The sequence below is a fragment of the Collinsella tanakaei genome (assembly GCF_016902615.1).
In the GTDB taxonomy this organism is placed as follows: domain Bacteria; phylum Actinomycetota; class Coriobacteriia; order Coriobacteriales; family Coriobacteriaceae; genus Collinsella; species Collinsella tanakaei_A.
This window is the reverse complement of record NZ_JACJMB010000001.1, coordinates 55,791-113,461: the sequence shown is the minus strand read 5'-3', so window position 1 is coordinate 113,461 and position 57,671 is coordinate 55,791. Positions and strand designations below refer to the sequence as shown.

Genomic DNA, 57,671 nt, shown 5'->3' with positions numbered 1-57,671 from the left:
CAGCAAGCGCGGCATCAAGCATGAGGTGCTGAACGCGAAGTACCATGAGCGCGAGGCGCACATCGTCGCGCAGGCGGGCCGTCTGGGTGCCGTCACGATCGCTACGAACATGGCCGGCCGTGGTACGGACATCCTGCTCGGCGGCAACCCGGAGGAGCTTGCTCGCGAGGAGGTCATCGCGAGCGGCATCGATCCCGAGGAGTCTCCTGAGGAGTTCCGCGAGGCGTTCGACCGCGAGCTGCTGCGCGCCAAGGAGGTCTGCGCCAAGGAGCACGAGGAGGTTGTCGCCGCGGGCGGCCTGACCGTCATCGGCACCGAGCGCCATGAGTCGCGCCGTATCGACAACCAGCTGCGCGGCCGCTCCGGCCGTCAGGGCGACCCGGGCGAGACCCAGTTCTACCTGTCGCTCGAGGACGACCTCATGCGCCTGTTCGGCGGCGAGCGCATGGACAAGGTCAGCCAGATGATGCAGCGCTACGACATGCCCGACGACATGCCCATCCAGAACAAGATCATCTCCAAGGCCGTCGAGGGTGCACAGCGCAAGGTCGAGAGCATCAATTTCTCGATGCGCAAGAACGTGCTCGAGTACGACGACGTCATGAACAAACAGCGTCAGGTCATCTACGCCGAGCGCAACAAGGTGCTCGACGGCAAGGATCTGGCCGAGCATATCGACGAGGTCATCGACGACACCGTGTCCCGCTGCGTGCAGGAGTTCTGCGCGAAGGACTCGCGTGACGGCGAGTGCGATCTCGAGGGCCTGCACAAGTGGCTCGTCGAGCTCACCGGCAACCAGGATGCCCCCGAGTTCGGCGACGAGAGTTACGACGACCTCAAGCGCGACGTGCTTGCCTATGTCGAGGAGTGCTACGACAAGAAGGCCGAGCGCTTGGGCGAAGATCTCATGCGCGACCTCAACACCCAGGTCATGCTGCGCGTGATCGATACGCGCTGGATGAACTACCTGCAGGAGATGGACTACCTGAAGCAGGGCATCGGCCTGCGCGGCTTCGGTCAGCGCGACCCGCTCGTCGAGTACAAGTCCGAGGCGTTCGCCGCGTTCCAGATGCTCGTGGACACGATGTACGAGGACTACCTGCGCACCGTGCTGCGCATCGAGGTGCGTCAGGCGCCGAAGCCCGAGCAGACCGCCCCGCTCGCCGGCGCGACCTACTCCGGCCCCTCCGACCCCGACGGCGCCTCCACGCTGCGCACCCAGGCTGCCGCCAACGCCGCGAACGCCGCCGGCCGTGCCCCCCAGGGCACCGCGGGCGCCGCGGGCGCGAGCGTGCGCACCTACCGCAAGTCCGAGAGCGGCGACCCGTATGCCAACGTGGGCCGCAACGATCCCTGCCCCTGCGGGAGCGGTAAGAAGTTCAAGCACTGCCACGGCAAGGACCGCTAATGGCTGAGCAGGCCTCTGTAACCGTCGCCGACCTCGATGCGCTCGCCGCACGCCTGGTCGAGGTGGAGTCCTATCTCCACCTCGAGGAGAAGCGCGGGCGCGTCGAGGAGCTCGAGCGCCAAAGCGCTGCCCCCGGGTTCTGGGACGACGCCGAGGCCGCCCGTGCGCTCATGGCCGAGCTCGCGCGCGACCGCGATGACATCAAGGCCGTAGAGGCGGCGCGTGAGGGGATTGCCGACGCGCGCGCTGCCCTGGAGCTCGCCGAGGAGATGGACGGAGACGAGGAGCTCATGTGTGAGGCCGCGTCCACCGTGGCCGCGCTCACGCGCGAGATCGACGACATGGAGCTCTCGAGCTGGTTCACCGGCAAGTACGACCATGGCGGCGCCATCGTGACCATCAAGCCTGGCCAGGGCGGCCTGGAGGCCCAGGACTGGACCTTCATGCTGTTCAAGATGTACATGAAGTACTGCGCCCGGCGCGGCTGGAAGGTCACGATCAACGATTGCCCGGCCGCCGAGGTCATCGGCATCGACCGCGCGACGTTCACCGTCGAGGGCAAGGACGCCTTCGGCATGCTGCGCGCCGAGGCAGGTGTGCACCGCTTGGTTCGCATCAGCCCCACCGACGCCAAGAAGCGCCGCCAGACGACCTTCGCCGGCGTCGAGGTCATCCCGGTGCTGCCGGATGACATCGACATCGAGATCGCTCCCGACGACATCCGCGTGGACGTGTACCATGCGAGCGGTCCGGGCGGCCAGGGCGTCAACACGACCGACTCTGCTGTCCGCGTCACGCATCTGCCGACCGGCATCGTGGTCACGTGCCAAAACGAACGCAGCCAGATCCAGAACAAGGCGGCGTGCATGCAGATCCTGAAGGCCCGTCTCTACGAGCTGGAGCTGCAGAAGCGCGAAGACGAGCTCGACGAGATCCGCGGCCCCAAGCATGACATCGGCTTCGGCAACCAGATCAGAAGCTACGTGCTGTACCCGTACCAGATGGTGAAGGACCTCCGGTGCGGCGTGGAGACGGGCAACGTCGACGCGGTCCTGGAGGAGGGCGACCTCGATCCGTTCATCGTCGGCTACCATCGCTGGGCGACGGGCAACGCCGACTACGCGCCCGACGAAGAGGACCTTGCAGACTAGCGTTCGTCTCGATTTCAGGCGGCCTCGATACATACGAGGTCGCCTTTTTGCTATCGTTTGGCCGTTTGCGAACAAGGGAGAGGAGTCTGGACGTGGCAAGACATCATGGTGCGCCGATCGATGTGAGGCGGCTCGTGCAGTCGAAGTTCGTGCGCGACCTGCCGATCGTCGCCGCCGGGTGCGCCATCGCGGCGCTCGCCGTCGATATGTTCATGGTCCCGAACGGCCTCGCCGCCGGCGGCGTGACCGGCCTTGCCACCATCATCGCCGAGCTCACGCGCCGCGCGGGGTTCGAGCTGCCCGTCGGTTTCCAGACCATCGTCATGAACGCGTTGCTGCTCCTGCTCGTCTGGCGCACCGGCGGGGCGCGCTATGCCGTGCAGACCATCACGGGGTTCGTCCTGTTCGGTTTCTTCACCGACCTGTTCGCCCCCTTCGTCGTTCCGCTCGGCGACGGGGACCTCATGCTGCCCTCGCTTTGGGGCGGCATCATCTCCGGTATCGGATACGGGCTCGTGTTCCGCTGCGGCGTGAACACGGGCGGCTCGGACACCGTGGCGCAGATCATCTCCCGTAAGACGTCGCTTCCGGTTGGCTCGACGGTCATGGCCATCGACGTGGCCGTCTGCGCGGCGAGCGCCCCGGTCTTCTCCATCGAGAACGCGCTGTACGCGGCGCTCTCCATGGTGCTCATGGGCTATGTGATCGACAGCGTCGTCGACGGGTCGGACCATCGCCGCGCCGCCTTCGTCATCTCCGACCGCCACGGGGACATCGCCGACGACGTCATGTACGAGATGGGCCGCGGGGTGACCGAGATCGCCGCGCGCGGCGTGTGGAGCGGTAAGGACCGCCCGATGCTCATGATCATCCTCGACCGTCGCGAGGTGTCGATCCTGAAGACGGTCGTGGCGGAGCGCGATCCCGAGGCGATCGTGTTCATCACTGATGTGACCGAGGCGTTCGGCGAGGGCTTCAAGGAGCTCGGGGAGTAGCTTCGCGGCCAAGGGGAGCAGGGTGAATAACCGCCGCCCGCCCCGCCTCCCATCAGGGGAGCGCAAGCGGCGCGTCAGGTTTTCCGCATGGGCACCCCACTGACCCGGCGCGCGGGGAGGCCGTTTGCCCTCCTTCGCCTAATAACGTGCGTTTTGGCTGGTTGCGTATGGTACTGTGAACTACGTACCTACGGGACCCATGCGCGTGCGGCGCCCGAGCGCTCCGCACGTACCACGAAAGGAGGCACCATGGGCGACGATGAGCTCAAAAAGGTTGCCAACGAGGTCCGACGCGGAATCGTGACCTCCGTCCACGCTGCGAAGTCGGGACATCCCGGCGGGTCGCTCGGAGCGGCCGACATCATCACGTACCTGTACTTCGAGGAGATGGACGTCGACCCGGCCGACCCGCACAAGGCGGGGCGCGACCGCTTCGTGCTCTCGAAGGGCCATTGCGCGCCCGCGCTCTACTCCGCGCTCGCCTGCCGCGGGTTCTTCCCGAAAGAGGACCTGGAGACCCTTCGCCACATCGGGTCCCACCTGCAGGGCCATCCCAACATGAACGACACGCCCGGCGTCGACATGTCCACCGGCTCTCTGGGCCAGGGCATCTCCGCGGCGGTCGGCATGGCGCTCGCCGCGAAGCACTGGGGCGACTCCTACCGCACGTACTGCCTGCTCGGCGACGGCGAGATCGAGGAGGGCCAGGTGTGGGAGGCCGCGATGTTCGCCGGCAACCACGCGCTCGACAACCTCTGCCTCATCGTCGACCACAACGGCCTGCAGATCGACGGCACCATCGAGGAGGTCAACTCCGCGATGCCCATCGCCGATAAGTTCCGCGCGTTCAAATTCCATGTGATCGAGGTCGCCGACGGCAACGATTTCGAGCAGATCCGAGCCGCCTTCGCCGAGGCGCGCGCCACGAAGGGCGCCCCGACGTGCATCGTCGCCGAGACGGTGAAGGGCAAGGGCGTCTCGTTCATGGAGAACAACGTGGGCTGGCACGGAAAGGCGCCCAACGACGAGCAGTTCGAGCAGGCCATGGCCGAGCTCGAGAAGGAGGCGTAAGCGATGGCTGACGTGAAGAAGATCGCCACCCGCGCGAGCTACGGCGAGGCGCTCGTCGAGCTCGGCGCCGAGCACGACGATTTCGTGGTCTTGGACGCCGACCTGGCGGCCGCCACGCAGACCGGCAAGTTCAAGGCCGCCTATCCCGACCGCTTCTTCGACGCGGGTATCGCCGAGGAGAACATGATGGGCATCGCCGCGGGCATCGCCACGACGGGCCGCGTCGCGTTCGCCTCGACGTTCGCGATGTTCGCCGCCGGACGCGCTTTCGAGCAGGTGCGCAACTCCATCGGCTACCCGCACCTGAACGTCAAGATCGGCGCCACGCACGCGGGCATCTCGGTGGGCGAGGACGGCGCCACGCACCAGTGCTGCGAGGACGTCGCGCTCATGCGCACCATCCCCGGCATGACCGTGATCGTGCCGTCCGACGACGTCGAGGCGAAGGCTGCCGTGCGCGCCGCCTACGAGATGGACGGTCCCGTCTACATGCGCTTCGGCCGTCTTGCCGTGCCCGTCTTCAACGACGAGGAGACCTACGAGTTCGAGATCGGGCGCGGCGTCAAGCTGCGCGAGGGCTCGGATGTGACCATCGTCGCCTGCGGCCTGATGGTCCAGGCGGCGCTCGAGGCCGCAGACACGCTCGCCGACCGCGGCATCGACGCGGAGGTCATCAACATCCACACCATCAAGCCGCTCGACGAGGACATCATCGTCGAGAGCGCGAAGAAGACCGGTCGCGTCGTGACGTGCGAGGAGCACTCCATCATCGGCGGCCTGGGCGACGCCGTCCTCGCCGCGCTCGCCGAGAAGCATCCGGTGCCGGTCAAGAAGGTCGGCGTGATGGACACGTTCGGCGAGTCCGGCCCGGCGGTCGACCTGCTGCACAAGTACGGTCTGGACGCCGAGGGCGTCACGGCGGCCGTCGAGGCGTTCATGGCGTAAGAGCCCGTCTCACGCGCTTCTCGTGGAGTAAAGCCGACCCACGCGCCTGTAACAGTGCGGTGGTACACTCCATGGAGCAGCTAGTTCGCTGAGCGCCGTGGCCTGCTGCATGCGGGTCGCGGCGCTCAGTTCATGCCGAGCCATCGCGCCCTGTGCGCCCGGTGGCTTTCGATAATGATACGGGAGCACGCCATGAGCGATACGACACGTCGAGAGGACCTATGCGAAGCGGCGCCGACGGCGACCGAGGACTTCGCTGACGCCTGCGAGATTGCCGGGCAGGCTCTGCAGGATCTCTCCGAGCACGACCAGGCGCTCGAGACGCTGATGCAGATTCCGCTGTCGGCGACGGCGATGCTCAACATGAACACGCGCTCGGGCGGGACGCAGGAGCTTCCCGCCGGCCTGCGCGCGGCCGGAGCGCACTATGCGGCCGGGCAAGCGGACGAGGAGGTGCCGGGCGCGAAGGAGCAGAAGCCGAAAAAGGGCCATCGCCGCGGCCGCATCGCGCTCATCGTCATCTTTGTCGTCGCTGCCCTCGCTGCGGCTGCCGTGGCGCTCGGTATCTACTTTTGGCCGCAGCTTCAACCGAAGCCGGATGCGGCGGTGGCGACCGAGGTGCTCGAGGCGGATTCCGACATCATGGACGGCTTTGCGGTGAACGACTACGTCGAGGAGAGTCCCTATGAGCTTTCCGACGTCGAGGTCACCTCGATGACGCAGGCCGATGACGGTTCGTTCACCCTCGATGTGACAGCGACCGTCGCGAACGAGAGCTTCGAGAGCGATCTTACGGGAACGTTGCTGGTGGCGCGCGCCGACCGTCAGGACAGCTTCCCCGACCTGGCGGGTGCCACGCCCGACGATGCCGGTTGGGTGGGTACGGTCCTGCAGGCGACGGCGACGACGCGCGCCATCGCCCCGGTGACGCACGACCCCGCGTTTCCCGACGGATTCGCGCCGACGTTCGACGCCGCCGCGCAGACGTGCACCTTCGCCTCCTCGACGGAGTACACGTTCTGGTTCGGCGCCGATACGGTATCCAAACCCGTGACCTATACCTTTGACGGCAACGCTTGGTTGCGTTCGGAAGGGGAGGCGACTTCGGCCGTCACGTATAACGGCGCGGCGCTCGAAGGGGATTACTCGCCCACGAATGCCGACGCGTCGAGCATCGCGAGTTTCTCTATCTCGAACTTCGATCCGGCATCGAACACGTTCGCCGTGACGTATCGCGCGGTGTCGCCCGGCCTTGCCTCCGATGCGGTGAGCGGCGTTATCTCATGCACCATCAGCCCGGCAGAGCCCGGTGACACGACGAGCGGCTACGTGCAGGTCGACGGCGCGGTGTACACGTTTGCCGGCGAGGGCTCGAGTTCGGGAGGCGAGGGATCGGCCCGCATCCAGGGTGTGTTCGGCCTCGATGGTACGCTTATCATCTCGATGTCGTGCGATTACACGCGCCGCCCGCTGCTGTTCGGCGAGCCGACGAACGAGACGATGGAGATCGCGGGTACGCTCGCGCACAATTAGACGGGTCTTCCGGCCCATGGATGGTGACCGGGCACGTGGCTCATGAGAAGGCCGTGCCATGGGGATATCCCGTGGCACGGCCTTTATATATCGTGATGCGTTGTTTCTCTCAAGATGTTAACCACTTAACGACTGAAACCCGCCGCTCGCAGTGCCTGGTAAACCATAGGAATCATATAAAACATATTGAATCACACAATATCAGCTATGTTTATGATGCAGGCGTCCAGCAGGGATCGGGGGCGACGCTATGCGGTTGGCGGAACATGCGGTGCTGTTCGATATGGGTGGCATCCCGGTGATCGGTAATCTCGAGACAGGCGCCCTCGTGGGGCTGACAGACGAAGGTGCGGACCTGGTGCGCGCCATGATGCGCCGCGATGTCGACGCGTCTGAGACGCCCGTATCATGCGAGCAGCTCGTAGAGTATCTGCGCGACCACGGGTTCTGCTCGCCTGCGCGTTCCAGCCGTCCTCATCTGGCGTACCTGCATGTGACAAATCGCTGCAACCTATCGTGTGCGGGCTGCTACTCGGAAGATGCTGGCAGGAATTGCGCGCCCGATCCTGAACTTGATGACTTGGCGCACGCAGCTCGCGTGCTTGTGGAGCTTGGTGTCGAGCGATTGGTTGTCTCCGGCGGAGAGCCGTTTGCCCGCGATGATTTAGCACCCATCTTGGCAGATGCCAGGACGGCGGGTATCCGCCATATCAGCGTGCTCACGAACGGCACACTGGTGACTCCTGCGCGCTTGGCAGGTCTCAAGGGGCTTGTTGAGGTCATCTCGGTTTCATTTGACGGCACCGCCGCCGATGCGCCGGCCCATGTGCGCGGCGTCCAGCTGTTCGATCGGCTCGTGCATGCGGTGGGGGACATCCGCGCCGCGGGGTTTGCGGTCCAGATTTTGCCGACGATACACGCGCGCAACATTGAGGATATCCCTGCCTATCTCGAGCTGGGGCAACGCCTAGGTGCTGCTGTGGGCTTCAGCCTTCTTTCCGGTTCGCCCGCGCGTCTCGGAGGGCTTATGTGCGATGAGGTGTCCTGCGCACGCTTGGCAGAGCTCATGGTGTCATGCGGCGCAACGATTGATGATGATGCGGGATGGGCCGCATCTGCTCACCAGCTGGCTGCCCGAGCCCGCTGCGGCGCCGGCCGCGCGGGGGTAAGCGTTGCTGCAGACGGCACCGTCTACCCCTGCCATATGCTGCACGATTCCCCGTATGCGCTCGGCTGCGCCTTCACCGATGGGGCGGCGAGCATTCGAGAAGCGCTTCGCGCGTTCGATCTTCCAACGGTCGACGCTATCGATACCTGCTCTTCCTGTGGTAAGCGCTACCTGTGTGGAGGTGGTTGTCGAGCACGCGCTTACCGGGCGTCCGGGTCTCTTGCCGGACGCGACCCGTTCTGCAATTACTACAATCGAGCGCTCGAGGCGGCCATCGACGATATGACATCCAGATTTCAAAGGAGTGCGTAGCCATGTTGTTCACCATCGATAACGATCAATCCCTCGATTCCCAGTGCGTCATCATTTTCGGTGTGCGCGTCGGCATGTAATGCCCCATCTTCTGTAAAGGAGCGAAGCTATGGTCTCCAAAACATTGCGCGGCGTCCAGCTGTGCGATGACCGGTCGGGTGGAAACCCTCCGAAAGCTTCCCGTCGGTTCCTGTTGGTAGGTATGCTCTACATCATGTGCGCCATGCTCGGAGTCGGCATCGCGGCGAACGCTTGGGTGCTTGCCGCGATCGTGCCTGAGCTGGTCGGCGGTGGCACCTCTGCGGTGGAGCAGCGCTATATGTTCATCAGCATTCTCAACATCGCCTGCGACGCCGTGTCCCTGTCCGTCTTCCTGTCGTTTGTGCTTGCCGTCGGGCGGCGCGCGGAGTTCTTTTCCGTGCCGCAGACGACGCGCCTTGTCGCGCTCGGCGCCCTGAACGCTGCGGGCACGCTCTTCGGACTGCTCATGCCCACCTTCAGCCCGCCGGCGATCCCCGGTGCCGCCATGATGGCAACGGCTGTCATGCCCGAATTGGATTTAGCATCTCTTATGCTTTCTGTGACGTTTTTTGCACTTGCTGGTGCTTTCGAGTACGGTAGAATCCTGCAAGAAGACTCAAACGGCATTCTGTAGGTGATGCATATGCCCATTGTGATGCGACTCGACCGCGTTATGGCGGACCGCAAGATGACTTCGCTCGAGCTTGCCGAGAAGATTGGCATCTCCCCGGTCAACGTCTCCCGTATCAAGACGGGGCGCCTGAAGGGCATTCGCTTCTCGACGCTCACCGCCATGTGCGAGGCGCTTCACTGCAAGCCGGGCGATATCATCGACTGGATGGATGACGACGAATACGAGGCGGCCTTCGGAAAGCTGCCTGAGGAGTAGCCGTTCAATCAGCCTGCTTACAGAAGGGGGTGTCTTCGGGCGCCCTCTTCGTGTTGAGCTGGGTTTGAATCCCGTGCATTCTCTGTGCACATCGGCTCCGGCTGATAGAATACGTAGCCGAATATGTAGATCAAACGCACGACAGAAGGAGCTTCTAGTGGGTAACCACTTCCGTAAGCCCGCAGGCGAGCAGGCCGCCCCCCAGGCGGCTGCAGCGGACCAGATGGATTCCGCCAGCTCGGCACCTGCGCCTGACGTCGCCCCGAGCGACGCTGCGGTGCCCGCCGCTGAAGCGTCAGCGGCGCCATCTCCTGCAACAGATCCGATTGATTCGATGCCCCAGCAGGCAGCCCCTGCCGTGTCGGCTCCAGCGGCGTCCGGTGTGGCACCCGCCCCCATGCCCGCTGATCTTCCGGCGCCCGTCGGGCATCCCATCAGCGTGCCCTCGCCGGCTGATGCGCCGATCGATGCGGGCTTCCGCACCCAAGCGGGTCCCGTCGAGGCGGCTATCGACGCTTCCGAGCAGCGTCAGATCGCCGACGTTGACGCCGCGCTCGCGAGTCCCGATTTCACCTCGGTGTTCGCACCGGTTCAGGAGTCGCGCAAGCAGATGGCTCGCGATGCGGGCGTCGAGCCCGTCATCCTCATGGAGCATGTGACCAAGATCTATCCGGCGCAGCCGAACAAGCCCGCGCTCGATGACATCAACCTGGAGATCTATCCGGGTGAGTTCGTGTTCCTCGTCGGTCATTCGGGTTCCGGCAAGACGACGCTGCTTTCCACGATGATCCGCGACGTCAAGCCCACGAGCGGTCGCATCCTCGTCGCCGGGCAGGATCTCATGCGCATCAAGAACCGCAAGGTCCCGTTTTTGCGCCGCCAGATCGGCGCGGTGTTCCAGGATTTCCGCCTGCTGCCGAACAAGACCGCTTATGAGAACGTCGCGTTCGCGCTCGAGTGCATCGGCAAGCCGAAGGCCGTCATCCGCAGCCAGGTGCCCGAGGTTCTGCGCCTCGTCGGCCTGGCGGACCAGATGGACTCCATGCCCGATCAGCTTTCCGGTGGCGAGCAGCAGCGCGTCGCCGTCGCTCGCGCCATGGTCAACCGTCCGCCGCTGCTCATCTGCGACGAGCCGACGGGCAATCTCGACCCGGCCATCTCGCTCGGCATCATGAAGCTGCTCGAGCGCATCAACCGTACCGGCACGACCGTGATCGTCGCCACGCACGACCGCGAGATGGTCGACTCCATGCATCGTCGCGTCATCGCGCTCGAGGCGGGCCATATCGTTCGCGACCAGGAGAGGGGAGGCTACGGTAACTATGGTGCCTAGCAATTTCGGGTATTCGCTGCGCGAGGCGGGCAGCCATTTCTTCCGCAACCTCGGCACCTCGATCGGTGCGGTCATCACGATCTTCCTGTCGCTGTTCATCATCGGCCTGTTCATTCTGGGCTCGGCGATGGTCAACGCCGTGATCGGCACGGTCGAGCAGCAGGTGACCATCAACGCGTTCATTTCCGATGATGCCTCCGACGAGGCCATCGAGGCGTTCCAGGACAAGATCGAGGGCTGGGACAACGTCGCCTCCGTCACGTTCAAGACGAAGGAAGATGCGCTCGCCGACTACACGGGCAACATCTCCAACAACGCCGACGCGACGCTCGCCGCGCTCGATGGCGAGAACCCGCTTCCGCGTTCGTTCGTGATCGAGATGGACGATCCCTCCAAGGTCGAGGCCACCGCTGAGCGCATCAAGGAGGATCCCGATTTCCGTCAGATCGTCGACGATGACGACCCAGACGTCGACGACGTTGATGCCGATGTGAACGCGAGCGTCCTGTACGGCCGCGAGGAGGTCGGGCGCCTGTTCGAGGTGACCGCCTACATCCGTATCGCCGCGGTCGTGCTCGTCGCCCTCCTCACGTTCATCGCGTTCATCTTCATCAACAACACGATTCGCCTGTCCATCACCGCGCGCCGTCGCGAGATCGGCATCATGCGCCTCGTGGGCGCCTCGAACAGCTTCATCCGCGGGCCGTTCATTACCGAGGGCGTCATCCAAGCTCTGCTCGGATCGCTGCTCACCATCGGTGCGCTGGAGCTCATCCGCAACCTCGGCATGCCCGCGCTGCAGCGCGCGATCAACTTCATCTCCTTCAACATCCCGATGGAGATGTACCTTATGACCTACGCCGCCCTCGTTATCGTGGGCGTCGTTATCGGCCTGTTCGGCTCGGCTATCGCCATGGGGCGCTACCTCAAGGTGTAGGCCGCGCGCAGAACGCACACTTGACAGCTTGCTTGCATGATCGGGCCGCCCGCAAGGCGGCCCGATTGCATTTCGGCCCTTCGCGGCGGCAATCGTCCGGATGGGTATACGACAGACTGACAGAGAGGGAAGGGAGGCGTCATGGGACGCAAATCAAGAGGTGCGGGTCGCCGTCGAGGGCCGACGCGCTCGCGGGGGACCGCGCGTATAGCGGGCACCGTCCGTGTCACCGATGCCGGGGCCTTCGTCGAGACCGCTGAGGGCGCCTTCCGGCTCACGCAGCGCGGCATCCGGGAGGCGATGAACGGCGATACGGTGACGGTCAGCCTGCATCGCGGCCCCGGTGGAGACAAGCGCGCCGTGGTGGAGAGTACGCTTGCGCGCTCGACCACCACGATCGTGGGCACCTTCGACCAGACGGGGCCGCTCGGTGTCGTGCGCCCGCTCGACACGCGGGTGCGCCAGGACTTCTTCGTGCTGCCGACCGACTCCTCGCCGCGTGACGCCGGGGTGTCCGCCGGCGATATCGTCTCGGCGCGCATCGTGAGCTATCCGTCGCGCTACGAATCGGGTGTGGCGACCATCGAGCAGCGTCTCGGCGGCCCGGACGCCCCCGATCTCGGCATCCGCTGCATCATGGCCCGCTACGACCTGGAGGATGGCTATCCTGCCGTCGCGGTGGAGCAGGCCGCCCCGGCGACGCTCGATGTGGACGCTGCGCTCGAGGACCCGCTGCGCCGCGATATCCGCGACCGGTTCCTGCTGACGATCGACCCTATCGATGCGCGCGATTTCGATGACGCCATCTCGCTCGAGCCGTTGGGCGAGGGGCGCGTGCGGCTGGGCGTGCACATCGCCGATGTCTCGCACTACGTGGTGTGGGAGAGCGATCTTGACCTCGAGGCGCGCCGGCGCTCGACGTCGGTGTATCTGGCCGACCGCGTGCTGCCGATGCTGCCCGAGGCGCTCTCGTGCGACGTGTGCTCCCTGCGCCCCGATCGGGACCGGCTTGCGATGACGGTCGATATGGAGCTCGACCGCCGCGGTCGTCTTTTGGGCTTCAAGGTCTACCCGAGCGTCATCCGCTCGCGCCTTCGGCTCGATTACGAGGCCGTCGACACGCTGCTTGACGAGTTGCGCGAGCCGGCGGAGGGGTTTGAGGACCAGGCGCGCACCGAAGCGCGCGCCCGGGCGAAGGCCGCCTTCGAGCGTGCGTGCACGATGGATGTCGACCTTGCCGGCTACCTGCGCGCGGCCGATGCCGTCGCTCAGAAGCGCTTGGCGATTCGCCATGCGCGCGGTGCCATCGATTTCGATACCGTGGAGGTGCATTGCCTGCTGGACGCCGCGGGCCTGCCCGAGCGCATCACCTGCCGCGAGCGCACGCGCGCGACCTCGCTCGTGGAGGAGGCGATGCTGCTTGCCAACGAGTGCGTGGCGGGCTGGCTTGCCGACCGGGGACTGGATGCCGCCTACCGCGTGCACGAGCCGCCCTCTCCTGACGATCTGGCGGCCGCAGCAAAGACGCTCGTCGGTATCGGCGCCATCGACCGTGCGCGCGCCGCCGGCATCAGGGCGGCAGATCCCGCTGCCATCGAGGCGACGCTCGAGGAGAGCCGGGGGACCGGTTGGGCGCCGCTCGTGAACGCCCTTCTGCTGCGCGCGATGCAGCGCGCGGTCTATCGTCCGCACAACCTCGGCCACTTCGCGCTGGGCGCCCCGGCTTACTGCCACTTCACGAGCCCCATCAGGCGCTATCCGGACCTGCTGGTCCACCGTGAGCTCAAACGCGCCCTGGCGCGGGAGCGCCTGGGGGCAGCGGCGGCGCGCGAGCGGGCGGCCGTCCTCACGGGGACGGGCGATAGCTCGTTAGCGCATGTGCTCCCGCAGCTCTGCCGGCATGCGAGCACGCGCGAGCGGCTTGCCGACGCCGCCGCACATGCCTCGCAGAAGGTCAAGGTCGCGCAGTACTACGCGAAGCGCATAGGGGAGCGCTTTGCGGGCTCGGTCTCGTGGATCGACACCATGGGCGCTTTCGTGCGCCTGGACGAGACGGGCGCCGAGGGCCTGGTACGCCTGTCGGCGCTCGGCGGGGATGAGTGGTGGGACCTCGACGAGGACCTCTATGTGCTGCAGGGGGCCTCGAGCGGCCGCACGATCTCGCTGGGTACCCGGGTGATCGTGGAGGTGAGCGGAACCGACGCGGTCCGCGGCCACCTCGATTTCAAGCTGATTCACCTGGGCCGTGCGCTACACTGATACGCTAGCCGACTGATTGGAAGGATTCCCGTGGAGCTACCCGTTACCGAAAGCGATATCGCCTACGCCGAGAGCTATCTGGCGGCGGGCGACCTTGAGACCGCCACGCCCCTGCTCGAGCGTCTGGTCGAGCTCGCGGAGGAATACATCGACGAATCGTGCCAGGCGACCGATGCGGTGCAGTTCTTCAGCTTCGCTGATGCCTTCGAGCGCCTGGCGTACCGGCGCGTGGAGCGCGATCCGCGCGAGCTCGTGCAGGTGGACGCTCCCTTCGACCGCCTGTACGCGGCGCTCGCCTTCGCCTACGTGGGCGCGCAGGATTACGTCAGCGCGCGCAACGCCCTGACGCAGGCGGTGCGCTGGAACCCCATGAACTGCTCGTACCGTCTGGACCTGGCGGAGCTGTACCGTGCGCTCGGCAACACGCAGGAGTGGGCGGCACTCAGCCATTCGGTGATTGAGCGCGCCTCCGATGGCCGCATGGCAGCGCGCGCCTATGCGAACCTGGGCGATTTCTTCCTCGAGGCGCATAATGCCCTGGCTGCATCCGGTTGCGCCCGCCTGGCCGAAAAGCTCGCGCCCGAGGACCGTCGCGTCCAGGCGCTCACGGACCGCATGGTGCGCGAGCGCCCCGAGGCGGCAGAGGCGAGCGATAAGGAGGCCCTCGCCGAGCTCGCCGCCCAGGGCGTCGAGACGAGCCCGTCCGCCGAGATCGCCATCTGCCTGCTCATGTGCGCATCCGACGCCGCTGCGGCGGGGGATCGCAACGAGGCGACCCAGCTGACGGTGCGCGCCCGCGGCCTTATCGGCGACGAGGCGTGCCGCGCGCTCATCAAGCTCATCCGCGAGTCGGATGCCGAGCTTGCCCAGGAGCGTGCGGAGGATTCTTCTGCACCGGCCGATGCGCCGTCGCGCGAGGAGGAGGGGCCCCATGCCGAGTCGTAAGGAGCGCAAGACCATCGCGAAGAATCGCTCCGCCCGTCACGAGTACTTCATCGAGGAGACCTTCGAGTGCGGCGTGGTGCTCGCCGGCACCGAGGTGCGCAGCCTGCGCGAGCGCGCCTGCCAGATCACGGACACCTTCGCGCTCATCCGCGGGGGAGAGTGCTGGCTCGTGGGCGTGCACATCCACCCCTACAGCCACGGCTCCATCTTCAACCGCGACCCGGACCGCCGCCGCAAGCTGCTGCTGCACCGCAAGCAGATCGACTACCTCGACGCCAAGCTGCGTAACCGCGGCTACGCCCTCGTGCCGCTCGAGCTGTACTTCGACGACAACGGCCGCGTGAAGCTCACGCTCGGCCTGGGGCGCGGCAAGAAGCTCTACGACAAGCGCGAGGACATGGCCAAGCGCGACATGCAGCGCGAGATCGATCGCGCCCTCAAGGCGCGCAGCCGCTAAGCAGATCCCCCGGGTCCGCTTGCGAGGCGCCGGCGGCCGCTTGCGAATATGCGGGCGCCGACGCCGTGTCGTTGTGGTATGGTCAAAAAGCAACAATTTGAGTAACGTTTCTTCGGTCGCGCAACGAGGGGAGCACACCATGGATCTGACCGCACTCTTCAAGATGAGCTACGGCCTGTATGTCGTCTCGGCGGAAGCCGACGGCCAGAAGGCGGGCTGCGTCATCAACACCGCCACCCAGGTGACCGCGGAGCCGCCGCGCATGATGGTGGCCGTCCATAAGGACAACGTGACCACCGACGTCATCGCCCGCGCCGGCGCCTTCGCCGTCACGGCGATCGACATGACGGCCGACATGCCCTACATCGGCAATTTCGGCTTCCGCACGAGCGCGAACTTCGATAAGTTCGAGAAGTACGGCTGCGAGATCTCGTCGGTGGGCGCCCCGTACGCGCCGCAGCACGCCTGCGCCCTGTATGCCTGCACGGTCGTCGACACCGTCGACGTGGGCACGCACCTGCTGTTCATCGGCGACATCGTCGACGCGCAGAAGCTCTCCGACGAAGAGCCGCTCACCTACAGCTACTACCACAGCACGCTGAAGGGCAAGACGCCTCCCAAGGCCTCCAGCTACCAGGCCTAAGCGCTCCTGCCTGCGCGCAGGCAAATTGTTATCGATATTGTGTCCTATTTGCGAAAACCCGTGGATGGCGGAATTGACGGAAAGTTTCGCCGCGCGGGCGATATACTAGCGGTACGTTCATCGCCTACGAAAGGATGTCATCATGGCTGACGAGAAGAAGTACAAGTTCGTGTGCGTCGTCTGCGGCTACGAGGTCGAGGTCGACACCCCTGAGCTGCCCGAGGATTACGTCTGCCCCGTGTGCGGCGTCGGTCCGGATCAGTTCGAGCGCGTCGAGGAGTAGGACGCGAGCGCATCTCCGTGTTCGAAGCGCCCCGGTCGCGGTTGCGGCCGGGGCGCTTTTGCTCAATTGCTCAACGCCGCGCCGGGTGTTCGCGCTGCCTGCTCGCGCCCGCGCGTCGCGGTTCATGCCGCGCGGCGGCGCGGTGCGCTCGAGGGGCGCGCGGCTTTGCTCGAATGCGGGCATCGCGCATGCAAGGAAAGGGGAACATCATGGGTACTCTTCAACGCCGTGTCGTTCCGGTGCAAACGGAAGCGGGCGCTCCGCGCATCGGTGCGCGCACGTACAACCTCATCTTGGCGGGCATGATCTTTCTGGGCTTCTGCGTCATGGGGCTCGGTGTCGGCGTCGTCACGAGTCCGGCCTTCACGGCATGGTTCGATGCGAACGCCGTGCTCGGCCTGGTGCTCTTCATCGCCGGTCCCATCGTGGGTATCGTGCTCATGTCGGGCGCGGTCAAGCGCCAGTCGGTGGCGCGCTCGCTCATCGGCTACGCCGTGTTCGTCTCGACGTTCGGCCTGTTCACCGCCACCGCCCTTGCGCAGTACGACCTTCCGACCATCAACACCGCCTTCATCGCCACGGCGGCCATCACCGTCGTCTTCGGCGTGCTCGGCCTTGCGTTCCCGCAGGTGTTCCAGCGCATCATCGGCACGCTCATCGTGGCGCTCATCGCGCTGTGCGTCGTGCAGGTCGCGATGGCGTTCATGGGCGTGGACCAAAGCTGGCTCGACATCGCCGTCATCGTCGTGTTCTGCGGGTTCATCGGCTACGACATGCATCAGGCTGCCATCGTGGAGCCCACGCTGCCCAACGCCGTCTTCATGGCGTCCAACCTGTTCCTGGACATCGTGAACGTGTTCATCCGCGTGCTCGACATCGTGGACAACCGCTAGCGCGCATCATCGGCAACCGCTTCATGCGCCGCCCGGCAGGATTCGTTCCTGCCGGGCGGCATTTTTTTGAGGTGAAACCAGAACAGGGGTTATTTCACGCGCGCGCAACGGGTTGATTTGCCCGCGGAGGGTTGCCGCGTCGACCCCTGTTTTGATTTCACATCCCGAGCGCCCCGTTCGTAAAGGTTTGCTTGCCCGGTTCTGCGCGATGTAAGGTTTTGCGCACATCGTGCATCAGCGCGCCGTAAGCCTGCGTCACGCATCTGAAAGGAATGGCTGCGCTCGTCCCGTCGGCCCCGTCCTGTTCGCTATAGTCGCTCGCGGTGCTGCCCCTCACGGAACGTGATGTTGGGCGGCAGCGAGAGCTCATACATCCCGAACAGGAAGGAAAAACCATGGACAAGGGTACCGTGGTTCGCGCCGCCATGGAGCGCGGCGTCTCCCGCAGGCAGTTCTTCGCCATGCTCGCCGGTGCGGCGGGCATGGCCGCCGTGGCCAGCATGGGCCTCACCGGCTGCGACGACGGCAGCGCCGCCGCCGCGCCCGAAGTCGACTACAACGAGATGTCGCTCGAGGACCTCATCGCGCAGGCCAAAGAGGAGGGCGAGGTCAACTCCGTGGGCATGCCCGACACCTGGGCTAACTGGGTGGAGACCTGGGAGGACCTCGAAGCCGAGTACGGCATCGCCCATACCGACCAGGACATGTCCTCCGCCGAGGAGATCGCCATGTTCAAGTCCGAGGGCACCGACGGCACCAAGGACATCGGCGACGTTGGCCAGCAGTGGGGCCCCACGGCCGAGCAGGAGGGCGTCACCCTCAAGTACAAGACCAGCTACTGGGACGAGATCCCCGACTGGGCCAAGGACGATGACGGCGACTGGGTCGTGGGCTACTACGGCACGATGTCCTTCATCGCCAACGACGAGCAGGTGCCCAACGCCCCCACGAGCTACCAGGACATCCTCGACGGCGACTACAAGGTGACCATCGGCGACGTCGTTGCCGGCGCTTCTTCGCAGTACGCCGTGCTCGCCGCCGCCTACGCCCTTGGCGGCAGCATCGACGACATGCAGCCCGCCTACGACTTCCTCACCGAGCTCGCCGAGGCCGGCCGCCTCGACACGGGCGACCCTTCCATCGCCCGCCTCGAGAGCGGCGAGATCGCGGTCGCCATGCACTGGGACTACAACACCTTGAACTACCGCGCCCAGATCCTGGAGAACAACCCGGATGCGGCCTTCACGGTCACCATTCCCCAGGACGGCAGCGTGCGCTCCGGTTACTGCACCATCATCAACAAGTACGCCCCGCATCCCGCTGCGGCCTGCCTCGCCCGCGAGTACATCCTGTCCGACGAGGGCCAAATCAACCTCGCCCGCGGCTTCGCCACGCCCATCCGCGACGTCGAGCTGCCCGAGGACGTCAAGGCGCTTCACCTCGATGATGCCGCCTATGGCGACAACGTGATCGACGTCGACAACGACAAGTGGACCGATGTCTGCGCCGACCTCATCACCTGGTACCAGGAGAACATCATTCCGCTGATCGGCTAAGCGCCGCATACGCATCTGAATCCACGACGCGGGGCGGCGCTTCCCGGCCGCCCCGCGTCACCGTATGAGAATACAGGAGGTCGCATATGGCATCGTCTTCTCCCGCGCCGCGCGCTGCGGCCCGGGCGCCGAAGCGCCGTCCTCTGCTCGGGTACGCCGCGATCGTTCCCTTCTTCGTCGTGGTCGTCGCCTACGAGTTCCTTCCCTTGGCGCAGCTGGTCATCGACAGCCTCATAGGGAAGGAGTCGGGAACGCCCGGCTTCGAGAACTTCATCAAGATCTTCACCACCCCGCTCTACCAGCAGTCCATCTGGAACAGCGTGTGGATCAGCCTGCTGTCGGCGATCGTGGGCATCGTCGTGGCCTTTCTCGCCGCGCGCTTCGCCTTCGAGGCGAGCGAGCGCGTGCGCAGGGTCTTCACGCTCGTCCTCAACATGATGTCGAACTTCTCCGGCGTGCCGCTGGCGTTCGCCTTCATGGTGCTCATGGGCAACTCGGGCGTCCTCACCATCATGGGGCGCAGCTGGGGCATCCCGTTTCTGGCTGATTTCGACCTGTACGGCAGCCAGGGCCTGGTGATGCTCTACATCTATTTCCAGATCCCTTTGGCGACCCTGCTTCTGCTCCCGGCGTTTTCCGGCATTCGGAAGGAGTGGCGCGAGGCAGCGACCATCCTCAAGGCGGGGACGTTCGACTACTGGTTCAGGATCGTGATTCCCAACCTCATGCCCTCGATCCTGGGCACGCTGTCGGTGCTCTTCTCCAACGCACTGGCCGCCTACGCTACCGCCTACGCGCTCGTGATGAACAACTTCGCGCTGCTGCCGCTGCAGATCACGTCCAAGTTCAAGGGCGACGTGCAGGTGGACGCCGCGACGGGCAGCGCGCTGGCGATCGTGCTCATCATCCTCATGGTCGCCTGCACCCTCATCAACAACCACTTCACCAAGCGCGCCGCGAAAGGTCGTGAGATCGTATGAGTGCCAACGCGAAGGCTGCCCGGAACGGGCGCACAACGTCGCTTGCCGCCAAGATCTTCTTGGCGATCGTAGCCCTGTACCTGCTCGTCCCGTTCGTCACCACCTTCATCTACTCGCTGTTCGTCGAGTGGACCGACGTCCTTCCCTCCGGGTTCACGCTGCGCAACTACATCGAGCTGTTCAGCAACGTGACGTTCTGGTCGTCCATCGGGCGCACGCTCGTTTTGTGCCTGGTGAGCGTCGCCATCACCATCGTGCTTCTGCTGCTGGCCATGTACGTCGTGGTGGCGGTGAACCGCAAGCTCGGGCGGGCCATGCAGTTCATCTGCATGATCCCCTACGCACTGCAGGGCGTCATCCTGTCCATCGGCATCATCTCGCTCTACACCGGCACGGGCACCATCCTGTCCAACCGCATGGTGATGCTGTTCGGAGCGTACACCATCCTGGTGTTGCCCTACATCTACCAGGGCATCCGCAACGCGCTCAACGCCATCGACGCCGAGATGCTCATCCAGGCGGCTGAGATGCTCGGCTGCGGGCGCTTCCGCGCCTACGTGCAGGTGGTCCTGCCCAATATCATCTCGGGCATCCTGGTGTCGAGCCTGCTCGCGGAAAGCATCGTGTTCGGCGACTTCGTGCTCGCCAACAACATCGCCGGCACTAACTATCAGAACATCCAGGTGTTCCTGCAGGCCAACATGGACCGGTCGAGCGGCCTTTCGAGCGCCATCGTCGTCATCATCTTCCTCGTGGTGGGCGCGGTGACCGCAACGGTCCTCAAGCTGCAGAGCGGCACGCAGAAATCCAAGGAGGAGTAGCGCCCATGTCCTACATAGAGTTCCACGATGTCGTCAAGCGATTCGGCGACAACACCGTCCTCGACCACATCAGCTTCGGCATCGAGAAGGGCGACCTGGTGACGCTGCTGGGCCCTTCGGGCTGCGGCAAGTCCACGCTGCTGCGCTGCCTGTCCGGCCTGGAGCAGGTGAGCGAGGGCAGCATCCTGCTCGACGGCGCGGACATCACCGACGTGCCCGCGTCCAAGCGCAACATCGGCATGGTATTCCAGCAGTACTCCCTGTTCCCCAACATGAACGTGGAGCAAAACATCGCCTTCGGCCTCAAGATGCAGAAGGTCCCGCAGGATGTGATCGACCGCAAGGTGCGCGAGGCGATCGACATGGTCGAGCTCACCGGCAAGGAGAAGGCCTACCCGGCGAATCTCTCCGGCGGCCAGCAGCAGCGCGCGGCGCTCGCGCGCTCCATCGTGACCGAGCCCGCGGTGCTTCTGCTCGATGAGCCGCTTTCGGCCATCGACGCCAAGCTGCGCCGGTCTTTGCAGGCGCGCATCCGCGAGATCCAGCAGGAGCTGAACCTCACCACGATCTTCGTGACGCACGACCAGGACGAGGCCATGGTGATGTCCGATGTGATCCAGCTGTTCCATGCCGGGCGCATCGAGCAGGCCGGCACCCCGGTGGAGGTCTACACCAAGCCCGTGTCCGAGTTTGCCGCGAGCTTCATCGGCAGCTACAACCAGCTCGCGCGCGACGAGTTCCAGGCCATGACGGGCGCCTCCGTCCCTGCGGGCCATGTGGTGGCCGTGCGCCCGGAGACCATCGCCATCACCGCCGACAGCCCGGCGGACGTCGCCGGGTGCCACGTGGTGCGCGGCACGGTCGCGGGCAGCACGCCGCGCGGCAACGTGCTGCGCTACACGGTGCGCGTGGGCGCGGTCACCCTGCGCGTCGACGCGCTGTTCCGCAGCTTCCATATGTTTGAGCCCGGGCAAGACGTGTACCTGGCCATTCCCGAGCACGACTGCCTGTTCATCCCCGCCGGCGCCCTGCGCGACGCCGCGTAGCCGCACGCCCTTCCTGCACGCGGGCGCCCCGCTGCCAGGGGCGCCCGCGATCCACTTGGGCCGGCGCCGCCGCATGCCCGCCGCGCCGCGCACCCGCCGCAGGGCGGGCCGGCTCGCGTCTGCGCGCGCCTGCCCGGCTGCCGCCCCTTCTTTTTTCGCATACGAATCGAGGTCCCATGCCTTTCTCCAACCGGATTGCCCTGCCGGCCGATACCCCGCGCTACAAGGGAAACCTCCATGCGCACAGCACCGTGTCCGACGGCCGCTTGACCCCCGCCGAGGTCGCGGCCGATTTCCACGCGCACGGCTACCAGTTCCTGTGCCTGTCCGAGCACGACCGCTATACCGATTTTTCCGCCGAGCTCGACCGCGAGGACTTCATCATCCTGCCGGGGCTCGAGGCCTCCGCCGTGCTCTACGACGACATCCATGCGCGCAATCGGCTGAAGGTGCACCATATGCACGGGATTTTGGGCACCGACGAGATGGTCGCCGCCGCGCCGCGCCGTTTTTCGCACATGGACTACGTGCATCCTTTGGAGCGCTTCGGCACGTGGGACGGCCTTGTGGTAGCGCAGCAGCTGGGCGACTATCTGGCCGCGCACGGCTGCGCCGTGACGTACAACCATCCGCTGTGGAGCCGCATCGAGCCCTATGACGTGCTGGGGCTCAAGGGGATCTTCGGCATCGAGGTATACAACTACGACACCGAAAACGAGGGCGGCGACGGGGCGGATACCGTGTACTGGGACCTCATGCTGCGCCGCGGGGCGCGCGTGGGCGGCATCGCCGCGGACGATTCGCACCACGTGCTCGCGTTCGACGACATGTTCGGCGGCTGGGTCGTGGTGTGCGCGCCGGAGCTGACGCGCAGCGCGATCGTGCGGGCACTCATGGCGGGGGAATACTATTCCTCGGCCGGTCCCGAGGTGCGCTCCTGGGGCGTGACGGACGGGTGCGCGTGGGTCGATTGCAGCCCATGCGAGCGCGTGACCCTGGTGGCCGGCGGGCCCATCGGCGGCAACCGTACGGTCATCGCCCCTGCCGGCGAGTTGATGGAGCACGCCGCGTTCGAGCTGCGCGGCACCGAGACCTACGTGCGCCTGGAATGCACGGACGCGCGCGGCCGCCGCGCCTGGACCAACGCCCTGTTCGCAGACTAGCGTGCAAGCAGGGGCCGATCGAGGGCGGGTCGCATTTGGTTGACTCTGATCGGCCAAACGCGGCCCGCCCCCGATTGGTCCCCGGTGAAAAACCTCTGCCCTGATTTCTCGCGCCGCTACAATGGCAGCATGACAGCTTTTGCGAAAGGACACCTCCCATGACAACGCCCCTTCCCGCGCGTTCCATCGTGGACACGCACACCCACACGCATTTTTCCGACGGCGTGGGCACGTTCGAGGAAAACGCCGCCGCCGCGCTCGCGGCCGGGTGCCGCGTGCTCGTCTCGACCGATCACCTTACGCTGCCGCAGGTCATGGACCCTGCGGGGTCGGTTCAGGTGGTGGAGGGGGAACTCGCTGCGCACCGGGCGGCGTGGGGGGCCGCGCGCGACGCCCATCCGGACCTCGAGTTCATCTACGGCTTCGAGTGCGACTGGTACGAAGGGTGCGAGGAGAACATCGCCCGCTGGAGCGCCGGTGCGCAGGTGCGCCTGGGGTCGGTGCACTGGCTGGGGTCGCAGGATGGCGGGGCATGGATTGATGATGCCACGGACCAGCACATCTGGGAGGAGCTCGGCCCCGACGAGGTGTGGCGCCGCTACTGCGCCACCTGGTGCTCCGCCTGCGCGTGCGATCTGTTCGACACGATGGCCCATCCCGACCTTGCCATGCGCTTCGTGAACGCCGGCTTTGCTCCCACCATCGACTTGGCGCCGCTGTGGGACGAGATGGTCACCTGCGCGCGCGACACGGGCAAACGCGTGGAGCTTTCGACTGCCGGCTGGCGCAAGGGCGTGGGGGACTACTATCCCGCGCGCGGCCTGCTCGAGCGCTTCTGCCGTGCCGGCGTGCCCATCACGGTGGGCTCCGACGGCCATGTGCCGGGCGACATCTGCGACGGCATCGCCGCAGCCTACGACCATGCGGCGCGCATCGGGTACCGCTCGGTGGAGGTCCCGCGCGCCGACGGCTCCTGGGAGGCCATGCCCATCGTGTAGCGCCGGCCAGGTGCCCTTCGCTGCTCCTCTTTTTGCAAAGCGTGTCATCGGCGACGATTGGAAGCGGAAATCGCCCGCTCATCGTCACCGATGACGCGCTTTGTTGGAAGACGGGGATTACGCGCCGGAAGCCGCGTCTCCCGAATACCGCCCGTGTGCCGCAGCATAGAAAAAACCGCCCCGAATCGCATCCGGGGCGGTTGCAAAAGCCGATGGCAAAATGAGGACCCGATAGGCTAGGACTTCTTCTCCACCTTGGTGCCGCAGCGCGGGCAGGTGACGCGGATGCGGCCCTTGCCGCGCGGAACGGAGAGCATCTGGCCGCAGTTCTTGCACTTGAAGTACATCGTGGTCTTGCGGTTCTCCCACATCTTCTGTGCGGTGCGCTTCTTGCGGTCGAAGTCGCTGGCGCTGCCGCGGGAGCCGGAGCCCGCGTGAGACGCGCCGCCTTGGCCGAACGGGAGCTTGGCGGTGAGCTCGCGGAACTTGTCGTTTTCACGCTCGCGGGCCGCGATGTTGGTGGAGAAGACGCGGTTGAGGGCCACCGCCACGATGATGAGGGCGATCCAGCCCAAAGGAGAGAGCGAGAAGATCGATCCGATGAGCGCGAGCACCATGCTCAGGGCGCCGAGCGCGGTGGTCAATTCATCGACGCCGCGTCGACCGTTCATAAAATCCTGCATTGTCTCTAGCCTCGTTTCATAGCAGTCAAACGAACATGCACTAGTTTACCCGTTTTCTCGCCCACGCCAGCCTCTTCTGTCACATGGGCACAAGTTTCGTGAAAGGTTAAGGCCCGAGGGTGTTGGGTTTTGCGCCCCAAACGTGCCCTCGGGCCTCTTCGGCTCGGCGCCCGGCGGGTGCGGGCGGATGCGTGCATGCGCTATTTTGCCAGCTTGTCGATGATGGCCTCGATCTCTTTGAGCTTGTCTTCCTTTTCCTGCTCGTCGCCGGTCTCCATGGCCGTGCGCACGCAGCCCTCCATGTGCGCCTTGAGCACGTCGGCGTTGATGCGCGCGAGCAGCGATTCGGTGGCCATGAGCTGGGTGGAGATGTCGACGCAGTAGCGGTCGTCCTCCACCATGCGCAAGATGCCGTCGATCTGCCCGCGAGCGGTTTTGAGCAGGCGCGTGATGCGCGCGCGGTCGGCCATCATGGCGCTTACGCCGCCTGGATCTCGACGACCTTGAAGCTCTCGCCCGCGCCCTCGATGGCGGCGGTGAGCGCCTCGGTCGTCACGGTGTCGTCGCACGAGACCTCGACGACGTTGACCTCGTGGTCGGCGTCGGCGTCGGTCACGCCGGGAACGTTCATGAGCGCGCTCTCCACGGACGCGTCGCAGTGGCCGCAGTGCAGGCCCTCGGTCTTGATCGAATACTTCATAGCTCTTCTCCTTTCTGAACGGCCTCTTCAGATGCCCGATCTTGCCTTTCAATCGTCGGTCGCCGCGCACGAGGCGTGCTCCCTCCTCTTTTAAGGCAACCTCAGGCATCTGAAGAGGCCTGGTTACCCTTGCTGATGGCGCCCCATCTTGGGGCTCAGGCCGGCCTGGTTGACCCGGTTGCATCGGATGCCCGATCTTGCTATTCGATCGTCGGTCATCGCGCACGAGTCGCCTCTTCCTCATCCCGGTCAATCGCGGGCATCTGGCGGGGCCTGGTCGCCTTGGTCGATGGGACGGCTTGCCGCAGAGTCCACGCCAGCCCCGTTGACCCCGGTTGTCCTGGTTGCCGCCGGACCCCTCCCTATTCTCCCACGGATTTGGGGCGGAAGGTGCGCAGGCGCAGGGCGTTTGTCACCACGCAGACGCTCGACAGGCTCATGGCGGCGGCGCCGAACATGGGCGACAGCTGCCAGCCCAGCACGGGGTAGAGCACGCCGGCGGCAAGCGGGATGCCCAGGCTGTTGTAGAACAACGCCCAGAACAGGTCCTGCTTGATGTTGCGGATCACCGCGCGCGAAAGCTCGATGGCGCGCGCCACGTCGAGCAGGTCGCTGTGCATGAGCACCACGTCTGCGCCCTCCTTGGCCACGTCCGCGCCGGCGCCGATGGCAAGCCCCACGTCAGCGCGGGCCAGGGCGGGGGAGTCGTTGATACCGTCGCCCACCATGGCCACGGTGTGCCCGTGCTCCTGCAGCTCGCGCACGCAGCGCTCCTTGTCGGCGGGCATCACGTCGGCGATCACGGCGTCGTCGGCCAGCCCGACGGTGCGCGCGATCGCGCGGGCGGTCAGGCGGTTGTCGCCGGTGAGCATGACGGCGCGCACGCCCAGGCACCCAAGCGCCTCGATGGCGGCGCGGCTCGTGGGCTTGACCTCGTCTGCCACGGCGATGGTGCCCACGAGCTCGCTGTTTTTCGCAAAGAACAGCGGCGTCTTGCCCGCGCGGGCGAAGGCCTCAAGCTGCTGCCGGTCGACCTCGATGCCAAGCTCGGCCATGAGCTGGGCGTTGCCGGCGGCGATGGGGCTCTGCCCTTCGCGCGCGGTCACGCCGCGCCCCGGCACGGCGGCGAAGTCGGCGACGGGGCGCGCGACGATGCCGCGGGCGTCCGCCTCGGCCATGATGGCCTCCGCCAGCGGGTGCTCGCTCGACTTCTCGAGCGCCGCCGCGAGCTTCAGCAGCTGCTTTTCGCTCATCGCCGAACCGTCGGCGCGCCGCGCGGGCAGGATGTCGGTCACGGCGGGGCGGCCCTGCGTCACGGTGCCGGTCTTGTCGAGCACGACGGTGTCGACGGTGTGGAGGGTCTCGAGTGCCTCGGCGCTCTTGAACAGCACGCCCATCTCGGCGCCCTTGCCCGTGCCCACCATGATGGCGACCGGCGTGGCGAGGCCGAGGGCGCACGGGCAGCTGATGACCACGACGGCCACGCCGGCGGTGAGCGCCTCGTTGATGTTTTGCGTGAGCACCATCCAGATGATGAAGGTTACGAGCGCGATGACGAGCACGACGGGCACGAAGACGCCGGCGACCTTGTCGGCGAGGCGGGCGATGGGGGCCTTCGTGGCGTTCGCGTCCTCGACGAGCTGGATGATCTTGGCCAGGCTCGTGTCAGCGCCCACGCGCGTGGCGCGGAACGTGAAGGCGCCGGTGCGGTTGATGGTGGCGGCGTGCACGGTGTCGCCCGGGTTCTTCTCCTGCGGGATCGACTCGCCGGTGAGCGCGCTCTCGTCGATGGCCGAGGTGCCCTCGAGCACGATGCCGTCGACGGGGATCGACTCGCCGGGGCGTACGCGCACGGTGGCGCCAACCGGGATCGCGTCGACGTCGACGGTGGTCTCAGTGCCGTCGGCGGCGACGAGCGTGGCCGTCTTGGGCGCGAGGTCGATGAGCGCCTCGATAGCAGAGCCGGTCTTCGACTTCGAGCGCGTCTCGAGGTACTTGCCCACGGTCACGAGCGTGAGGATCGTGCCGGCGCTCTCGAGGTAGAGGTTGTCCATGGCGGTGGCGGCGGCGCCGTGGACGTCGCCGTAGGCAAGCTGGTCGGCCATGACGAACATGGCGTAGATGGACCAGGCGACGCTCGCGGTGGCGCCGATGGCGATGAGCGCGTCCATGGTGGGTGCCCGGTGGGCGAGCGACTTGAACCCGTTGATGAAGTACGCGCGGTTCATGCACAGGATGGGCAGAAGCAGCATGAGCTCGGTGAGCGCGAGCGTCATCGCGTGGATGTGGTCGGTGAACACAGCGGGCAGCGGCCAGCCGAGCATGTGGCCCATCCCGATGTAGAACAGCGGGATGAGGAAGACGATGGAGACGATGAGACGCGTCTTCATGGATGCCGCGGCCGCCTCGAGCTTCTTGGTCGGGCTCTCGTGATGCGCCGCGCCCGGGCCCGCTGCCGCGCCCGCCTGCGCGACGGTGCCGGTGTCGACGGGGGTGGCCGAGTAGCCGGCGCGGTCGACGGCGGTGCAGATGTCATCGGGCGAGACCTGGTTCTCGTCGAAATCGACGGTCATCGAGCCGGAGAGCAAGTTGACCGAAACGTCCTTGACGCCGGCGAGGCTGCAGACCGCCTTGTCCACGTGCGCCTGGCACGCGGCGCAGGTCATGCCTCCGACGTCGAATTTCTCGTGAGCCATGGTGGCTCCTTTCGTGTAGATCCCAACGGGTGTGCGAACACCCCCTGGGGGTATTGATTATGCCCATCGTACCTATACCCCCCGGGGGTGTCTAGTCCTTTTCAGGCAATATGTGAGACGTCACTGCGCGTTCATGCTGCCCGCGTCCCCTGCATTCGTTCGCTCACGGGGGCGCTCATGTGCACGGCGGCCCCGTGGAGGTGTCGTGCCCGTATAATGTGGAGCGTCTGCTCCAAGGAGGTTCTTATGCTAAAAGCTCGCGATGTGCTCCATGTGGCACCCGTGCGCGCGGCGGCCGTCGCCATAGCCTGTGCACTCGCCCTCGTCGCACCGGCCGACGCGTTCGCCGAGCGCATCGACGACGAGGTCGCCGTCGCGTTCACCAACGACATCCACTGCGCGGTCGACGGCGATGCGGGCAAGACGATCGGCTATGCGGGCGTCGCCGCCTTCGTCGACGATCTCGAGGAGGCCTACGGAGACGCCAACGTGACCGTCGTCGATGCGGGCGATGCCATCCAGGGCGGCCCGGTCGGCCTACTGACGGAGGGCGAGGCCATCGTCCGCCTCATGAACGCGGTGGGCTACGATGTCGCCGTGCCCGGCAACCATGAGTTCGACTACGGCATGCAGCGCCTGCTCGGGCTCGTCGAGCGGTCCGACGCCACCTATGTGTCCTGCAACTTCGTAAGCCTCGCTTCAGGCGAGACGGTGTTTTCACCCTATACCATCGAGACCTATGGGGCCGCTCCGGCGGCGGGGGATGCCGACGGCGTGCTCAAGGTGGCCTACGTGGGCATCACCACGCCCGAGACGCTGAGCAAGTCTTCGCCGGCCTCGTTCACCGACGATGCGGGGACCTATCTCTACGGCTTTTCCGAGGACCCGACGGGCGAGGCACTCTATGCGCGGGTGCAGGCCGCGGTGGATGCGGCTCGTGCCGCCGGGGCGGACTATGTGGTCGCCGTGGGGCATCTGGGGCGCTCCGGCATCACCGACCGGTGGACGAGCGATGCGGTGATCGCCCACACGACCGGCATCGACGCCTGCATCGACGGCCATTCGCACGAGGCCTACGTGACGAGCGTCGCGAACAGGGACGGCGAGCAGGTTCCGCTCGCCCAGACGGGCACCAAGCTCGCCGCGGTGGGCGAGCTCACCGTCGACCCCGACGACGCGGACGGCATCGTCATGAGCTTCGAGCTCGTGACCGCTGCCGACTTCACCCGGACCGCCCCCGACGTGCAGGCCGAGGTCGACGCCGTCGACGCCGAGCTTGCCGACGAGCTCGACCGTGTCGTGGGCGAAAGCACCGTCGGCCTGGTGAGCGAGGACGCGCAGACGGGCCTGTATGTGCGCCTGGGCGAGACCAACATGGGCGATTTCGTCGCCGATGCGTACCGTGCTGCAACCGGCGCCCAGATCGCGATCGTCAACGGGGGCGGTGTGCGCTCGTCGATCCAGGCCGGCCCGATCACCAATAGCGACCTGTACGGCGTGCAGCCGTTCGGCAACGAGCTCAGCATGGTCGAGGCGACCGGTCAAGAGATTCTGGATGCGCTCGAGATGGGCGTCTCCAAGTATCCGGAGGCGAGCGGCGGCTTTCTGCAGGTGTCTGGTCTGACGTATGCGGTGCGCACCGATATTCCCTCGTCGGTGGAGACCGACGACCACGGCGCCTTCGTGCGCGTGGCGGGCGAGCGGCGCGTGCATGACGTGCACGTCGGTGGCGAGCCGATCGATCCCGCGCGGACCTACACGCTCGCAAGCCACGGGTATCTGCTGCTCGAGGGCGGCGACGGCATGACGATGTTCAAAGACTGCCCGGTGCTGCTCGCAAACGCGATGACCGACGTCCAGGGTCTGATGGCCTACCTTGCCGATGACCTTTCCGGCGTGGTTTCGGACGCCTACGCGGACCCCGCGGGATCGGGGCGTATCGTGCTCACGACGGGGGAGGGTGGAGTAGCGCCGGAACCCGCACCCGCACCGGACCCCGACCTGAAACCCGCACCCGACCTCGATCCGGAACCCGCGCCGGGTGAGGGGTTGGCGTCCGCCGCGACAGCGCCCGGCACCACGCAGGCGGACGAGCCGACGGTGCTGCCTGAGCGCGAAGCGTCCGGCGCGGGCAGTCTGCCCCAGACGGGCGACGCGGGGTTCGTGGGCGTCGCGATGGCCGGCGGCCTGGGCGCCCTCTGCGTCGCCGGCGGCATCGTGCTGCGCGTGCGCCGCAGGCGCGCGTAGGTGGTCGGAAGGGGCAGCGTCCCTATTCCAGAAGGATGCGAGGCGAGCGGTCGGCGGCTTAGGCTGCCGGCCGCATGTTGCGTATGCCCGCAGCGGGTCTGTCCTCGTTATTCGTGGTGTTCGGGTGTTTCCATCGCTTTCCCACAGGGTTTATCTGCACAGTTCGTATACTTTCGTTCAGCGGATCCTGCTCCATCGCGCATATCAGATAGCGGGTGACGGCCTGTATCGGGCGTTGCACGGCATCGGCGCGAACCGCTGCATGCGTTTACACGTTTTGATGTTTCACGGCGATCGCGCCGTGCAGAATGGACTGTGCATTTATGCCTACAACTGAACAGAACTCTCCGGCGTTTGCCGACCTCGGGCTTTCCGAGACCGTGCTCGCTGCCGTGACCGACATGGGCTACGAGATGCCCACGCCCGTCCAGGCGGCATCCATCCCGGAGGTGCTCGCCGGCCGCGACCTGCTCGCCGCCGCCCAGACGGGCACGGGTAAGACGGCGGCCTTCCTGCTGCCGACCATGGACCGTCTGCCCCATGTGGCGCCCCCGGCGAAGAAGGGCGCGCGCGGACGCCGTCGCGCCAACGCCGCCAAGGGCCGCGGACCCCTCATGCTCGTCATCACCCCGACGCGCGAGCTCGCGCAGCAGATCGAGGAGGTCTGCCACGCCATCGCCGCACGCACGCGCCATGTCGCCGTCACGGTCGTGGGCGGCGTGGGCTACGTGCCGCAGAAGCAGGCCCTCGCCCGCGGTTGCGACATCCTCGTCGCCACGCCGGGACGTCTGGTCGACCTTATCGAACAGGGCTCGGCGCGCCTCGACGAGGTCTCCGTGCTCGTGCTCGACGAGGCGGACCGCATGCTCGACATGGGCTTTTTGCCCCAGGTGCGCCGCATCGTCGACGAGTGCCGCACCGAGCGCCAGACGCTGCTGTTCTCAGCGACGCTCGACGAGAGCCGCGTCGGGTCCATCACCGATCTGGTGCGCGACCCCGCGCGCGTCGAGATCGCCCCGGTGACCTCGACGGCCGATACGGTCGAGCAGTATGTGCTGCCCGTCTCGAACGATGCGAAGAACGGAGCGCTGACCGCCGTCCTCAAGAAAGAGGGGCCCGAGCGCGCCATCGTGTTCGTGCGCACGAAGCGCCGTGCCGACACCTGTGCGCGCAGGCTCTCCCGTGCGGGCATCACCTGCGCGGCGATCCACGGCGACCGAAGCCAGGCCCAGCGCGAGCGCGCGCTGCGTGATTTCCGCGAGGGCAAGGTACAGGTGCTCGTGGCGACCGACGTGCTCGCCCGCGGCATCGACATCACCGACGTCCGCTACGTCGTGAACTTCGATGTGCCGGAGGAGCCGACCGACTACATCCACCGCATCGGCCGTACCGGCCGCGCCGGCGAGGAGGGCTGGTCGCTCACGTTCGTCACGCGCGAGGACGTCGCGGAGTTCTACGACATCGAGGCCCTGATGGGCAAGACGGCCGAGCTCTACGACGCGGACGACATCAGCGTGGGCGAGAACCCGCCGGCTGTCGACCCCGATCGCGTGCCCGCCAAGCATCCTGCCGGCAAGAAGGAGAAGAAGCGCCGTCGCGCCCGCGCGAAGAAGGCTTCCGAGCGCCGCGAGCGCCCCGCCCGCGAGCGCCGTCGCGCCCCGCGCCAGCGTGATATCGAGCGCCGTGCCGCCCGCGATGTCGCCCGTGCGGAGGCGGGGGAGGGCGCCTCGCGTCCCTCTTCGCGCAAGCGTCCCGGACGCGTTCGCGTGCATGCCGATGACGCGGTGGCCGCCCCGCGCCCCGAGCGCGACGAGACGCCGCGCGGCAATCGCGCCGCCCGTCGTGCCGAGCGCTTCGGTGAGGGCGCATCCGAGCGCCCGGAGCGCCGCGATCGCAGCGCCGATCGCGATGCCGATCGCTCGAAGCGCACGTCGCATGGCGGACGAAACGGCGGTCGCGGCAGCCATGCGGGCGCATCGCACGGCTCGGCGTCCCGTTCGGGCCGCAGCAACGACTGGCGCAACTATGACGAGGAGCCCTCGCGGCGCCGACAGGGAGGCACGCGCGGCGGTCGAGACAACCGCGGCGGCTACGGCCAGCAGAATCGCAACCGTTCGGGTCGCCGTCCCGGCGACCGCGGCGGGCAGCGATAGCACCGAGATGAAGGGGCCACGGAGCGTGGCCCCTTTTTTGTTGACGGTATCGTGGAGCGCGGCCGTCGACTCGCCTGCGTATGGAGCATTTGCATCGCGGGGATACTGTCTCAGAGGTGATACATGATGGGCGATGCTCGTTTCGATAGGCAAGATCTCGGCGCTCCGGCGCCGCTTTCTGGCGACCGTCCCCGCGGGGCCCATTTCGCTCCTGTGGAGGCTTCTGCGCCGCGCGCGTTCGATGCGCTCGCAGTTGCTCAAGGTGCCGCGGGACCGCGGGTACTGCCGCCCAGACCATCCGATGCGCCCCGTTCGCGGACGCTCAACGCCGTGATGTGGCTGCTCGCCGCGTTCGGCGCCTTTGCCGCCGTGCTGGCGACCCAGCTGCTCTTCACGCTGGTGAGCTCGGTTGTCGTCGTGGTCTTCTCCCTTGCGGTCAATCAAAGCTTCTCGTCCGATGAGCTTATCGGCACCTATATAGGGCCGATCATGCTCGTGAGCCAGATGGGCTGCCTTGCGGTCTTTCTGCCATGGTGGCGCCATCTGCGCGCAAGCTCGCTGATCGCCTTGCGGCATCCCGCTGGACGTCCGACAGCGGTCTCGATAGCGGCGCGCCTCGTGGCAATTGCGCTCATGGGGGTGGGTCTGCAGCTGATCTTGAGCTACGTGTTGACGTTTCTGCTGCCGCTCGCGCCCGACCTCCAGACGGAGTACATTGAGATCATAGACGATCCGGTGTTGAGCGACCTGACCGTCTTGTCACTTCTGGTCACGGCCATCGGCGCTCCCGTCACCGAGGAGCTTGCGTGCCGCGGCGTCATCTTCGAGTGCGTGCTGCGCGCGGTCTGCCCCGCGTGTGCCGCCCGCTGGCGCGATGCGAAGTGGTGCCGAGAGACGGGCGAGACCCCGCGCCCGGTGCCCGCGGTGCCTCCGGCGCGTTTTTGGATCGCAAACGCCCTGCAGGCCCTGCTGTTCGGCGTGCTGCACCTGAATATCGTGCAGGGCACGTATACGTTTCTGCTCGGCATGCTGTTCGGCTGGGTCGTATGGCGCACGGGCAGCCTCGCATGGTCGATGATCCTGCATCTCGCCATCAACTTCTGCTCGTTTTTCGTGGTCGAGCTCTCGGGTGCGCTCGAGTTCGCCGGCGTGCCCGTTGCCGTGGTGCTCGCGGTGCTGATCGCCGTCGCGGGCCTGGTGCTTTTCTCGCTGGCGAGCGCGCGCTCGCGCGCCAGGCGCGAAGGCAGTGCGGGTAGGCGGTGAGCCGCGGCGCGCTTGCGCTTCGATACGGATCGCGACCATGGCGGTGCACTGGAATGGATACGGGTCCGGGCGTGCGGGGCACGTCCGGACCCGCTGGTTTGCTTTCATGTGCTGAGGGGCACGCGCTTGGACAAAAACGCGCCGAGTGGTACGTATGCAGCGCTGCGCCGTAGCTCTCCGTAAGGAGCGATGAATAATTATCGTTCGCTACCTGCATATATCATATAGCCGATAGATAATTATCTGGTCTTGTGGACCAATATTTTCCTATCAAGTCGGTGAGGAGTCCCACTCAAGCCGTTTTTGTCCACGGTCGTCGAAGCTTTCGATGCATGCGCGAAAACCGGTGCATAACGAAGTCATCAGACGGCTCCAGACGGCTTAGCCCCTGCACGCGCGGGCGGCTTCGCTTCCCCATGCCGCGGGCCGTGCCGCGGGCTAGCGGCGGCGTCCTCCGCGTGCGCCCTCGCGGCCCTGGGCCGCTCGGTTCCTGCCGTGCGGGGCCGCGCCCGACGGGCCGCGCCCACCCGCATGCTTTCCTCCGGCGAAGCCCTTGCGGGAGTCGCCATGGCCACGCTTGGAGTCCTTGCTGCGCCCCGGCGCCTGCTGCCCTTTGCGCTTCGTCGCAGCGTTACGCTCGCCGGGGCGGGGTGGCACGGGGCGGATGAGGCAGTTCTTCCCGTACCCGATCAGGTCCTCGCGACCGGCGCGCTTGAGCGCCTCGCGGACGAGCTTGTAGTTTTCCGGCTTTCGGTACTGGATGAGCGCACGCTGCATGGCCTTCTCGTGGGGGTCGCGCGCCACGTAGATGGGCTCCATGGTGCGCGGGTCGACCCCGGTGTAGTACATGCAGGTCGACATCGTCGACGGGGTGGGATAGAAGTCCTGCACCTGCTCGGGCATGTACCCCATGTCGCGCACGGCCTCGGCGAGCTCGACGGCCTCCTTCATCGTGGAGCCGGGGTGGCTGCTGATGAGGTAGGGGACGACGTACTGCTCCAGCCCGCAGCGCTCCGAGATCTCGCGGAAGCGCTGGCAGAAGGCGTCGTAGACGGCGCGGCTCGGCTTGCCCATGACCGAGAGCACGGTGTCGCTCACATGCTCGGGGGCCAGACGCAGCTGACCGCTCACGTGATGGCGCACGAGCTCTTCCAGAAACGCATCGGAGGGGTCTGCCATGGCGTAGTCGAAGCGGATGCCGCTGCGCACGAACACCTTCTTCACGCCGGGGAGGTGCCGCAGGTCGCGCAGCAGCTCGGCGTAGCCGTCCTCGTCGACGACCATGTTGGGACAGACGGTCGGCCATAGGCAGCGGCGGTTCGTGCACACGCCATACTTCGCCTGCTTGTCGCAGGCGGGGCGGAAGAAGTTTGCCGTCGGCCCGCCGACGTCGTTGATGTAGCCCTTGAAATCGGGGTCGCGCGTGAGCGCCTCCGCCTCGCGCATGATGCTCTCGCTGCTGCGCACCTGCAGCATGCGTCCCTGATGGAACGTGAGGGCGCAAAACGAGCACTCGCCGAAGCACCCACGGTTCGACGTGATGGAGAATTTGACCTCCGAGAACGCCGGCACCCCGCCCGCCGCGTCGTAGTCGGGATGCCAGGTGCGCGCGTAGGGCAGCTCGTAGACGGCGTCCAGCTCTTCGGTCGTAAGGGGCGATGCCGGCGGGTTCTGCACGACGTAGACGCCGTTCGGGTAGGGCTCGACGAGCCTGCCGCCCGTGATGGGGTCCATGTTGCGGTACTGGACGGCGAAGCTCCGCGCGTACGCGACGCGCTCGGCGGAGAGCTCGTCCCATGAGGGGAGGAGCTCGTAATCGTAGACCTCGGCGAGCGCATCCGCCCCGCCGCTCACGCGGTAGACGGTGCCGGGCACGTAGGTGATCTGCTCGATGGGCAGGCCCGCGGCAAGCGCGTCGGCGACCTCGACGATGGCGTGCTCGCCCATGCCGTACAGCACGAGGTCGGCGCCGGAGTCGAGCAGGATGCTGCGCTTCAGCGAATCGGACCAGTAGTCGTAGTGCGCCAGGCGCCTGAGGCTCGCCTCGATGCCGCCGAGCAGGATGGGCGTGTGCTTGAACGTGCGCCGGATGAGGTTGCCGAAGACCGCGGCGGCGTGGTTCGGGCGCGCCCCGGCGACGCCGCCGGGCGTGTAGGCATCGGTCTTGCGGCGGTGCTTGGCCACCGAGTAGTGGTTGACCATGGAGTCCATGTTGCCGGCGGACACGAGGAAGGCGAGACGCGGCTCGCCGAGCGCGGCGATGCTCGCGGGGTCGCGCCAGTCGGGCTGGCAGATGACGCCCACGCGGTAGCCATGGGCCTCGAGCACGCGGGTGATGATCGCCATGCCGAACGACGGGTGGTCGACATAGGCGTCGCCGCAGATGAAGACGAAGTCGCAGGCATCCCAGCCACGCGCGTCCATGTCGGCGCGCGATACGGGAAGAAACTGCGAGCGGTCTGCCATGGGTGCTCCTATCGTCTGACGGCGCGTGCGTCGCCTGCCGGTTGTATGGAAACGCTTTCGCATCGCGTTCGGCATGGTGCTCCCGGCCGCGAAGGCCGCCGGTCGGCGTTTCCCTGAGGGAATACTTTCCCGAATTGTACCAATTTCATTTCCGGGGCCCATGCGTTTGGAGGGGCGTGCACGATTACGCTACGCTTCGACCTCGGGCGCGACGGGCGGCAGGTGCCCGTCGGGTTGCGAAAGGGGGTCGCGTCTTCGTGCAGCGGGCGAAGCAGATATCGGATTCTATCGAGCTGGGCATCATCCTGGCGCTTGCGGGTGGGTTCATGGATGCCTATTCCTACATGGCGCGCGGGCAGGTGTTCGCGAACGCCCAGACGGGCAACATCCTGCTATGCGGCATCCATCTGTCCGAGGCGGATCTCGCGGGTGCCGTCCACTATGCGCTGCCGGTCGCGTGCTTCGCGACGGGCATCGCGCTCGCTGACCTCGTGCACTGCCGCTTCGCGAACGTTTTGCACTGGCGGCAGGTCATCGTGCTGCTCGAAGCGGCGGTCTTCGTCGCGGTCGCGTACATCGGCCCCGATATCGTGGCGAACTGCCTGGGGTCGTTCGCATGCGGCATGCAGGTCGAGTCGTTCCGCAAGATCCACGGGCACGGCATCGCCACGACCATGTGCATCGGCAACCTGCGCTCCGCCGTGCAGAGCGTGGACGACTACCTTATCAACCACGAACGGGGTTTCCTCGAAAACGGGCTGCTGTATTTCGGGACCATCGGCTGCTTCGTGGCCGGTGCGGTCCTCGGCAACTGGTTCGTCGAGCGCCTGGGGCACCGCGCCATCATCGCGTGCTCGGTTTTGCTGCTCGCGGCGTTCATCATCATGTTCATCGACCGCGAGCACGCTCGCCCGCGTGCGGTCGCCCGCGGGTAGGGGGAAGCGGATGTTCGCGCACAGGCATCTGCGCGCCTGCCGCTGTCGGGGGTGAATCGTACCGTCCGCCCTGCTCGTGGCCACGCGGCGGTCCGCCGGACTGAATTGGCACGGTATCATGCGATACGATATGCCGATTTGTATCGAAGGACCCCCTATGGACCACGAGCAGAACCGGGGCACCGCGGGCATTCGCGAGGCGCTCGAGCAGGCGCAGGCGCACCTGTCGCATCCCCATCGCACGCGCGTGAGGCACCACAACCATATGGCGGTGCCCTGGCACGAGGTGATCGACTGCGACGACATGCTCGCCGTCGACGCGGATATCGATGACAAGAGCTCCATCATCTGCCGTGCCGGCCTGCTGAAACTCGCGGGCGGGACGGGAAGCTGGCGCGTGCGCGACTGCATGAACAAGATCGCCGAGGTGCTGGGCGTGACCATCTCCGTCGCGGTGAGCCTGACGACGATCGAGTGCACCTGCATCGATGGGCATCGGAGCTTCTCGGAGGTCCTGTCGCTGCCGACGACCGGCGTCAACACCGAGCGCATCTGGCTCATGGAGCAGTTCGTGCGCGAGGCGCAGGCGGACGGCCACACCTGGACGGTCGCCGAGTTCCACGACCGGATGGATGCCATCGAGCGCAAGCCCGGCCGGTACGCGCCCTGGAAGGTGGGGCTGGCGTCCGCCGCCGCATGCTGCGCCTTCGTGTTCCTTTTGGGCGGCGGCCCCATCGAGATGGGCTGCGCCTTCGTGGGTGCGGGCCTGGGCAACTACGTGCGCCGGATCCTGCTCGACTGCCGTCTCACGCATTTCGTGTCCATCGGTATCGCGGTCGCCGTGGCGTGCCTGGTCTACCTCGGGTGCCTGTCGGTGCTCTCTCTCGCGGTGCCCGGTGCGCTCGAGCACGAGGCGGGCTACATCGGCGCCATGCTCTTCGTCATCCCGGGCTTCCCGCTCATCACGAGCGGGCTGGACATCGCCAAGCTCGATTTCCGCTCCGGTATCGAGCGGCTCTCGTATGCCGTCGCCGTCATCATCGTGGCGGCGCTCGTGGCCTGGCTCGTCGCCATGACGGTGGAGCTGCATCCCGATGAGTTCGCCGACCAGGGCCTCACCGCACCCGTGCTGTTCTTCTTGCGCCTGCTGGCGAGTTTCGTGGGCGTGTTCGGTTTCTCGATGATGTTCAACTCGCCGATGCGGATGGCCGCGACCGCGGGTGCGGTGGGCGCCATCGCGAACACATTGCGCCTGTCGCTCGTGGACTTCGCCGCGATGCCGCCCGAGGCGGCAGCGTTCGCCGGTGCGCTGGTGGCCGGCCTGCTCGCCTCGGCTGCGGGCACGAGGACGACGTTCCCGCGCATCTCCATCACCGTGCCCTCCATCGTGATCATGGTGCCCGGCCTGTATATGTACCGAGCCGTGTACTACATGGGCATGTTCGAGGTGCTCGACGCGATGGAGTGGATCATGCGCGCGGTGATGATCATCCTGTTTTTGCCGATGGGCCTCGCGCTCGCGCGCGCCATCACCGACCCGGAGTGGCGCTACTGCTCATAAGGGCTGCCTGGAATCTAGCGGCACCGCACGCCTTACTGCCGGACGGGGGCGGGGACGGGCCGCGTCGCGGGGAGCCCGGCGGCGCGGCCCGCTCGAACCTTCGCCTCCCGGGGGACTTCCCGTGCGCTAATTCGTTTTATCGCTGGCGAAACGGTGTCGGCGGCAGCGTTTCCGGCATGCGGACGGCGTCTCGCTCCATTGCCGCTCGGCGGCGAAAACATGCCGCTCGCGGATTGCGAAAACTCTTTTCGCAGGATTGAAATACACCGGCAACAGTTTTCGTTTTTGCCCTGAGGGGTTGGTCGTACACTGTCTTTTGCATAGATGCGTCCAACGGTTTCGTGCCGGTGGGCGCGCAATATGCGGACAGGTCCTGCCCGCAGGTATCAAGGAGGCATACATGGCTAACCGCATCGTTTTGAACACCATCTCCTATCATGGCGCCGGCGCCATCAAGGAGATCCCGGGCGAGATTGAGCGCCGCGGTTTCAAGAAGGTCTTCGTCTGCACCGACCCCGACCTCGTGAAGTTCGGCGTCGCCGCCAAGGTCACCGACCTGCTCGACGAGGCGAACATCGCGTGGAGCCTGTACTCCGAGATCAAACCCAACCCCACCATCAAGAACGTCCAGGACGGCGTCGAGGCCTTCAAGGCCGCTGAGGCCGACTGCATCGTGACTATCGGTGGCGGCTCCGCCATGGATACCGCGAAGGCCATCGGCATCATCATCAACAACCCCGAGTTCGCTGACGTGCGCTCGCTCGAGGGTGTCGCGCCCACCAAGAACCACGCCGTGTTCACCATCGCTGTGCCCACCACCGCCGGCACCGCGGCCGAGGTCACCATCAACTACGTCATCACCGACGTGGAGAAGGTCCGCAAGTTCGTGTGCGTCGACACCAACGACGCCCCCGAGGTCGCCGTCGTCGATCCCGACATGATGGCCACCATGCCCGCCGGCCTGACCGCCTCCACCGGTATGGACGCGCTGACCCACGCCATCGAGGGCTACACCACCCGCGGCGCCTGGGAGCTCACCGACATGTTCCATCTGAAGGCGATCGAGCTCATCTCGAAGAACCTGCGCGACGCCGTGGCCGAGGCCAAGAGCGGCGAGCCAGGCAGCGGCCGCGAGGGCATGGCGCTTGCCCAGTACATCGCCGGCATGGGCTTCTCCAACGTCGGTCTGGGCATCGACCACGCCATGGCGCACACCCTGTCCGCGCACTACGACACCCCGCACGGCGTTGCCTGCGCCATGCTGCTGCCGATCGCCATGGAGTTCAACAAGCCCGTCGTCGCCGAGCGCCTGGCGGACGTGGCCGTCGCTATGGGTGTCGACACGACCGGCATGTCGACCGACGAGGCCGCTGACGCCGCCATCGCCGCTGTGCGCCAGCTCTCCGAGGACGTGAATATCCCCAAGACCTGTGACGCCATCACCGCGGACGACCTCGACCAGATTGCCGACGACGCGCTCGCCGACGCCTGCTACCCGGGCAACCCGCGCGACGCCGACCACGCCACCGTCGTGGAGCTCTTCCGCAAGATCATGAAGTAGTCTGCGCTTGCGCATGCATCGGTCTTCCGAACAGGCGGCCGGCCCCTCCTCAAGACGGGCCGGCCGCTTTTTTCGTATTGGGGACGCTTATGCGCTGGAGATGTTCGTGGATGTGCGCCGCCTGTGTGCCGCGCGTATGGTCGGCGGCTTCTACGCGGACGCGCCCGCGCTCACGACGGTGCCGCCGCCGAGCACGACCCCGCCGTCGTAGATGACGACGGCCTGCCCGGGCGCGATGCCGCGTTGGGGGACTTCGAAGTCGATGCGCACGTCGCCGGCGGCGCCGCGCGAAGCGTCGACGAGGCGGGCGCGTGCCGGCTGGTCGGGCTGGTGGTAGCGGATCTTAGCTGCCACGGGCACACCGGCATCGGCGGCGTCTGCGAGCTGGGTGTCCATGGCGTCTGCCGGCGCGCTCCAGATCCAGTCCCGGGCGATAAGGGTATCCGCCATGAGGTCGCGCTCGTCGCCGAGCGTGACCGTGTTCGCGTGCACGTCGATGCCGCAGACGTAGAGGGGGTGCGCGGCGGCGACGCCCAGACCGCGTCGCTGGCCGATGGTGTAGCGCAGCGCCCCGGCGTGGCGTCCGATGACCTCGCCCGCCGTGTTCAGGATGTCGCCTGCGGGCAGCGCCTCGTGCCGCCTGCGCTCGATATAGGTGGCGAAGTCGTTTCGCGGCACGAAGCAGATGCCCTGGCTGTCCGGCTTGTTCGCGGAGACGAAGCCCTGTTCGGCGGCGATGCGCCGGACATCGCGGTCTTTGACAAGGCCGCCCAAGGGGAGCAGCACATGCGCCAGGCGCTCCTGGGTGAGGGAGTAGAGCACGTAGCTCTGGTCCTTCGCGCGGTCCGCGCCTTGGGAGAGTGTCCAGGCGCCAAGGGTGCCATCGGGAGCCTTTCGGCGCGCAACGCGGGCGTAGTGGCCGGTCGCCACGTAGTCGCACCCCAGTTCGCGGGCGTAATCGAGCAGGGCGCCGAACTTGAGGTAGCGGTTGCAGTCGATGCAGGGGTTGGGCGTGCGCCCGTCCTCGTAGGTGCGCACGAACTTGTCGACGACCCGGCGCTCGAACGTCGCGCGCATGTCGAGCACGTGATGGGGAAATCCGAGCTCGTGGGCGACGGACGCCGCGTCGTCGGCATCGCGCGACGATCCGCAGGCACCCTCGGTCGAGACGGCACCGTCGTGCAGCAGCATGGTCGCGCCGACGCACTCGTAGCCCTGCTGCTTGAGCAGGTAGGCGGTCACGCTCGAATCGACGCCGCCGCTCATGGCGACCAGGACGCGACGGTTGTGGGGCATCGGTTTCCCTTCTGTTTGTAAGCGTGCGGCGACGGGCGCCCTCGGTGCTCTCATACCGCTGCGCCATGGATGCGTATCCGGTGCGCGGCAGCCGCCTGCGCCGCATGCGCTTGGCGAGGGCGGCTGCCGCTTCGCCTCGTCAATCGAACAGGGCGCACGACAGGTAGCGCTCGCCGGTATCCGGCAGCAGGCAGACGATGGTCTTGCCGGCGTTGTCCTCTTCGGCGGCGAGCTCGAGCGCGGCGGCGAGTGCGGCGCCCGAGGAGATGCCCACGAGCACGCCCTCGGTACGGGCGAGCTTGCGCGCGCAGGCAAGGGCGCGCTCGTCGGTCATCGTGATGACGCGGTCGTAGACGGACGTGTCGAGCACTTCCGGCACGAAGCCGGCGCCGATGCCCTGTATGCCGTGCGCGCCGGCGTGCCCCTCGGAAAGGACCGGGGAGCCCGCCGGTTCGACGGCCACGACCTCGACGGCGGGCTTTTGGCGCTTGAGATAGCGCCCGACGCCCGTCACGGTGCCGCCCGTGCCGGCGCCCGCCACGAAGATGTCGACGGCGCCGTCGGTATCCCCCCAGATCTCGGGCCCCGTGGTGGCCTCGTGCGCGGCGGGGTTCGAAGGGTTGGTGAACTGGCCCGCGATGAAGCTGCCGGGAATCTCGGCTGCGATCGCCTCGGCGCGCTCGATGGCGCCCGCCATGCCGCGCGCCCCCGGCGTGAGCACGACCTCGGCGCCGTATCCCTCCATGAGCTTGCGGCGCTCGGGGCTCATGGAATCGGGCATGGTGATGATGAGGCGGTAGCCGCGCGCGGCGGAGAGCGCGGCGAGGCCCACACCGGTGTTGCCGCTCGTGGGCTCGATGATGGTGCAGCCGCTGTGGCGGGCGATCTTTCCGGCGGCCTCGGCGTCGTCGAGCATCTGGCGCGCGACGCGGTCCTTTACCGAGCCCGCGGGGTTGAACAGCTCGAGTTTCGCGAGCACGCGGGCGCCAAGCGATAGCTCGGACTCAAGGGCGGTCAGCTCGAGCAGGGGGGTGTGGCCGATCAGCTGGTCGACCGATGTAAAGACGTGTCCCATGGGGCGCCTCCTTGTATACGTGGGCCGCGACGCGGCGTGTTGTCACTTCATTGTAGGGAGAGCTTGCGGTGCGTGCTCGCATACCTACCCGATTTAACAGCGCTCCATGCACCCGGTGCGTCGTCGGCATTCCGCAATGTCGCACGTGGTTGCGCAAGCAGGGTGTCGGTCCGATGATCGGTACCGTCCGATACGGCTGGTGCGTGCCCTGCACGGCCAAAATACCGACCCTCTCTAAAAGAACGCGACTCATGCGCACCGCTCAGATTGAATTTGGTATGCTGATGCCGTGGACGTTCAGAGAGGGGGAGTTGGCCATGCTGGTTTCTACAAAGGGGCGCTACGCGCTTCGCGTCATGGTCGATCTTGCTGAGCATCAAGCCGACAGCCGCATCCCGCTGAAGGAGATCGCGGAGCGTCAGGGCGTGTCTGAAAAGTACCTCGAGAACATCCTCTCCACGTTAGTGAAGAACAAGATGCTGTCCGGCATGCGCGGCAAGGGCGGTGGCTATCGGCTGACGCGTCCTGCCGAGGAGTACACGGTCGGCGAGATTCTGCGGCTCACCGAGGGGAGCCTGGCGCCGGTGTCGTGTCTGGAGGGCGGCCGCCACGGGTGCGACCGGGTGCAGGAGTGCGCGACCATCGGCGTGTGGGCCAAGCTGGACGAGATGATCTCGACCTACCTCGATAGCGTGACGGTGGCCGATTTGGTGGCCGGACCGCGCGGCCTGCCCGAGTAGGGCGAGCGTAACGGATGGCGTGACCCGCCACAGAAAAGCGCCAAGCATCTGCAGCCTGGCGCTTTTTCACGTGATGGCGAGCGAGGAATGCCCTGACCGGCGTTTCTCTAGTTGTCGGCGCCCAGGACCGAACCCAGAAGCGCGCTCACGATACTCACGATGATGGCTCCCAGAATCGCGGGGCCGAACCCGGAGATGGCGATGCCCGCGCCGAGCAGGTTCACCGAAAGCGAGCTCGCGAGGGTGAGCATGAACCCGTTGATGACGAGCTGGAAGATGCCGAGGGTGAGGCAGGTCACCGGCAGCGAGATGAGGGTCAACAGCGGCTTGACGAGCGAGTCGACCAGACCGAGGAACAGCCCCGCGAGCGCGAAGCACACCCAGGGCTCTGCCGGGCCGTAGGGCTCGATGCCGGGGATGAGGAAGGCTGCGATGGAGATCGAGATGGATGTGAGCAGCCAGTTGAGAATGAACTTCATGGCGGAAAACCCTTTCGCTTCGTGACACCGTATGTGCCAGGGCGCGCCCGCAGCGCGTGCGCGCTATGATGCTGGAAACGCTGGAAAGGGGCATCCCCAGCGTTTCTCTCAGAATGATTCTTTCACAGAAGGGGACGTTCGGTGCAGCAGAATTATACGTATGGCGATCCGCACACCGCGATTCCGTGCGCCGGCGTCGATGGCTCGCGCGTCATCTCGTTTTTCATCTTCAACACCGACGTGCACATGCACGTCTATCCGGACGATGGCGAGCAGGCGGCAGACCCTGTGGTCATCGAGCGTCTCGACCGCGCGCTCGATGCGGCGCGTCTGCGCTGCCTGGAGTTCGAGCACGCCTTCTCGCGCACGCGTCCCGATTCCGATATCTCGCGTGCCCATGCCGCCGCTCCCGACCCGGTGCGGGTCGATCCGCGCACGGCCGAGCTCGTGACGCTCGCCAAGGGCTACTGCGCGGCGAGCGGGGGCCTGTTCGACATCACCATGGGGACGGTGACGAGCCTGTGGGATTTCCATCACGGTGTCGTGCCGGGCTCGCTTGCGCTCTCTCGCGCCCTGCCGCATGTCGACTATCGGCGCGTGCAGGTGGGGGCCGATACGGACGGATGCCCGACCCTCTCCATCCTCGACCCCGACGCGATCCTCGACCTCGGCGGGGTGGCGAAGGGCTATATCGCCGACGATATCGCCTGTCTGCTGGAGGGTCGCCAGGTGTCCCGCTTCGCGCTGAACCTGGGCGGCAACGTGCTCGTGCGCGGCGGGCGCACAGCCGACCCGTCGCACGGCAGGCCGCATGCGGGCATGCCGTGGAACATCGGCATCGTGAACCCGCGCGACGACGCGCACAGCCGTGCCATCGTGGCGCTTGCCGACGGGTCGGTGGTCACGAGCGGCGTCTCCGAGCGGAGCTTCACGCGCGGCGGCGTGACGTACCATCACATCCTCGACCCCGCGACCGGGCTGCCCGCTGAGACCGACGCTGCGTCCGCCACGATCGTGGCGCCGCGTTCGCTCGATTGCGATGGGTGCTCTACGACGGTGCTCATGATGGGCGCGCGCCGGGGCATCGATTTCGTCGAGGGCATCCCCGGGGTCGAGGCGGTGATCATCGACCGCGACGACGAGGTGCTGTGGACGAGCGGTCTGGAGGATAGGCTCTCGCTCGTGCCGACGCTGCCTCGCTGGTAGGGGATGAGCGCGGCGCGCGGGCGGGTGCATCCGCCCGCGCGTTCACAAGATGCGCACCGCTGAGGGGAGCCGCCGCACTTTAGCGTGATGGTGTGATACACTGCACCCGGCTTTCAGGTCTGGCGGTGCGTGTATAAATTGTCCGGATTGGCCTGTTGCCCGAGTATCAATGTTTCGCAAATTGAGCAATTACGGTGGTGCCTCATGAATATCGAGAAGATGTACGAACGCGGCGACGTCGATCAGCTCGTTCGCTCTTTTCTGCTATTGGAAAACGAAGACGACGTCCGCGCCTTCCTGACCGACCTGTGCACCCCGCGTGAGATCTGCGACTTCGCCCAGCGCCTCCAGGTGGCCCGCTACCTCGATGAGGGGGAGCCGTATGTGGAGGTGCAGGCCCGCACCGGCGCCTCGTCCACGACGGTGAGCCGCGTGTCCAAGGCGCTGAACGGCGAGCACGGCGGATACCGCCGCATCCTCATCAAGATCGAGGATCAGGAGCGCAGTCGAGCATAAGGCTGCGCCCTCATAGACGAGACGAGCCGGCGGGACCCGGCGCGCCCGGGGAGACGATGGGACTCGCACGTCGTGCGAGTCCTTTGCTGTGCGGGGGCTGCGCGCGGCCTCCTCTCGCGATGGGGAGTTCCGGGTTCGCGGCCGCCCGCGGAAGTTTTGTCCGCGCGGGCAGGTAGGATGGTAGGCGTCCGATACGGGTTGGAAGGCGAGTGCGAACATGTCGCTCAAGATCGTGAACACCACAGCGGGCGCCGGGCTCTCGGCAGGAGAGGTCGCGCTCATCGCGCGGGGCGTCGCGCGCTTCGGCCGTGTGGCGCTTATCGTGCCGAATCGAGCCGAGCGTGACGCCTGCCGCCGCGCGCTGGCCGATGCGGGATGCCTGATGGGGGTGGAGGTGGTGACGCCCGCCGCGTGGGTCGAGGGGCTCGCGCAGCTCTTCGGTGACGGCAGGCGCATCTGCACCGCACTCGAGCGGCAGCTCATCATGGCCGATGTCGTCGCTGCGGTGGACGAGCAGAAGCTGGCGCCCCTGCGGGCGAATCCCGGCACGGTCCGCATGCTGTCGCGCATGGCGCGCGATGCGCTTCGCGCGGCGACGAGCGCAAGCGCGACCATGCCCGAGGGCCCCTCGTGGGCAAAGGTGTCTTCGCTGTTGGACGCCTACGCAAGCGCGCTTGCGGCGCGCGGGCTGATCGAGGCGAGCGACGCGGCGGGAGCCGTCGCCGATGCCGTCGAGCACACGAGTCCCGCATGCGCGCGCTGCGCGATCGTGCGGGACGTGTCCGTGCTGCCCCGCTACCTGGTGCACCTGCTGGCGGCCGTCGCGCGCTCAGGGGAGGTCTCGGTGCTGCTGCGCGGCGCGCAGGGCGCCCTCGCCGAGACGCTCGAGGGCGCGTTTTCGGCGCTCGGGTGCGAGGTCGCCCGCGACGCCCTTTCCGGGGGCGTCGATGCAACCTCTCCGGATACCCCAGAGTTTCTCGAGGTCAGCGGCCCGCATGCGCGCTCGCGCGCCTATGCGGATGAGCTCGTGCGCCTGTTAGGGTGCGCGCCTGCACCATCGCGCGCAGATGCGCCCGCGAGGGCGGTGGTTGCCGCCCCGCGCCCGGCGGAGCTCTTCGAGCAGATGGCGCCCTATCTTGTCGCGCGGGGCGTCGAGGCGCGGGCGACCCGCACCGTCCGCTTCGAGGACACCCTGGTCGGCCGGCACTTCTTGGCGCTGTCCGACCTCGCGCGCCGCCTGGGCGCTGCGCTCGACGGTGCCCTCGGTGCGACGGAGTGGTGGCCCGCGCCCGAGCTGACCGATTGGCTCTACGCGCCCATTTCCGGGGCCGACGCGGGGTACGCCCGCGCGTTCGACAAGAAGGTCCGCTCCAGCCGCGCGCTCGGCGTCGAGGGCGTGCTGCGCGAGCTGCAAAGCGTGCAGAGCCGTGCGGCCGCGGCGCGCCGCAAGCTGCCGGCAGACTCGGTGATGGCAGGCGTTCCCGTCGTGTGCAGCGATGTCATGCAGCTGCTCATGCAGCAGCGTCCGGTCTCGGCGCTGAAGGCCATGCTGTCTGCCGTGGTGGCGCTGCCCGCTTCGGCGTTCGGCTCGGTCGACGGGGCAGCGCGCCAGACGGCCGAGCGCATGGTCGCTGAGCGCGCGATCGAGGTGCTGATGGAGGAGGCGCGCCGTCTGGACGTGAGCCAGGCGGTGGCGGTCTCGGTGCTCGAGGGGCTCGCCGTCACGGTGCGCTGCCGCACGGCGGCACCGGAGGCCGCGGGCTCGGTCGCGACGTTCATGACGCTCGCCGACGCGGCGCTGCTCGAGCCGGGGGATATCGACGCGCTGCTTATGGCCGACGTCGACGTGTCCGGATATCCGCTCTCCCACGAGGAGGGGCCGGTGAGCGCGCTGGCGGGGGCCCTGGGCGAAGCACCCTGCGAGCTCGAGCCCGTGGCGCGCCTGCGCGACCAGGTCGCCCGTGCGCTCGCGGCGCCTGCCGTCGCGACGCTCGCCCGCGTGACGCACGACCGGCAGGCGAAGGACCGCTACCCGGCTGCGATCTGGACCGAGCTCATCGCCGCGGCGGGCGCAGATACCGTCGAGCCCCGTCAGGTGGGAGAGGGGGACATCGAGTGCGATTTCGATCCGGCGGCGCCCGCGGGGGCGGCGCGCCGCGAGCGCGTGGCGTGTCTTTCTCCCGAGGTCCTGAGCGAGGCGGCGAGCGCCTATATCGTGCCGCGCCAACTGAGCGAGGCGGGCGAGCTCGTGCCGCGCCAGCTTTCCGCCTCGCAGATCGAGGCGTATGCGGAGTGCCCGCTGTGCTGGTTCGTGTCCTACCGCGTGCGCCCGAACACGATCGACGCGGGCTTCTCCAACATGGAGAAGGGCAACTTCGTGCATGACGTCATGGACCGTTTCCATGAGCGGCTGATCGAGCTCGGACTCGCCCGCGTGACGCCGGAGAACACGAAGCGCTCGATAGCACTTCTTCGCCAGGTCTTCGAAGAGGTCCGCGCCGAGCACGAGCGGGGCAAGACCGCGAGCAGCGCGCCGCTCGTTCCCCTGTCCGCCACGGAGCGCCGACAGGTGGACGACATCCTGCCGCAGCTCGAGAAGGTCGTGCGCTACGAGGCAGCTGCCCTCGCCCCGTTCGCCCCGGCCTACCTGGAGTACTCCTTTAACGGCCTGGGCGCGACCTACGCCGGCTGGCCGCTCGGCGGGCGCATCGACCGCGTCGACGTGGACGCGGAGGGCCGAGCCGTGGTGATCGACTACAAGCATCGCTCCGACGCAGCCCCCTTCCGCCTGAAGGACCCCACGGTGCCGAATGCCAAGACGGGGGAGGTCGCGGCAGACGACCCGCGCTGGTTGCCGGAGCACACCCAGTCGCTCATCTACGCGCAGGCGTTGCGCCGCACGCTCGGGCTCGATGTGCGCGGCGCCCTGTACTTCTCCACGAAGGGGAAGGTCGCCATGCGCGGGGCGGTGTCGGCCGAGCTCGCCGAGCAGGAGCCGGGCGACGGTCGCGTGCCGGGTCTGCGCGACGGCTTCCCCGCTGCGGAGTCGGGCGGCACGATGACGTTCGACGAGCTGCTCGACCGGGTGGAGGCGAGTATCGCCGAGCGCCTCGACGAGCTCGCGCGCGGCCAGGTGGCTCCGGCCGAGACCCCCCGCGCGAGCTGCGTGCACAACCATCCGCTTGGATTCACGAGAAGGGACGCATAAAGGACATGGATCTCTCTTCGCTCATGCCCCAGCAGCGCGAGATCGTGACGACGCTCGATCGGCCGCTCTTCGTGTCGGCGGGCGCCGGTTCCGGCAAGACCTTCACGCTCACGCGCCGCATCCTGTGGGCCCTGTCGCCTGAGTCCGGTCCCTTCATCGACCATCTGGACCAGGTGCTCGCCATCACGTTCACCAAGGACGCTGCGGCCGAGATCCGCGAACGCGTCCGCGGCGCCCTGATCGCCGAGGGGATGGATGAGGAGGCGCTGAGCGTCGATGACGCGTGGATCTCGACCATCCACGGCATGTGCGCGCGCATCCTGCGCGCCCATGCGCTCGAGCTGGGACTCGATCCGGAGTTCGGCATTCTGGAGGATACCGACGAGCTGATCTCGCAGGCGGTCGACCATGTGGTCGCGCGCGCCGAGGAGGACCGGTCGGACGCGGGGCGCCGTGCGCTATCGGCACTCGTGTCGTGGTTCCCCCTGCGCGGCGAGGTGGGGCCGTCGGGGCGCGAAACGGGCACGAGCGTCCAGATGCTCGTGAGGCGCCTGCTTGAGCTTGCCTGCAGCCTGCCCGACGGCATGGACGGGGTCAGGCTCGCCCGGGGCGCGGACAACCTGTCGAGCCTCGCGGACGCCTATCGTGCCTGCCTGGACGCGAGCCCGCGCGCCGCCGAGATCGGACGGGAGGCGCTCGCCGCAATCGATGCCTTCGAAGCGAGCGAAAAGACCGTCGATGACCTCGTCGCCTGCATGATGTCCTGCGAGATTCCCCGTCCGAGCAAGGCGTTGCCCAAAGAGCAGATCGCGCTGTTGCGCGCCGACGTGGCGGACACCTTCATCAACGCCTACCTCGCCGTGGGTGCGCCCGTGCTCGATGCCCTGATGGGGCTTGCGCGTGCCGTCGAGGAGGAGTACCGCGCGCTCAAGCGCGAGGCGGGGGTGCTCGACAACAACGACCTGCTGCGTCTGGCTCACGAGGCGCTGCGCGACCACGACGAGATCCGCGCGGCATACGCCGACCGCTTCCACCTTGTCATGATCGACGAGTTCCAAGATACCGACCAGCAGCAGGTTGACCTAATCGGCTACCTCACCGACAACGGCCGGCGCCTGTGCACGGTGGGCGACGCGCAGCAGTCCATCTACCGGTTCCGCGGTGCGGAGGTCGAGGTGTTCCGCCGCCAGGAGGCGCAGATTGCGAGCGGCGATGCCAGCGAGGAAGGCGCCCTTGACGGGACGATCGTGCGCCTTGTGCGCAACTTCCGCAGCCATGCGGAGATCCTTAGCTACGTGGCGCGCATCTTCGACGGCGAGGACGGCGGCCTCATGCGGGGCTTTCTGGACCTCGAGCCGCATGAGGGGCGAAAAGACGCCCTGGTCGCCGAAGCCTCGCGGCGCCAGGCGCTGCTCGTGGCGGGCGGTACCTCCGAGGAGCGCGCCCGGGCGAAGGCGGCTGCCATCGCCCGGCGCTTCCGCAGTCTTGCCGACGCCGGCCAGCCCGTGGGCGACATGGTGCTGCTGCTCGGTGCGATGACGTTTTCGGGCATCTATGCCGAGGCGATGCGCGCCGAGGGGCTCGATTGCGTCATCTCGGGCGGATCGGTGTTCTCCTCGACGCCCGAGGTGGCGAGCGTGCGCGCGCTCGTCTGCACGCTCGCCAACCCGCAGGATACCGCCCAGGGCCTCGTACCGCTGCTCGCCTCTCCCATGTTCGCCCTCGGTGCCGAGGAGTTCCTGGCGCTCTCGACCGCCTTCGATCCGGAAACGGGGGAGACGCGCCGGCGCAACGCGGACGCCGGCATCATGAGCGATGACGACGCTCCGGGCATGCAGGGTCTGCCGCTGCTCGCGCGCGCCCGGGCGGTGCTGCGCCGGGCGATCGCGCGCGTGGGGCGCGACGCCGTGGCCGATATCGCGCGCGATGCCGTGCGGGAGTCCGGTTGGCTGGTGCGCCTGGCCGACCGCGGCCCCGAGGGGCGCGCCGTTGCGGCCAACGTCCTGAAGGCGCTCGACATCCTTGCCGAGGCCGAGGCGAAGCAGGGCCGCTCGCCGCGCGCGTGCGCGCTCGCGTTCGACGCGGCGCTCGCCGCCAAGCAGGCGCCCGGCGCGCTGAACGAGGAGGAGGGCGGCGCCGTCCGCATCATGACGGTGCACGCCTCGAAGGGCTTGGAGTTCCCCGTGGTCGCCGTCGCCGAATGCTTCACCATCAAGCGCAACAGCGACCGCATGCAGACGCGCCGGCATGCCGGCTCGGTGGAGGCCGCCGTCATGCCCGCGCGCTTCGCGGGCACGGTGCTTGCCGACGGCACCGAGGTCTCCGAGGCGGACGTGGAGAAGCGCTTCCGCAAGCTCTACGGGGAGTGGCTTTCCCCCGAGGCGTTCGACGACGTGTGCGCCACGGGCTCGGCGGCGGAGGCCTTCGTGTCCATGCGCCTGGAGGGCGAGTGCCGCGAGCTCGAGGAGCGCGCACGCCTGCTGTACGTTGCGATGACGCGCGCACGCGAACTGCTGATTCTTGCGATGGATGGCCGCGTGGGAACCGGACGCGTGCCCGAGCTCAAGTTCGACACGGAGCACGACCTGACCGAGGCGGTGCTCGCGCGCATCCTGCCCGACGACGGCGCGTGCCTCGATGTGGACCGGCTCGTGTTCGACAACGCGCGACCGGGCGGTTTCGAGCTCATCGCCTTGCGCGACTTCATGTATGCGGGCGCGTCGTACACCGCGAATGCGGGGGAGGCGGCGCTGGTCGATGCGGGCGGGCAGGACGTCTGCGCCGAAGATGCGCCGACGGATGGCGATGCGCCGCAGCCCGATACGTTCACGCTCGTCTACCCTGCGGACGTGCCGTACCGCATCGTGATGCAGAGTGCGCCCCAGCGCATTTCGTACAGCTACACGTCGCTTTCCGCCGAGCGCCATACAGACCCCGAGGACCGCGGTGCGCGCGGCGTCGCCGATGGCGCCGATGCGGCGGAGGGGGCGGCGGCAGATCTTGGGCCCGTTGAGCTCGAAGGAGGCTCCGCTACCGAGTCCGCACCGGTTGTGCGGGCGGTGCTCGAGGTCCTAGCGGCACGCGAGGACGCGACGGGTCCCGGCGAGGACGTCGCTTGCGCGCCCGAGGGGGCGGCATCGGCGGGGTGCGACGCGTCCTCACAGGGCGGTGCGGGCGATCCGACGGCGCTCGGCTCGGCGTTCCATGCGGCGGCGCAGTGGCTCATCGAGACCGGGGCCGACCGCGTGCCGGCCGAGCGCGTGGATGCGCTGTGTCGCCTGTGGGGCACGACGTCTGTGCAGCGCGAGCGCTTGGAGGCGGCGCTTGCGCGCTGGGAGGCCTCATCGGTGCGCGCCGAGCTCACGGCGTGGCCCGTTGTGCGTGCCGAGGTGCCGTTTTTCGCGCCTGCGGCCGATGATGCGGATATTCGCGCGCGCGAGGGGGCGTACGTCGAGGGCGCGATCGACGCGCTCGCGACCGACCCGGCGCGACCCGGCGAGGCGCTCGTGATCGATTACAAGACGGGCGGCAGCCCCGCGGAGACGCCCGCCGAGCTCGAGGCGAAGCATGCTCTGCAGGCGCGCGTATACGCCGACGCGCTGCACCGCGCCGGTTACGCCCACGTGTCGCTGCGGTTCGTCCGCGTCGAGATCTCGGATCCCGCTGACCCGCGCGAGCCCCAGGTCGTCGCCTACGAGCTCTGACCGTCCCCGATGAGGACACCCGGCGGCTGTGGGGTTCTGTGGGATGTCTGCGCCGTGGGGTACAATGCAGGGCGAGCAAAACGACAAGGTATATGAGGAGCACATCAGCTATGGCGTTCGTCCATCTGCACAACCATACCGAGTACTCCATGCTCGATGGCGCCACGCGCATCTCGGACATGGTCGATCGGGCGGTCGAGCTCGGCATGCCCGCCGTGGCCATCACCGACCATGGCTACATGTACGGTGTGCCGGAGCTGGGTCTCGCCTGCGACGCGGTGAACCACAGCACGCCGGAGTACAAGGTGTGGAGCCACGACAAGTCCTTCCTTTCCAAGGGCCGCCGCGACGAGCTCGAGCAGCCCGATCCCGAGAAGAACCCCCGCGGCTTCGCGCAGTTCCAGAAGGATATGGAGGAGTGGGACCGCTCGGGCAATCTCGACGCCACGAAGCCCCCGCTCGTCATCAAGCCGATCTTTGGCTGCGAGGTCTACTTCACGCCCGACGACACGCTCGCGCGCGACCGCAAGCCCGAGCTCTACCACATGGTGCTGTTCGCCCAGAACGAACGGGGCTACATCAACCTCATGCAGACGGTCTCCGAGGCCGCCGTGCAGGGCTTCTACTACAAGCCGCGCGTGACGCTCGACAACCTGCGCCGCCATCGCGAGGGTCTTATCGCCAGCTCCGCGTGCATCGCCGGCATCATCCCCAAGTGTATCGACCGCGGCGAGATCGACACGGCCGTCCAGTGGGCCGAGACGTTTCGCGACCTGTTCGAGCCCGGCAACTTCTACATCGAGATCCAGGAGCACGGCATCACGACCGACTCGGGCATGACCGACGAGGAGCTCGACCGCGCCCTCATCAGCATCGCCGAGCAGGTGGGCGTCAAGGTCATCGCCACGAACGACTTCCACTATCTCACGCGCGACGACGCGCCGGTGCAGGACATCATGATGTGCATCGGCATGAACTCCAAGGTCGACGACCCCAACCGCATGCGCATGCAGGGCTCTGAGTTCTACATGAAGACCGAGGAGGAGATGCGGGCGCTGTTCCCGTACTGCCCCGAGGCCTGCGACAACACGCTCGAGATCGCGGAGAAGTGCAACGTTGAGCTCGAGTGGGGCAAGATCATTCTGCCCCGCTACCCGCTGCTCGACCCCGGCGAGACCCATGAGAGCCAGTTCCGCCGCGAGTGCGAGGAGGGCCTGGCCAAGCGCTACGGCGACGACTGGCGCGAGCAGGTCATCGGCGGCGTGAACGTCTCCGAGCGCTTCGAGTACGAGTACAAGGTCATCTGCGAGAAGGGCTTCGCGGCCTACTTCCTCATCGTGGCTGAGTACGTACGCTGGGCGAAGCAAAACGGCATCGGCGTCGGCCCGGGCCGCGGCTCGGCGGCCGGCGCGCTCGTCGCCTACGCGATGGACATCACCACCTTCGACCCCTTGTCGAACGGCCTTATGTTCGAGAGGTTCCTGTCGCCGGAGCGCTCCGAGATGCCCGATATCGACATGGACTTCGACGATGAGCGGCGTCTCGAGGTCATCGAGCACGTACGACAGCTCTATGGCCCCGAGAAGGTCACCCACGTCATCACCTACTCGACCATCAAGGCCAAGCAGGCCATCAACGACGCGGCGCGCGTGCTGGACTACCCGGTCTACATCGGTCAGCGCCTGTCGAAGATGATCTCGTCGGACCCCTCCGTCAAGCTGAAGCAGGTGCTCACGCGCGTCGAGGGCAAAGAGGATCTCTACAACCCCGACTTCGCCGAGGCCTACCAGAAAGATGACGACGCCCGCCGCATCATCGACGCGGCACTCGCCATCGAGGGCCTGACGCGCGGCGAGGGCGTGCACGCGTGCGCCGTGCTGATCTGCCGCGACCCGGTGAACGAGCACGTGCCGACGAAGCTCGACACCAAGGGCGGCGTGGAGATCACCCAGTACGAAGGCCATACGGTGGCGGACATGGGCCTGCTCAAAATGGACTTCCTGGGCCTGCGCACGCTGACGGTCATCTCCAAGGCGAAGGCGAACATCAAGCGCAACTTCGGCATCGACATCGATGTGGACAAGATCCCCTTCGACGATCCGGAGATCTTCAAGCTCATGCAGAACGGCCACACCGCGGGCGTGTTCCAGATCGAGTCCGCCGGCATGACGGCCACGATCAAGAACATGAAGCCGACCGAGTACAAGCACGTGGTCGCTCTGATTGCCCTGTACCGCCCGGGCCCGCTCGGCGCCGGCATGGTCTCCTCCTACATCAACCGCATGAACGGCAAGGAGCCCGCCGTCTCCTACGACCCGCGTCTGGATGACATCCTGGGCGAGACCTACGGCACCATGGTCTACCAGGAGCAGGTTATGAACATCTCGGTCGAGATGTGCGGCTTCTCCAAGGGCGAGTCCGACTCGCGCATCCGCAAGCCCGTGGCCAAGAAGAAGATCAAGATGCTCACCGAGCAGGTCTTCAACTGGTCGGACGGCGAGGACGAGACCATCTACGACCACTGGATGAACGGCGCCGAGAAGAACGGCTACAAGCGTGAGACGGCGCAGAAGATCTGGGACGATGTTCTGGAGTTTGCGTCCTACGCGTTCAACAAGTCCCACTCCGCCGGCTACGCCATCCTGGTCATGCAGACCGCGTGGCTGAAGGCGCACTACCCGCACGAGTACATGGCGGCCGTTCTGACCTCCTACACCGGCAAGACCGAGAAGATCGTGCACTACGTCTCAGCGTGCCGCCACGACGGCATTCCCGTGCTGCCGCCTGACGTGAACGAGTCGGGCCGCGAGTTCACGGCGACGGCCGAGGGCGTGCGCTTCGGTCTGGCCGGCATCCGCGGCGTGGGCGAGGGCGTGGCCGACGCGATCATCGCCGAGCGCGAGGCGTCGGGCCCGTTCAAGAACCTGCACGATTTCGTGGACCGCGTGGACTCGAGCCAGGCGAACCGCCGCGTCATCGAGGCGCTCATCAAGGCAGGCGCCTTCGATGCGACCGGCTACCCGCGCCGCCAGCTCATGCACTTCGTGGACAAGAACAACCCGGAGAACATCATCGACGCCGCGGCGAAGCGCCAGAAGGACCGCGCAGCCGGCCAGACGTCGCTGTTCGACGTGTTCGGCGACGTGGAGGGCTCCGGATTCGAAGTCGTCGTGCCCGAGCCGGATGGTCAGGAGTGGGACCGCCACATGAAGCTCTCCGCCGAGCGCGACGTTCTGGGCATCTACGTGTCCGACCACCCGCTGCGCCCGTTCGAGTACGCGCTCGCCAAGGCGCGCGAGTTCTCGCTGTCGCAGATCGACACCGGTTTCGAGACAGCGAACCCGGCGGGCGAGGGCACCATCAACCAGGAGATTCCCGAGGGTAAGCCGTTCTGGTTCGCCGGCATGGTCTCCGAGGTGAGCAAGCGCGTGACGAAAAACGGCGACCCCATGGCCATCGTCACCCTGGAGGACATGGAAGGGGAGGCCACGGTCGTGGTGTTCCCGAAGACCTACAAGGAGTGCGAGGGATACCTCTACGGCGAGACCGACCCCGAGACGGGCGCGGTGCTCTCCGACGCGTTCATCCGCGTGCGCGGCAAGCTCGAGCGCAGCGACCGCGGCGACCAGATCATCGCTCAGGAGATCCTGCCGCTCGAGCTCAACGAGGAGAACAACCGCCCGAAGGTGTTCGAGATCATGGTGCCGAGCTCGCGCTTCAGCCAGGGGAACATGGCGCGCCTCGCCACGATCCTCTCGACGAACCCGGGCGGCGACCGTGTGGAGCTCTTCATCGAGCAGGCTGACGGCCAGACGATGCGCGCTGAGATCCCCACGCGGGTGAACGCGCGCAGCATCCCGCTGCTCGCCGAGGTGAAGGGCATCGTGGGCAACCGCGGACGCGTGACCGTGGTGTAGGCTGAGCGCCACACGCGCTTCGTTGCAGGACCCTGCCGCATTCGTGCGACAGGGTCCTTTCCGTATCTTGCGCATCGCTTCGCAAAACGCCGTGCGTGCCGCGATAGGCTGGCGGTACGCGATAGGCGGCAGCGAGGTTCGCACATGCATCTTTCATCGGAGCAAACCGACCGACTTGGTTTCGTCGAGAGGTCGCTCGCCCTGCTCGTCAACGAGACGTGCAGGATACCGCCGCCGAAAGACCTCGTGGATGCAGAGGAGGGGGCGCCTTGGCGCGGCGTTTGCCGTCTACGCCGGAGGGCCGTAGGTGACCGCGCCCGTGACCTCGTCGAAGTGCATCCAACCGGGCATATCGCCGTGAGCGTCGTCGATATAGCGCTCGCCGTCTCGCTCCACCAAGCCCTCGGGCTCTGCGGCCCAGGCGGTGCCCGCGCCCAGGGTGATCGAGGCGAGTGCGGCGATGGCGATTGCGTGCGCCAAGCGTTTTCCCACTCGGGTGCGGGTCGTGCCGAGCATCGTTCTCCTTCTCATGTGGGATACGGGTCGAATATCCATTGTCAGGCCTTGTTGGCACGCGAGCGAATGCGGTGCGGTGCCGCCGCACATCTCATCCCGTCGTGGCGTTTTCAAGATGCGGGGACGGCAGCCTCTCGATGAGGGGTATGCCGTCATGCCCGGACGCGGCTTGCACCCTCGGCCGTTCCGAATGGTGTCAGATGCAAGCAGGGGTGCGGTCGTGCGTCTGCCAGACGCTGCGCGTGCATCTGTCGGGGCGGGTGCGTACAACAGACGCGCGCGTCGTGCGCGTACATCCGCAACAGAAGGGAGAGACGCGATGCATCGTAGGGACACGAACCGGGGCGACAGGGCTAGATGCGATTCGCTTGGCTACGGGCTTCCGGTGGGCATTCACCGCGGGGCCCTGGCGGGTCTCGATGGGGAGGAGCGGAAAAAGAAGCTTGAAGAGCACAAGAGGACCATCCACCCGCATGGAGAGCCGCTCAGGTACGAGACGATCGGGACGGGGTTTCGATCCTATGGCTACGGATACCGGGTCCCGCAGGGTGTCCGCGTTGTGAAGCAGTTTCCCTCGCACGCGCTTGGCGACCTGATTGCAAACATTCGGAAAGACCGGCTGGTCGCCTTTGCACGAACGATGGGCCTCTCGCGCATCTCGGCCCTGCGCAAGGAGCGCATCGTCGAGCGCGTCCTTGCGGATTCAGACGGGCTGTCCCGCGCGATCGAGGCGCAACTGCGCTCCTGCAGCAACGCGCAGTTCGCGGGTTTCAAGCTTCTACTCGGCAAGCCTGACGCCACGTTCACATTCACCGGGGACGACCATGTGCGCCGTGATGCGATCGAGGCGCTCGAGCCGCTTGTCTGGATGTATTACCTCGACGGCACCTACTGCGCCTTCATGCCGCCCGAGATCGCCCAGGCGGCGGCTGCCGTGGATCT

General features: G+C 66.8%; 45 protein-coding genes (2 of these 45 cut by a window edge). 36 read left to right on the top strand and 9 right to left on the bottom strand.

The window, feature by feature from the left end; translation table 11 throughout:
* The 23 genes from secA to H6A21_RS00385 all read left to right on the top strand — a co-directional run.
* On the top strand, nt 1-1,408 hold the 3' portion of the coding sequence (secA, locus tag H6A21_RS00495) for a preprotein translocase subunit SecA (protein ID WP_204559636.1). The gene continues 1,397 nt to the left of window position 1, outside the view; the window shows 1,408 of its 2,805 coding nt (coding positions 1,398-2,805); its start codon lies off the left edge, out of view; it ends in the stop codon at nt 1,406-1,408.
* On the top strand, nt 1,408-2,559 hold the full coding sequence (gene prfB / locus H6A21_RS00490; protein WP_204559635.1) for a peptide chain release factor 2: 1,152 nt from the start codon (nt 1,408-1,410) through the stop codon (nt 2,557-2,559). The genes secA and prfB overlap by 1 nt, the downstream gene beginning before the upstream one ends.
* Before the next feature lie 92 nt (nt 2,560-2,651).
* Nucleotides 2,652-3,554 (top strand): YitT family protein, encoded by a 903-nt coding sequence (locus H6A21_RS00485; protein ID WP_342636018.1) that lies wholly within the window; start codon nt 2,652-2,654, stop codon nt 3,552-3,554.
* A 249-nt stretch (nt 3,555-3,803) separates the two neighbouring features.
* Nucleotides 3,804-4,625: a transketolase gene (locus H6A21_RS00480; protein ID WP_204559634.1), complete on the top strand. Its 822-nt coding sequence runs from the start codon at nt 3,804-3,806 to the stop codon at nt 4,623-4,625.
* A gap of 3 nt (nt 4,626-4,628) precedes the next feature.
* The gene (locus H6A21_RS00475) at nt 4,629-5,570 is read left to right on the top strand and encodes a transketolase family protein (RefSeq protein ID WP_204559633.1); all 942 of its coding nucleotides are present in this window, start codon (nt 4,629-4,631) and stop codon (nt 5,568-5,570) included.
* Between the two features lie 192 nt (nt 5,571-5,762).
* The gene (locus tag H6A21_RS00470) at nt 5,763-7,103 is read left to right on the top strand and encodes a hypothetical protein (RefSeq protein ID WP_204559632.1); all 1,341 of its coding nucleotides are present in this window, start codon (nt 5,763-5,765) and stop codon (nt 7,101-7,103) included.
* A 250-nt stretch (nt 7,104-7,353) separates the two neighbouring features.
* Complete coding sequence (locus tag H6A21_RS00465) at nt 7,354-8,583, top strand: radical SAM/SPASM domain-containing protein (RefSeq protein WP_204559631.1); 1,230 nt, start codon at nt 7,354-7,356, stop codon at nt 8,581-8,583.
* Between the two features lie 109 nt (nt 8,584-8,692).
* Complete coding sequence (locus H6A21_RS00460) at nt 8,693-9,238, top strand: hypothetical protein (RefSeq protein ID WP_204559630.1); 546 nt, start codon at nt 8,693-8,695, stop codon at nt 9,236-9,238.
* 9 nt (nt 9,239-9,247) lie between these two features.
* The gene (locus tag H6A21_RS00455; protein ID WP_204559629.1) at nt 9,248-9,493 is read left to right on the top strand and encodes a helix-turn-helix domain-containing protein; all 246 of its coding nucleotides are present in this window, start codon (nt 9,248-9,250) and stop codon (nt 9,491-9,493) included.
* 157 nt (nt 9,494-9,650) lie between these two features.
* Complete coding sequence (gene ftsE, locus H6A21_RS00450; protein ID WP_342636016.1) at nt 9,651-10,826, top strand: cell division ATP-binding protein FtsE; 1,176 nt, start codon at nt 9,651-9,653, stop codon at nt 10,824-10,826.
* Complete coding sequence (gene ftsX / locus H6A21_RS00445) at nt 10,816-11,763, top strand: permease-like cell division protein FtsX (protein WP_204559628.1); 948 nt, start codon at nt 10,816-10,818, stop codon at nt 11,761-11,763. The genes ftsE and ftsX overlap by 11 nt, the downstream gene beginning before the upstream one ends.
* A 141-nt stretch (nt 11,764-11,904) precedes the next feature.
* The gene (locus H6A21_RS00440; RefSeq protein WP_204559627.1) at nt 11,905-14,022 is read left to right on the top strand and encodes a ribonuclease R family protein; all 2,118 of its coding nucleotides are present in this window, start codon (nt 11,905-11,907) and stop codon (nt 14,020-14,022) included.
* Between the two features lie 30 nt (nt 14,023-14,052).
* Nucleotides 14,053-14,967, top strand: coding sequence for a hypothetical protein (locus tag H6A21_RS00435; RefSeq protein WP_204559626.1), 915 nt, complete (start codon nt 14,053-14,055; stop codon nt 14,965-14,967).
* On the top strand, nt 14,954-15,424 hold the full coding sequence (smpB, locus tag H6A21_RS00430; protein WP_204559625.1) for an SsrA-binding protein SmpB: 471 nt from the start codon (nt 14,954-14,956) through the stop codon (nt 15,422-15,424). Before H6A21_RS00435 ends, smpB begins: the two co-directional genes overlap by 14 nt.
* A gap of 139 nt (nt 15,425-15,563) precedes the next feature.
* A complete protein-coding gene (locus tag H6A21_RS00425; RefSeq protein ID WP_204559624.1) occupies nt 15,564-16,067 on the top strand; it encodes a flavin reductase family protein in 504 nt (167 codons plus the stop codon).
* A gap of 142 nt (nt 16,068-16,209) precedes the next feature.
* Nucleotides 16,210-16,350 (top strand): rubredoxin-like domain-containing protein, encoded by a 141-nt coding sequence (locus H6A21_RS00420; protein ID WP_204559623.1) that lies wholly within the window; start codon nt 16,210-16,212, stop codon nt 16,348-16,350.
* A 209-nt stretch (nt 16,351-16,559) separates the two neighbouring features.
* Nucleotides 16,560-17,243: a Bax inhibitor-1 family protein gene (locus H6A21_RS00415; RefSeq protein ID WP_204559622.1), complete on the top strand. Its 684-nt coding sequence runs from the start codon at nt 16,560-16,562 to the stop codon at nt 17,241-17,243.
* A 395-nt stretch (nt 17,244-17,638) separates the two neighbouring features.
* The gene (locus H6A21_RS00410) at nt 17,639-18,799 is read left to right on the top strand and encodes an ABC transporter substrate-binding protein (protein WP_239462527.1); all 1,161 of its coding nucleotides are present in this window, start codon (nt 17,639-17,641) and stop codon (nt 18,797-18,799) included.
* Nucleotides 18,800-18,885: 86 nt separating this feature from the next.
* On the top strand, nt 18,886-19,779 hold the full coding sequence (locus tag H6A21_RS00405; RefSeq protein ID WP_204559621.1) for an ABC transporter permease: 894 nt from the start codon (nt 18,886-18,888) through the stop codon (nt 19,777-19,779).
* A complete protein-coding gene (locus H6A21_RS00400; protein WP_204559620.1) occupies nt 19,776-20,600 on the top strand; it encodes an ABC transporter permease in 825 nt (274 codons plus the stop codon). Before H6A21_RS00405 ends, H6A21_RS00400 begins: the two co-directional genes overlap by 4 nt.
* A 5-nt stretch (nt 20,601-20,605) precedes the next feature.
* Complete coding sequence (locus tag H6A21_RS00395) at nt 20,606-21,646, top strand: ABC transporter ATP-binding protein (protein ID WP_204559619.1); 1,041 nt, start codon at nt 20,606-20,608, stop codon at nt 21,644-21,646.
* A 176-nt stretch (nt 21,647-21,822) separates the two neighbouring features.
* The gene (locus tag H6A21_RS00390) at nt 21,823-22,809 is read left to right on the top strand and encodes a PHP domain-containing protein (protein WP_204559618.1); all 987 of its coding nucleotides are present in this window, start codon (nt 21,823-21,825) and stop codon (nt 22,807-22,809) included.
* A 158-nt stretch (nt 22,810-22,967) separates the two neighbouring features.
* Nucleotides 22,968-23,807, top strand: coding sequence for a PHP domain-containing protein (locus tag H6A21_RS00385; RefSeq protein WP_204559617.1), 840 nt, complete (start codon nt 22,968-22,970; stop codon nt 23,805-23,807).
* A gap of 236 nt (nt 23,808-24,043) precedes the next feature.
* Here H6A21_RS00385 and H6A21_RS00380 read toward each other — a convergent pair whose 3' ends face one another.
* The 4 genes from H6A21_RS00380 to H6A21_RS00365 form a co-directional block, all read right to left on the bottom strand.
* Nucleotides 24,044-24,478 (bottom strand): zinc ribbon domain-containing protein, encoded by a 435-nt coding sequence (locus H6A21_RS00380; RefSeq protein ID WP_239462526.1) that lies wholly within the window; start codon nt 24,476-24,478, stop codon nt 24,044-24,046.
* A gap of 212 nt (nt 24,479-24,690) precedes the next feature.
* Nucleotides 24,691-24,963 (bottom strand): metal-sensing transcriptional repressor, encoded by a 273-nt coding sequence (locus H6A21_RS00375; protein ID WP_204559615.1) that lies wholly within the window; start codon nt 24,961-24,963, stop codon nt 24,691-24,693.
* A 5-nt stretch (nt 24,964-24,968) separates the two neighbouring features.
* Nucleotides 24,969-25,190 carry a heavy-metal-associated domain-containing protein gene (locus H6A21_RS00370; RefSeq protein WP_204559614.1) on the bottom strand — a complete coding sequence of 74 codons (222 nt, stop codon included), beginning with the start codon at nt 25,188-25,190 and terminating at the stop codon, nt 24,969-24,971.
* Nucleotides 25,191-25,552: 362 nt separating this feature from the next.
* On the bottom strand, nt 25,553-27,886 hold the full coding sequence (locus H6A21_RS00365; protein ID WP_204559613.1) for a heavy metal translocating P-type ATPase: 2,334 nt from the start codon (nt 27,884-27,886) through the stop codon (nt 25,553-25,555).
* Between the two features lie 246 nt (nt 27,887-28,132).
* On the opposite strand from H6A21_RS00365, the gene H6A21_RS00360 reads away from it, so the two are divergent.
* From H6A21_RS00360 to H6A21_RS00350, 3 genes are all read left to right on the top strand, one after another.
* Nucleotides 28,133-30,133 (top strand): 5'-nucleotidase C-terminal domain-containing protein, encoded by a 2,001-nt coding sequence (locus H6A21_RS00360; protein WP_204559612.1) that lies wholly within the window; start codon nt 28,133-28,135, stop codon nt 30,131-30,133.
* 323 nt (nt 30,134-30,456) lie between these two features.
* The gene (locus tag H6A21_RS00355) at nt 30,457-32,286 is read left to right on the top strand and encodes a DEAD/DEAH box helicase (protein WP_239462525.1); all 1,830 of its coding nucleotides are present in this window, start codon (nt 30,457-30,459) and stop codon (nt 32,284-32,286) included.
* 333 nt (nt 32,287-32,619) lie between these two features.
* Nucleotides 32,620-33,549 carry a CPBP family intramembrane glutamic endopeptidase gene (locus H6A21_RS00350; RefSeq protein ID WP_239462539.1) on the top strand — a complete coding sequence of 310 codons (930 nt, stop codon included), beginning with the start codon at nt 32,620-32,622 and terminating at the stop codon, nt 33,547-33,549.
* 438 nt (nt 33,550-33,987) lie between these two features.
* Here the strand turns inward: H6A21_RS00350 and H6A21_RS00345 are convergent, their stop codons facing one another.
* On the bottom strand, nt 33,988-36,015 hold the full coding sequence (locus H6A21_RS00345; RefSeq protein ID WP_239462524.1) for a YgiQ family radical SAM protein: 2,028 nt from the start codon (nt 36,013-36,015) through the stop codon (nt 33,988-33,990).
* A gap of 257 nt (nt 36,016-36,272) precedes the next feature.
* Here H6A21_RS00345 and H6A21_RS00340 point away from each other — a divergent pair, with 257 nt between their 5' ends.
* The 3 genes from H6A21_RS00340 to fucO all read left to right on the top strand — a co-directional run bounded on the left by H6A21_RS00340 (nt 36,273) and on the right by fucO (nt 40,072).
* Nucleotides 36,273-36,950, top strand: a complete 678-nt coding sequence (locus H6A21_RS00340; RefSeq protein ID WP_204559608.1) for a DUF1275 family protein — start codon at nt 36,273-36,275, stop codon at nt 36,948-36,950.
* 157 nt (nt 36,951-37,107) lie between these two features.
* Nucleotides 37,108-38,511: a threonine/serine ThrE exporter family protein gene (locus H6A21_RS00335; RefSeq protein WP_239462523.1), complete on the top strand. Its 1,404-nt coding sequence runs from the start codon at nt 37,108-37,110 to the stop codon at nt 38,509-38,511.
* A gap of 400 nt (nt 38,512-38,911) precedes the next feature.
* Entirely contained in the window at nt 38,912-40,072 is a 1,161-nt protein-coding gene (gene fucO / locus H6A21_RS00330; RefSeq protein ID WP_204559606.1) for a lactaldehyde reductase, read from the top strand.
* 150 nt (nt 40,073-40,222) lie between these two features.
* Here the strand turns inward: fucO and mnmA are convergent, their stop codons facing one another.
* The gene (gene mnmA / locus H6A21_RS00325) at nt 40,223-41,368 is read right to left on the bottom strand and encodes a tRNA 2-thiouridine(34) synthase MnmA (RefSeq protein WP_204559605.1); all 1,146 of its coding nucleotides are present in this window, start codon (nt 41,366-41,368) and stop codon (nt 40,223-40,225) included.
* 139 nt (nt 41,369-41,507) lie between these two features.
* Entirely contained in the window at nt 41,508-42,443 is a 936-nt protein-coding gene (gene cysK, locus H6A21_RS00320; RefSeq protein WP_204559604.1) for a cysteine synthase A, read from the bottom strand.
* 317 nt (nt 42,444-42,760) lie between these two features.
* On the opposite strand from cysK, the gene H6A21_RS00315 reads away from it, so the two are divergent.
* Nucleotides 42,761-43,183 (top strand): RrF2 family transcriptional regulator, encoded by a 423-nt coding sequence (locus tag H6A21_RS00315; protein ID WP_204559603.1) that lies wholly within the window; start codon nt 42,761-42,763, stop codon nt 43,181-43,183.
* 107 nt (nt 43,184-43,290) lie between these two features.
* On the opposite strand, the gene H6A21_RS00310 is transcribed toward H6A21_RS00315, so the two are convergent.
* On the bottom strand, nt 43,291-43,662 hold the full coding sequence (locus H6A21_RS00310; protein ID WP_204559602.1) for a phage holin family protein: 372 nt from the start codon (nt 43,660-43,662) through the stop codon (nt 43,291-43,293).
* Nucleotides 43,663-43,803: 141 nt separating this feature from the next.
* Here H6A21_RS00310 and H6A21_RS00305 point away from each other — a divergent pair, with 141 nt between their 5' ends.
* From H6A21_RS00305 to dnaE, 5 genes are all read left to right on the top strand, one after another.
* Nucleotides 43,804-44,868, top strand: a complete 1,065-nt coding sequence (locus tag H6A21_RS00305; RefSeq protein WP_204559601.1) for an FAD:protein FMN transferase — start codon at nt 43,804-43,806, stop codon at nt 44,866-44,868.
* 204 nt (nt 44,869-45,072) lie between these two features.
* Nucleotides 45,073-45,384, top strand: a complete 312-nt coding sequence (locus H6A21_RS00300; RefSeq protein ID WP_204559600.1) for a YerC/YecD family TrpR-related protein — start codon at nt 45,073-45,075, stop codon at nt 45,382-45,384.
* Between the two features lie 217 nt (nt 45,385-45,601).
* Nucleotides 45,602-48,592: a PD-(D/E)XK nuclease family protein gene (locus H6A21_RS00295; RefSeq protein ID WP_204559599.1), complete on the top strand. Its 2,991-nt coding sequence runs from the start codon at nt 45,602-45,604 to the stop codon at nt 48,590-48,592.
* Between the two features lie 5 nt (nt 48,593-48,597).
* Nucleotides 48,598-52,296, top strand: coding sequence for a UvrD-helicase domain-containing protein (locus H6A21_RS00290; RefSeq protein ID WP_204559598.1), 3,699 nt, complete (start codon nt 48,598-48,600; stop codon nt 52,294-52,296).
* 110 nt (nt 52,297-52,406) lie between these two features.
* Nucleotides 52,407-56,213 (top strand): DNA polymerase III subunit alpha, encoded by a 3,807-nt coding sequence (gene dnaE / locus H6A21_RS00285; RefSeq protein ID WP_204559597.1) that lies wholly within the window; start codon nt 52,407-52,409, stop codon nt 56,211-56,213.
* 288 nt (nt 56,214-56,501) lie between these two features.
* On the opposite strand, the gene H6A21_RS00280 is transcribed toward dnaE, so the two are convergent.
* Nucleotides 56,502-56,729 carry a hypothetical protein gene (locus H6A21_RS00280; RefSeq protein WP_204559596.1) on the bottom strand — a complete coding sequence of 76 codons (228 nt, stop codon included), beginning with the start codon at nt 56,727-56,729 and terminating at the stop codon, nt 56,502-56,504.
* Between the two features lie 559 nt (nt 56,730-57,288).
* On the opposite strand from H6A21_RS00280, the gene H6A21_RS00275 reads away from it, so the two are divergent.
* A protein-coding gene (locus tag H6A21_RS00275) for a hypothetical protein (RefSeq protein WP_204559595.1) crosses the window boundary here: on the top strand, nt 57,289-57,671 show its 5' portion. 883 nt of this gene lie beyond the right edge of the window; only the first 383 of its 1,266 coding nucleotides appear in the window; its start codon is at nt 57,289-57,291; the stop codon falls past the right edge of the window.

What these genes read in the sequence shown, in the direction of transcription:
- prfB (WP_204559635.1), top strand. Translation starts at nt 1,408, where the DNA reads ATGGCTGAGCAGGCCTCTGTAACCGTCGCCGACCTCGATGCGCTCGCC.
- H6A21_RS00480 (WP_204559634.1), top strand. Translation starts at nt 3,804, where the DNA reads ATGGGCGACGATGAGCTCAAAAAGGTTGCCAACGAGGTCCGACGCGGA.
- H6A21_RS00475 (WP_204559633.1), top strand. Translation starts at nt 4,629, where the DNA reads ATGGCTGACGTGAAGAAGATCGCCACCCGCGCGAGCTACGGCGAGGCG.
- H6A21_RS00470 (WP_204559632.1), top strand. Translation starts at nt 5,763, where the DNA reads ATGAGCGATACGACACGTCGAGAGGACCTATGCGAAGCGGCGCCGACG.
- H6A21_RS00465 (WP_204559631.1), top strand. Translation starts at nt 7,354, where the DNA reads ATGCGGTTGGCGGAACATGCGGTGCTGTTCGATATGGGTGGCATCCCG.
- H6A21_RS00460 (WP_204559630.1), top strand. Translation starts at nt 8,693, where the DNA reads ATGGTCTCCAAAACATTGCGCGGCGTCCAGCTGTGCGATGACCGGTCG.
- H6A21_RS00455 (WP_204559629.1), top strand. Translation starts at nt 9,248, where the DNA reads ATGCCCATTGTGATGCGACTCGACCGCGTTATGGCGGACCGCAAGATG.
- ftsX (WP_204559628.1), top strand. Translation starts at nt 10,816, where the DNA reads ATGGTGCCTAGCAATTTCGGGTATTCGCTGCGCGAGGCGGGCAGCCAT.
- H6A21_RS00440 (WP_204559627.1), top strand. Translation starts at nt 11,905, where the DNA reads ATGGGACGCAAATCAAGAGGTGCGGGTCGCCGTCGAGGGCCGACGCGC.
- smpB (WP_204559625.1), top strand. Translation starts at nt 14,954, where the DNA reads ATGCCGAGTCGTAAGGAGCGCAAGACCATCGCGAAGAATCGCTCCGCC.
- H6A21_RS00425 (WP_204559624.1), top strand. Translation starts at nt 15,564, where the DNA reads ATGGATCTGACCGCACTCTTCAAGATGAGCTACGGCCTGTATGTCGTC.
- H6A21_RS00420 (WP_204559623.1), top strand. Translation starts at nt 16,210, where the DNA reads ATGGCTGACGAGAAGAAGTACAAGTTCGTGTGCGTCGTCTGCGGCTAC.
- H6A21_RS00415 (WP_204559622.1), top strand. Translation starts at nt 16,560, where the DNA reads ATGGGTACTCTTCAACGCCGTGTCGTTCCGGTGCAAACGGAAGCGGGC.
- H6A21_RS00410 (WP_239462527.1), top strand. Translation starts at nt 17,639, where the DNA reads ATGGACAAGGGTACCGTGGTTCGCGCCGCCATGGAGCGCGGCGTCTCC.
- H6A21_RS00405 (WP_204559621.1), top strand. Translation starts at nt 18,886, where the DNA reads ATGGCATCGTCTTCTCCCGCGCCGCGCGCTGCGGCCCGGGCGCCGAAG.
- H6A21_RS00400 (WP_204559620.1), top strand. Translation starts at nt 19,776, where the DNA reads ATGAGTGCCAACGCGAAGGCTGCCCGGAACGGGCGCACAACGTCGCTT.
- H6A21_RS00395 (WP_204559619.1), top strand. Translation starts at nt 20,606, where the DNA reads ATGTCCTACATAGAGTTCCACGATGTCGTCAAGCGATTCGGCGACAAC.
- H6A21_RS00390 (WP_204559618.1), top strand. Translation starts at nt 21,823, where the DNA reads ATGCCTTTCTCCAACCGGATTGCCCTGCCGGCCGATACCCCGCGCTAC.
- H6A21_RS00385 (WP_204559617.1), top strand. Translation starts at nt 22,968, where the DNA reads ATGACAACGCCCCTTCCCGCGCGTTCCATCGTGGACACGCACACCCAC.
- H6A21_RS00380 (WP_239462526.1), bottom strand. Translation starts at nt 24,478, where the DNA reads ATGAACGGTCGACGCGGCGTCGATGAATTGACCACCGCGCTCGGCGCC.
- H6A21_RS00375 (WP_204559615.1), bottom strand. Translation starts at nt 24,963, where the DNA reads ATGATGGCCGACCGCGCGCGCATCACGCGCCTGCTCAAAACCGCTCGC.
- H6A21_RS00370 (WP_204559614.1), bottom strand. Translation starts at nt 25,190, where the DNA reads ATGAAGTATTCGATCAAGACCGAGGGCCTGCACTGCGGCCACTGCGAC.
- H6A21_RS00365 (WP_204559613.1), bottom strand. Translation starts at nt 27,886, where the DNA reads ATGGCTCACGAGAAATTCGACGTCGGAGGCATGACCTGCGCCGCGTGC.
- H6A21_RS00360 (WP_204559612.1), top strand. Translation starts at nt 28,133, where the DNA reads ATGCTAAAAGCTCGCGATGTGCTCCATGTGGCACCCGTGCGCGCGGCG.
- H6A21_RS00355 (WP_239462525.1), top strand. Translation starts at nt 30,457, where the DNA reads ATGCCTACAACTGAACAGAACTCTCCGGCGTTTGCCGACCTCGGGCTT.
- H6A21_RS00350 (WP_239462539.1), top strand. Translation starts at nt 32,620, where the DNA reads ATGTGGCTGCTCGCCGCGTTCGGCGCCTTTGCCGCCGTGCTGGCGACC.
- H6A21_RS00345 (WP_239462524.1), bottom strand. Translation starts at nt 36,015, where the DNA reads ATGGCAGACCGCTCGCAGTTTCTTCCCGTATCGCGCGCCGACATGGAC.
- H6A21_RS00335 (WP_239462523.1), top strand. Translation starts at nt 37,108, where the DNA reads ATGGACCACGAGCAGAACCGGGGCACCGCGGGCATTCGCGAGGCGCTC.
- fucO (WP_204559606.1), top strand. Translation starts at nt 38,912, where the DNA reads ATGGCTAACCGCATCGTTTTGAACACCATCTCCTATCATGGCGCCGGC.
- mnmA (WP_204559605.1), bottom strand. Translation starts at nt 41,368, where the DNA reads ATGCCCCACAACCGTCGCGTCCTGGTCGCCATGAGCGGCGGCGTCGAT.
- cysK (WP_204559604.1), bottom strand. Translation starts at nt 42,443, where the DNA reads ATGGGACACGTCTTTACATCGGTCGACCAGCTGATCGGCCACACCCCC.
- H6A21_RS00315 (WP_204559603.1), top strand. Translation starts at nt 42,761, where the DNA reads ATGCTGGTTTCTACAAAGGGGCGCTACGCGCTTCGCGTCATGGTCGAT.
- H6A21_RS00310 (WP_204559602.1), bottom strand. Translation starts at nt 43,662, where the DNA reads ATGAAGTTCATTCTCAACTGGCTGCTCACATCCATCTCGATCTCCATC.
- H6A21_RS00300 (WP_204559600.1), top strand. Translation starts at nt 45,073, where the DNA reads ATGAATATCGAGAAGATGTACGAACGCGGCGACGTCGATCAGCTCGTT.
- H6A21_RS00295 (WP_204559599.1), top strand. Translation starts at nt 45,602, where the DNA reads ATGTCGCTCAAGATCGTGAACACCACAGCGGGCGCCGGGCTCTCGGCA.
- H6A21_RS00290 (WP_204559598.1), top strand. Translation starts at nt 48,598, where the DNA reads ATGGATCTCTCTTCGCTCATGCCCCAGCAGCGCGAGATCGTGACGACG.
- dnaE (WP_204559597.1), top strand. Translation starts at nt 52,407, where the DNA reads ATGGCGTTCGTCCATCTGCACAACCATACCGAGTACTCCATGCTCGAT.
- H6A21_RS00280 (WP_204559596.1), bottom strand. Translation starts at nt 56,729, where the DNA reads ATGCTCGGCACGACCCGCACCCGAGTGGGAAAACGCTTGGCGCACGCA.